Origin of the sequence: Acidaminobacter sp. JC074 (genome assembly GCF_022496765.1) — a bacterium.
Lineage (GTDB): Bacteria > Bacillota > Clostridia > Peptostreptococcales > Acidaminobacteraceae > JABXKX01.
In genome coordinates this window covers 1-57,671 of record NZ_VANV01000021.1, presented here as the reverse complement: position 1 = coordinate 57,671, position 57,671 = coordinate 1, and the positions used below count along the sequence as shown (strand labels likewise).

The window sequence follows — 57,671 nt, the reverse complement described above, 5'->3', positions numbered from 1 at the left end:
ACAAGAGAAACCATTGTCAAGATTCATGAGGATTCCGAAGCCACTACCTTGTATGTCACTCATGACCAGGTTGAGGCTATGACCATGGGCACTAAAATCGTTGTTATGAATAGAGGGGTTATTCAACAAATGGGTACTCCAGAGCAAATCTATGAAGAACCGAATAATGATTTTGTTGCAGGTTTTATTGGTTCGCCTTCCATTAATTTTATTGAGGGTATTGTAGAAGAAGATTCTTTCATAAGTGAAGACATAAAACTGAAGCTTACTGAAAATCAAAAGGACCTTCTAAGTGATTATCAAGGCAAGAATGTGAAGTTAGGCATTAGGCCAGAACACCTGTATAATGAAGAAGATGTTAAAGAAGACATGTTTGTTTCACCAATTAAAATGAAAATTAATTTCATTGAAAGACTTGGTGCTGAAACGATTTTAAACGGCCAAGTTGGAAGCACGAGAATTGTTGGTAAACTGGCATACTTCTTAAAGAAGGCTTTGACAGATATTGAGCTTCAAGTTGATATGACCAAGGCTCACTTCTTTGATATGGATACTAAAGAGGCAATTCGATAGGAGGCGTAATGGCTGCATTTATCAAACCTTTTCCAGGCATGAGGATTACAGAGGATGTAACTTTCATGCCTGGTGTATATAATTTCTATAATCTAGAAGGCATTATCATTGATGGTAATCATATTACCATAGATGGTTCATATGCCTTGTTTGTAGGTGGAAAAGAACTTGAAAAACAAGAAGTAGATATTGATACAAGTGAGTTCTCGTATGGCTATAGTGATAAAAAATACAACGCCAACTTACCCTATAAGGGTATTGGTATAAGGTCTGTCAAGACTAGAGGTGTTACTATTAAGAATCTGTCCTGCAGAGGGTTTAAGATTGGACTTTCACTTGATAACTGTGAAAACTGGCATATAGAAGCTTGCGATTTTTCTATGAATTATCATCATCCTGAACATGGATGGGACGATCATGATGATCTAGGTGGCGTTGTTCTGACTAATAGTCAAAAGTGTGTACTCCAAAATAATAAAGCCAACCAAGTATGGAATGCTTTAACTTTGAGACATTCAAATGAGAATTTAATTGTAAACAACAACTTTTCTTATACCTCTAACGTTGGTTTAAGAATGTGGCAATCAAGCCATAATAAAATATATGATAATAACTTTAGTCATGGTTTAAGAAAGAAACCTAATGAGATACATGCAAGAGATTCTTCTTGTGTTTTAGTAGAAACTAAGTCATGTCATAATCACTTCAAAGGAAATGATATGAGATATGGTGGAGATGGATTTTTTATAAGATCTTTGAATAACCTGATGTCTACTGATAATATCATTGAAGAAAATGATATGTCTTTTTCCAATAACAATGCCATTGAAGCGTGGGATGAAGGCAATATATACATCAGGAACAAAGCAAATGCCTCAAGCTACGGCTTTTGGCTAGGAAACTCTGATAACACCACCCTTATAGAGAATGAGGTTGCTTTCAATGGATGTACATTTAAGAATGCACCTGAAGCTTTTGGTAATGCAGGTATTGCAGTCGTAAATGGTTCAGGTACCAACTTTAAAGTGATTGGCAATCATATACATGATAACTCAGGACCTGGTCTTGCGATAAAAAACAAGTCTTACTATCCAAGTCAAAACTGGTTAATTAAAGACAATCAGTTTATTAGAAATCGTGATGATCAAAGAGGTTATTTGGGACATGGTATTTATATGAAGTATGTTCAAAATATTCACTTGATCAATAATATTTTTGAAGCTAATGACGGTAGGGATGTTTATCAAGACAAAGCTTGTTCTGAAGTTATTATTGAAACAAAAGACAAAATTCTAGTTGACTTTGAAATCAAGAAAGTGAAGAAAATATTTCAAGTTGAAGAATCCATTATCCTATCTACCACGACAAACTATCCTGTAGTTTGGTATATTGATGGAAAAAAGATAAAGGGCAATCTAATAGATTATAGCTTTGATGAACCTGGACTCAAAAGAATAGGAGCAAAGATAGAGCATAAGGATTACTGTGGTATCGCTTCTACTCATCTATACGTGATGCCTCAAGGAGAGAGCTTTAGTAATAAAATGATTAGTGGTACACATATAGCTCTACTGCTAAGAATTGAAGATGACTATATTGAATGGTATCAAACATCAGAAGAGCCAAGGATAGAGTTGAGTGGACAAGGTACATGTCTTTTAAAGCCTAAGAAGGGATTTTATGAACACTGTAACAGTATCATGAACGAGTATAAGTACGATCTATTATACATTGAAGTAAACCTTGAAGATGATCCACATTTTGATGTTGTCTCAGATGGAAAATCTAACTATAACAAGTATAAGATCATAACTGACAGAGCAGGTGTTCAGATTGAGGATATTGTCTTATTTTCTAAGAAGCCAAAAGATTCTTCTATGATGTATGGTATAGAGTCAGTTAGAACATCTTGCAATGACGAATTAAAGTATAAGCCTTTAGATAAACAAATAGAGACTTATGATAAGAGTCACTATTGGTTAAGTGAAGATAAGTCCTATTATCAAGTAAACTTTAAAACACCTCGCTACATCGATTCAATTGAATATGAGTTTTTGGACAATATTACAACAGATAGATTAATATCTTTTCCTGAACATGCAGAGGTTGAACTTATAGGGGCAAACACATCCTATAATCTTGATGGAAAAAGAAAAAGGTTAGTAATAAATAGAATCGAAGTTGAAGGATTAAGACTTCATGTATCTTCAAAAGATGCAGGACTTAAATATCTTAACTGCTTTGATAGTCATGCTTATCTTGTTGATATTGAATCAAACAATAAGGTAAAGGTAGAATCTCTTGATGTTATGCTTGCTTATAACAATGGGGATAATGGACAAGTTTCTGATTTAATCGTTGAAATTATTGAAGATGGCATGACACTTGTTAGTACTGAGGTAGAGTATGGTCAAGTTGAATTTATGAAACCTATCAATCTTCCTTTAGCTTTTGAGTATCTACCTAAAAGAGACTATATGGTTACCATGACCCAAAAAGAAATTCAGGAGGACCAAAGTGGTAAGTTCTACAGGTGGTGCAGCAATAAAATCGGACCTATGAATGGCCAATATGGCTTTATATCAAATGATAAGATTATTGATTCAGGCCGACTTGGCTGGGGAAACATGTGGTATAGACTCCATACAAAAGAAGGACTGTTTGATAAAAGTTTTGAAGATGAATTGGTAGGCAATAGAATAGGTATCAAGGAGATGGAAGTTTTATTTCAAAAGCTTGATATGACAGGCTATCATACTGGTTTGACCTACAATACAAAGTCAAGTGAACTAAGACGAGGTAAGTATACCTTAAAATGCCATCCTAACACTTCCAAAATAGTTATGTTTGGAAAGGGTGAAGTAACTATAAATAATGAGACCTACATGATAGATGAAAAGTTAGAAGTCTCAGTTAAAGAGACAGTTCTAGATTTATCTATTATAAATGAGGGATATATTTCTGATATTCGCACATTTTAGATTATAATTGCTTATAATTTTGCTATAATATAGGTGATTAGAGGGGGTTTTCATGTATATTGCTTTTAGTTGTCCACCATTTCCACATTTCATCGTTGCTGGTTCTGCAAAATATGGTGTACAAAATAGTCATCCGAATAGAAAAAATGTCGGTATATTCGATTTAATAGTCGTAGAATCAGGTGAATTGTATATCCAAGAGGAGCAGAAAAAATATGTTCTAAAGAAGAATCAATATATATTGTTGATGCCGGATACTATACATATTGGTTATAAAAATTCATGTCCAGATACAAGATTCTATTGGTTACACTTTGATACAATGGGTGACTATTCAACGGGCATTGACCCTAAACATTTTAAGCCTTTTGGAACTATGGAGTTAAGTGATTTTAAGAAGTTTAATCCATCCATGATTAACATCAAAAAAACGGATACACTTACAAATGTACTAGCAGATGAAGTTTTTAGATATATGAAAGAGTTAGCATCTTTAAACTTGGATCTTCGCAACAATACAATGAACATAACAGATTCAAAGATGCCACAACTTCTTCAGCAAAACTTATTTAACAACCTCATGAATGTTTTAAGTGCAAAGGAAAAGACTGTATCATTAGTTTCTAATGTGATTTCCTATATTGAAGCCAACTTCAAGAATCAGTTTACATTTTCAGAGATGGCTAAAACACTTAATTATCACCCAAATTATATTGCTAGGTTGATGAGAGATCAAACAGGTTACTCTCCAATGCAATACTTAATGTATTACAGATTGAATTATTCTAAGCAACTTCTTGCCAATACAAATTTAACAGTAGGCCAGATTGGTATGGAATCAGGCTTTACAGCAACAGCATATTTTTCTAAGGTATTTAAAGAAAAAACCAATATGCTTCCAACTGAATACAGGTTGAAAATGAGGAACACAATTGAATAAATTGAGGTGGTTTTTACCATCTCTTTTTTAGTTTTTAAACCTATTGTGTGACATTTTAAACTTGATGAATAGAATCGACCCAATACTGAATCAAATGTGTTAATCTTTGAGTAATTAGGAGGCGTTTATGTTAGGAAATTTAAGTCGTTTAAGTAAAAGAGAAAGTCGTTCGATCAGTGCTGAAAACATGACTGGAGAAAAAAACATGGGAGCACTTGCTCGTGAAGGTACTGGTGCTAGTGCAGCTGAGGGACTTGGTCAAGGCTGGAAGGTATCTCCATGTATTGAGATTGGTCCAGAAGCAACAGTTGAGATTGCATCAGTTTCTGGTCCCGGTCTTATAAAGTCTATGTGGTTTACAATCATAGGTATTCCGAGGTATACAGTACTAAGAATCTATTGGGATCATCAACCGCATCCATCTGTAGAAGTACCAATAGGGGACTTCTTTGTAGGAGCTAGCGGTAATTTTAAACAAGTAAGTGCATTACCTATATGTGTTAATCCTGTCAATGGTTATAACTCATACTTTGAGATGCCTTTTAACAAACACTGCAGAATTACCATTGAAAATCTAAATGATGAGAAGATGACCTTGTTTTATCAGATTAATTATGAAATAGGAGAAATAGATAAGGATGCTGCCTATTTTCATGCATCTTTTAGAAGGACTAATCCTTTACCTTATAAAGAGGTTTATACAATTGTAGATGGCATAAAAGGGACAGGTCATTATGTTGGGACCTATATGTATTGGCAAACTAATAATAACTACTGGTGGGGCGAAGGCGAAATAAAGTTCTATTTAGATGGTGATATGAACCCTAGTATTTGCGGCACCGGTACAGAAGATTACTTTGGTGGTGCTTGGTCATTTAGAACTAAGGATATGAAATATTTAGAATATACCACGCCATATTTGGGATTTTCAGTTGATAGGATCGACAATAATAACTGTGATATCTCTAATACACGGTTTAACTTATATAGGTTTCATGTACAAGATCCTATTCATTTTAAAGAGGATTTAAAAGTGAACATACAAGCACTCGGATGGCGAAGTAATTTTAAACGTTATTTGCCATTGATGGATGATATATCATCGGTTGCCTATTGGTATCAAACCTTACCTAGCAAACCATTTAAACCATTAGCTGATAAAGATTACTTGGAGATAATATGACAACAATTAATCAAACATTTGAAAAAGAACATTACAAACACTTTGAAGGACTTATGACCCAGGGCAATGGTTATCTCTCCATCAGGGCTTCATTTGAGGAAGATTATATTGAAGGACAAGATGATCTTTACTGGCGCATGCCTGCTAATGTGACCGTTGAAAAGAAGAGGCATACTGAAGGGAAGTTTGGCACCTATATACCACTTATAGTTGGAAATCATCCAATTCTTAGAGAAGAGATGATCAACTTACCTTACTTTTTAGGCATGAACTTTTATGTAGATGGTTGCAAGTTTCATATTAATCATGCAAGAAATCATCATAGAAAGCTAGACTTAAAGGATGGCCTTATTACTAGATATTTTGATTTTAAGGGGATTCATATAAAAACTGAGAGATACATCCATCAGGTACATAAGAACCTTGTGGTTCAAAAGTATGAAATACAAGGAGATAAAGATATAGAAGTTGAGTCTTACATTGACTATGGCGTTACGACCAATGGCTATAATCATTTTGTAGAGACATCTTATAATTTAGAGAATGGACTTCACTTGAATCTTTTAACTGATATGAATGATGAAGTTGAGATAGTCTCACGTTTATCCTTAGATAAGACAACAAGTGTTTCTGATCCACCTTACCTAATGGAAAAAAAGTTACTTCATCTTAAAAAAGATCAAAAGTATGTGTTTTACAAATACACACTTATCAGAACCTCTAAGGATGTTAATCCATGTGGTATAGATTTTGACTTCGATAAATTATATGCTGAGCATCAAAAGGCATGGCAAGAAAAGTGGGACATGGCCGATGTTGTAATTGAAGGTGATTCAAATTTGCAGTATGCACTTAGAGTATCGATTTACCACTTATTAAGATCAAACAATGAACACGAGTCAAGAGTTGCTATAGACGCCAAAGGAGCAGCCGGTGAAGCTTATTTTGGTCATTTTTTCTGGGATACAGAAATTTATCTCTTGCCCTTTTACTTGCTTACAAATCCTGTCGCTGCTAAGAACCTACTTATGTTTAGAGTCAACACATTAGAAGCGGCCAAGAAGAATGCAAAGTCTTATGGCTATAATGGGGCAAAGTATCCCTGGGAGTCTTCTGTTAGCGGAGCAGAACAATGCTCAAACTGGCAATATGCAGATTTGGAGATCCATGTAGGACTTGATATAGCCTATGCCATGATTAACTATTTGAAGGCTACAGGTGATCAAGAGTGTTTTAATAATCACTTCTTGGAATGTATCGATGAAGTACTGATGTATTTTATGGAGAGATTATCTTATAAAGACGGTGAGTTTCATTTAAAAGGGGTAATGGGACCTGATGAGTATATTCATTACTCTGATAATAACGCCTATACCAACAAACTTTTGTATGAGATTATGAAGTTTAGAATACAATATCAATCGGATACATTTTCAAAGAAGTTGTTGATATATAAAGATGGCTTGGTAATACAAGATGACTATATAATAGAGCAATGTGATCATTTTGGTGATTTTGATAATCTTGACTTCGATCTTGTATGGCCAGATAAATCAAAACCTTTTGGAGCGACAATCTCTCAAGAAAAGAATTATCGATCAAAGGCTCTGAAGCAAGCAGATGTATTGATGTTGTTTTTCTTATATAAAGATCAATATTCAAAAGAACGTATGAAAGATAACTTAGATTATTATTTGCCTTTGACAACACATGATTCAAGCTTATCCTATATTATACACTCAATCATTATGAATTGGACATGTGATGAAAGAGCCTATGAGTATTTAGAAAAAGCAATGGCCATAGATATAAATTATGGTGCAGAAGACGGCATACATATAGCAAATTGTGGAGGTTTGTATCAAGGACTTGTTTTTGGCTTATGCGGTATGAAAGTAGGAGCGAATGTTACTTTTGATCCAAAACTTCCAAAGAATATAAGAAAGGTATCTTTCAAATACAATCACTTAGGAAAAAAATATCAGGTGGACATAAACCATAATGGCGTAAATGTGAATGAAATTATGTAATTGTAGGTGAAATATTAAATAATTTTATAAAATATTCATGAAATGTACATATGAAGTACACATGGGGGTGTTATTATTTATTCAAGAAGAGAGATATCATAGTAAATGATTTTAACCTTCAATCCCCCCTATTAATATTTTATGCGAGAAATCACTTGGTGCGAATCAGGTGATTTTTTATTTTTTTGCCGAGAAGTAAGCGATTAAGTACTCGGTATAATAACTCTTTTTCTAAGAATATAGGAAGTATTCTAAGTATACAAAAATGGAGAATTCTATTTCAGTATATATTGAAGAAAAGTTTAGATATTGGAGGAAATTATGAAAGATATTATATTAAATGGGCCTTCAGAATATTATGCCTTATTAGAGAAAAATATCACTTTTGGATTTAAAGCAGAGTTGGATGAGACAGTATCATCTAAGAAACTTAGACAAGCACTTAATGATACGTTAGATATTTATAAAGGTTTTAAGGTGAAACTAGTAGGAGGCATACTAAAATTTAGGTTTAAAGTTAATGAGAATGAACTACCTATATATCATAAAAGAGTGGATAAGGTGGAATCGTTTGACATAAAAGATAACAACGATTATTTGTTTAGGGTACTCTATTTTGAAAATCAAATACTACTTGAATTCTCTCATGCATTATGTGATGGTTCAGGTGGTTTAGAGTTTATGAAAAAGCTCTTATATACCTATCAGGATCAACCTTATCAATCAATCACCTTATCAAAAACGATTGAAGATGCTTACAGTACTTATAGAGAAAAAGTTATACCTAAAAAAGAATTAAGTATGAACGAAAGTAGATCATTTGATTTTACCTCTACTGGCGACTTTTATCATTTATCGTATAAACTTGATACTAAAAAGGTCATTATGAAATCAAAATTAAATAGTTGTAGTGTTTCAGTATTACTCACTAGTGTATTTATCCACACCTTATATGTATTGGAATTGGTTGAGAATGAGAACATTAACTTATCTGTACCAGTTGATTTTAGAAATGTTTTTCCATCAAAGACCTTGTATAACTTTGCTGGTTCTTATGAGTTTAAAGTCAACTATGACAAAGATTTACGTTCTTTGGATGAATGCTATAAAAAAATTGGAGATCTTTATAAGTCAGCAGATCCTAATAAACCTTTTTTAGTATCTGATACACTCGCAAGATGGCCTTTGAATTTTATACCAATCTTCTTAAAGAAAAAGATACTTCTTAATAAAGGTGGTATTTATAAAAAGAATATCAACTTTTCTAATCTAGGCAGAGTTGAACCGATAGCAGGTGTTAAAAACCTATCATTCTTACTACCACAAGTGGCGTCTTCGCCTGTATCGGTTGCTGTCTTATCATATGGTAAGTCATTAAATATGGATATCACAACCAATTACAAAAAATCATATTACGAATGTCTTGAAGGCATATTAAAAGATCTAGAATAAACTAGATCTTTTTCTTAACTCACTTGGCGTTACTTCCTTATACTTCTTGAAGGTTCTAACAAAATTAGAAATGGTGTTATAACCTAAATAATCTGATATATCGTAAATTTTGTTGCTTGTGTGCAAAAGTAAATGCTCAGCGATATCCACTTTCTTTTTGTTGATATAAGTCATTATGCTGATACCTGTTGTTTGCTTGAAATGATGAGACAAATAGTCTTTGTTATAATCTAAGGATTTTGCGATATCAGATACATAAATAGCCTCGTTGATATGTTTATCAATATAGGCCTTTATATGATGGACCAAAGGTGATTCATTAGAAAGTTGGGATCTTTTATAAGCATTAAAAAATGCCTTTAACATGTGTGTTCTTATAGACATAAGTTCATCCACGTCATCACATGATTCAACGATCTTATTGTAATGTATCAAAAGATTTGTTGCATATTCAAGGTCTGTATTTCTTCTAATAGCTTCATTGAAAGTAAATGCTGTGGAGTTTAGCAGTAAGTTTTTCATCAACCTCAACTTAGGGATATCTTTATCATCAAATAGATATTCAAAGGGTTCGCTGATGAAGTAGTACTTATGCATAACAGAATTCAGTTCATTTTCATCTTTGCATTTAAAGAAATTTTCGTAAAAAATTTGATTATGTTTGATTGCTTTGACATTAAGGTTTTCTTGCCACTTGTAAAAAGACTGAGTATTTTCATTTGTAACTTGGTCAAAGACTAGATCAGAAGACCTAATGAAATCATCTTCGTTTCCTTTTACAAGAAGATTCAAAAGGGTTTGGTAGTCGTCTACTTTGCCATTGCCAAGGACTTGAAGTGATTTATAATGATTACTTAGAAGTTTAATGTCTGTATTATCAGGATGGTACTTTCTTAGATCATTAATATGAGGTATAGATTCAAGATAAGGTCCAGCCAGGAATAAATCCTTATTTTTAACTCTAAGAAAATAATGATTGATGGTATGATCCGAAAACTTAAATAGTCCATCCTTTTTATAGCCTTCTAAGTGTTCTGCTAGATGTCTTTTTTCATCTGCCTTAAGATCGATGAAAGAAGAAAATGTTTTATCTTCTTTGTTATAGTATGAAATGTTTATTTTGCTCAATCGGTAAAATGTCTTCATGATCTTTTCTATTAATGCTTGCTTCATAATGAGCCTCCTAAACTTAGTATAATCAAGTGGGAGAGACTCCTCAACAAAAATTAATGCTTTATAAACATTAATATAAGAATCCTTAAAAGAATCAAAGAATTTGCCACTTCTGTATTTCTGCAACTTTTAAAATAGTAGATAGAAATTATGGAGGAGCTATGAATACAGAATACTATTTAAGGCAAATGTCTTTAGAAGAAAAAGCTAAGTTTTGTCAAGGCAAAGACACATGGCGGACTATGGATTTAGAACGATTAGGACTCAAATTTTGTCTTATGTCTGATGGTCCTCATGGACTAAGAAAACAAGAGGGGGCATCAGACCATCTTGGGATTAACAAGAGTGTTGAAGCAACGTGTTTTCCTGCAGCATGTCTAACGGCTTGTTCTTTTGATGAGGATTTGATATATGAGATGGGTCAGGCACTTGGTAAAGAGTGTGTACATGCAGATGTTTCAGTATTGTTAGGCCCAGGCGTCAACATTAAACGATCACCCTTGTGTGGTAGAAATTTTGAATATTTTTCTGAAGATCCATATTTAACGGGAAAACTTGCTGCTTCATATATTAAAGGTGTCCAGTCAAATGGTGTCGGTACATCACTTAAGCATTTTGCTGCTAATAACAGAGAATACTATCGGATGATTGCAGACAGTCTTGTTGACGAAAGAGCCTTGCGAGAAATATACTTACCTGCATTTGAGATCTGTGTCAAAGAAGCCAAACCTTGGACAGTCATGTCTGCTTATAATAAGCTCAATGGACTTTATGCCAGTGAGAATAAAAGATTGTTAACAGATATTCTTAAAGATGAGTGGGGCTATGATGGCTGTGTTGTAACAGACTGGGGTGGTGTTAATAATCGTGTTTTAGGTATAAAGGCAGGTTGTCATCTTGAAATGCCCTATATTGACGAAAGAAATACTAAGAAAATTATCTCTGATGTGAAAACCAATAAGTTATCTATGGAAGATTTAGACAGAGCTGTTTCAAAGGTCATAGAGTTAAATCTTAAATCTTTTAACGTGAGTAAAGGTGATTTAAACAAGGATAAACATCATGAACTTGCAAATCGAATTGTAGGTGAAAGTGCTGTACTTTTAAAAAATGATGGCCTTTTACCAATTAAGGAAGGGATGAAGATAGGACTCATCGGAAGTTTCGCTGAAAAGCCTAGGTATCAAGGGGCAGGTTCGTCACTAGTCAATCCTTATCGTCTAGATACCATAAAGTCAGTGCTTGAGAAAGATAAAAACTTTATAGGGTATGCAGAAGGCTATGAAAGATATACATCAGATGTGAATCCAAAGCTAGTAGATCAAGCTGTAGAGCTTTCAAAAAAATCAGATGTCATCATACTAGTCGCAGGCTTAACTGAAAGCTATGAATCAGAAGGCTATGATAGAGAAGATCTTTGTCTACCTAAAAATCATAATCACTTAATCAAAGAAGTGTCAAAATACGCTGATGTCATAGTTATTTTACAAAATGGTTCTGTGGTAGACATCCCTTGGTTAAGTGATGTTAAAGGACTACTAGAAGTCTATCTGCAAGGACAAGCAGGTTCGAAGGCTGTTTATGATATTTTGAAGGGAAAAATCAACCCATCAGGTAAACTAGCTGAGACATTTCCTTATAAACTTGAAGATAATCCGTCATTTCCTTATTACTCAAGTTACGAAAAGTCCTGTGAGTACAGAGAGAGTATCTATGTAGGATATAGATACTATGATAAAGCAAATGTTAAACCACTCTTTCCATTTGGGTATGGACTATCATATTCAGAATTTGAGTATAGCAATTTGATGATTACAGCTTTGGATGATTATGACTTTGAAGTTTCTTTACAAGTTAAGAATATTGGGGATTATCCAGGTAAGGAAGTTGTTCAACTGTACGTCCATAGTAATGATTCAAAGGTTTTTAAGGAAGTTAAATCTTTAAAGGGCTTTAAGAAAGTTCATTTAGAACCTGGACATACAAAAGAAGTAAGATTTACTCTCAATAAGAGATCCTTTGCTTATTACAATACAATTATCAAAGATTGGCATGTAGATGGGGGAAGGTATAAAGTAGCCATAGGCGCTTCTTCAAGAGATCTTAGATTAAGTGATTACATCACCTTTGAAAATGATCATGTCAACGTAGATCAGAAAGATTCCTTAGCTGCATATAACGAAATGAAGGAACCAATAGATGAGAAAAGTTTCTTAGAACTGTATGGAAAACCTCTGTCCAAGGATGTTCAATCTAATGTGTTTGATTTATCTTCTTCACTGCATGATATCAGACATACTTTTCTTGGAAAGAAGATACTTAGTCATGCAGATCGTCGTGAAAAATCATGTAGCATTACTTTAGATGGCATAGATTCAGATCAAAAGCCTTCTACAGTTGGTCAAACACCGATTAAAGTGCTGCCCATGTTTTCTAAAATGTCTGGTAAAAAATTAAGTCCTTACTTTATTGATGGTCTTGTATCCATATCCAATAAGAGATACCTAAAAGGCATTTACTACATGTTAAAAAGATAGGAGTAATAATGTTATATCCACAAAGAAATAAAACTAGAGAAATAATAGAATTAGATGGCATATGGAATTTTAAGTTAGATGATGGTCAAGAGAATAGACTCTATGAAAACCCATTAACAGATACCATGATGATGCCTGTACCAGCCTCTTATAATGATATTTACGATGATCCGAAAATACATCACCATATAGGCGGTGCCTGGTATGAAAGAAGTGTCTACCTACCTGAGTCATGGTCAGACAAGCGTATTGTCCTTAGATTTGGTGCTGTAACTCATCATGCTAAGGTTTGGATAAATGGTCAGTTAGCTTTAGAACATTCAGGTGGTTATACGCCTTTTGAAGCAGATGTTTCAAATTTTCTAGATAAAGATTATAACAATCGTATAACCGTTTGGGTAGACAATAGACTAGACTTTACAAGTGTACCTATGGGCAAGATGTTTCAAGTTACAGAAGATATAAAGTGGTTGAAGTATTACTTTGATTTCTACAACTATGCTGGCATCAACAGGCCTGTTGTCATGTATTGTACAGACCAATTGTTTATTGAAGATGTAAACATTACAACAGAAGTTGAAAAAAATAATGGGTATGTAGATTATGTGATAGATACGAAAGCGTCAGATGTTCGATTACTTGTTAAAGATATGGAAGGTAAGCTTGTAGCTAAAGGAAGCGGTTTAAAAGGACGATTGTCCATTGAAAATGTGAAACTTTGGCAACCACTAAATGCCTATCTCTATACATGTGTGGTGGAAGTATACCATGAAGAACAATTAATAGACGCTTATGAAGAGTCATTTGGGGTAAGGAGTGTGGAAGTTTTAAATGATCAGTTCTTGATTAATGGGAAGCCTTTTTACTTTAAAGGCTTTGGTAAACATGAGGATTCAGATATTGTTGGAAGAGGTTACAATGAGGCTTTAAACATAAGAGATTTTTCATTACTGAAGTGGATTGGCGCTAATTCATTTAGAACGTCACACTATCCATATGCTGAGGAAATACTTAAAATGGCTGATCGAGAAGGTATTGTTGTCATAGGGGAAAGTCCTGCAGTCGGTCTTAACATGAATCTTTTTCAGACCAAAGATGAAACATTTGATTACATAAACTTAAAACCTATAAAATATCCATCTGTTTGGGAAGTTGCTGAGTGCCAGGATAATCATATCAAGGTCATGGAAGAAATGATCAAAAGAGATAAAAACCATCCTTCCATTGTCATGTGGTGTGTTGCTAATGAACCAGCATCTGATGATAAGGGGGCTTATGAGTATTTTAAACCAATCGTCAACTTTACAAGAAGTTTAGACCCAAGTAGACCTATAACAATTGTTGAGTACAATGGTGCTTTACCTATGACGTCAGAAGTTACGAAACTTGTTGATGTGGTATGTTTAAATAGGTATTATGGCTGGTACTTGGCAACTGGTAAACTTGATTTAGCAGAGATTCTTCTGAGTAAAGAACTAGATGGCTGGTATCAGATGCATAAGAAACCTATCATAATCACTGAATACGGCGTTGATACCCTTCATGGCAATACAGATACAATAGCAAAACTTTGGACAGAAGAATTTCAAGAGGCATATCTGAATCTTTACCATAAGGTGTTTGATAGTAAAAAATTCTTAATTGGTGAGCATGTATGGAATTTTGCTGATTTTGCTACAGCTGAAGGTATTACAAGGGTTGACGGTAATAAAAAAGGAATCTTTACTAGAAATAGAAAACCTAAAAAAGCTGCTTATCTTCTAAAGGATAGATGGCATAAAATAGATAGTTTTTATTATAAATAGCTTTGACCTCTTCTTAGAGTCAAAATACATTGTACGTGAATTGTCCTCATTTGAGGACTTTTTACTTTTACATAAGACCAAAGGTCATGTCAAAGATTTGATGGTTAGAGTGTATGACTTATATAAGAATATGCGCACGAAAATAAGAAATGGACATATTGCATGAATCTTCTTTCTATATACTTGGTATAGGAAAACGTTGTATTAATCAGGAGGTCAAATGAAGAAAGAGAGATTTACGAAACTGTCATACAGTTTATCGGGAGCAGGTAAAGAAATTTCTTATGGCTTAACATCGAGCTATTTGATGTATTTCTATACTGAAATGTTCGGTATTTCTGTAATAGCGGCTGGCACACTATTCTTAGTTGCAAGGATATGGGATGCCATAAATGATCCATTAATGGGTGTTATTATGGAGAAAACCAACTCTAAAAGAGGTAAGGTAAAACCTTATGTCTTACTCAGTTCCATTGCCGTGTTTGTCTTTACGGTACTAGCATTTCTAGCACCAGATGTAAAAAACAAGTTACTTTATGCTTATATCACTTACATAGGATGGGGTATGTCCTTTACAGTTCTAGCCATTGCAAATACATCGGCAGCATCTCTGATGACAAGAGATGATTCTAAACGGACGTCACTGATTACTTGGCATAGACTTGGTACCCTTATAGGTAACACCTTGCCTTTGATAGCAGTTATACCTGTCGTTCAAGCCTTTGGTGGTGGCCTTACAGGATTTAGATCAATGGGTATCTTGTTTGGTGTAATTGGTTTAGTACTGTGTATACAGTTTTACTTTTTCTTTAACGAGAATGTAACAGAAAGAAAAGTAGAAAGCCATGAATCTCTTAAAAGAGATAAGAAATCTATCACTAAAAATATCCCTTTGTTTATCATATTTGCATCAGCTTTTCTTGGTCTTTTAAAAGGCTTGGTTGGGGCTGTGGCCATTTATTTCTGTAAATACACCTTAGGGTCAGAATCTTATATGGTACCACTTAGTATGGCTGGTCTTGTGGGTACTATTTTATCTGCACTCAGTATCAAGTTTTGGCTTAAGTTCATTGACAAAAGACAAATTTTAATATGGACAAATGTTATTGCAGGTCTCATGGGCTTATTTGCCTATTACTTTATTCCATATACTAATGTTAATGTTATTATTGTCTATACCTTCTTTAGTCAATATTTCCAGGCATTTGGACTTATATTATTCTTTGCTATGATAGCTGATACCATTGATTATGGCGAATGGAAATATGGTACAAGGTATGAAGCCTTTACTTATTCATTTTTCACTTTTGTCTCAAAAATGCGTGGTGCTTTATCACAGTGGTTATTAGGTATTATGCTTGCCTACTATGGTTATATATCTGGTGTGGAACAAGTTGCTACTCTTGGTGGAGATATATACAAGATCATAACGATCTATCCTGCTATAGGTGCATTTTTAGCAGCTATTCCAATGTTATTCTATCCAATTAACAGAAAACTAAGACAAGAAATTCAAAAGGATTTAGAACTTAGGGAGGTTTCTTAATGGATAAAGTTGCAGTTGTCACAGGCGCTGCCAGCGGCATTGGCTTTTCAATAGCAAAAATGTTAGCTGGTGAAGGTTATAAAATTGCTCTATTAGATGTAAACGAGAGAGCTCTTGAAGAAAAATGTACATACCTTGAATCCAAAGGTTATACTGTCAAGGCATTTGTTTGTGACGTTTCTCATTATGAAAATGTCCAGTCCTGTGCTAGAGAGGTTATTTTACACTACGAGAGAGTGGATATATTAGTCAACAATGCAGGTGTTATTGCTATGGGTTCTTTAGAGGACATACCACTTGAAGATATCAAGTGGGTCCTTGATATCAATGTATATGGCGTCTTGCATTGCTATAAGGCATTTTTACCTTATTTAAAGACTCAAAAAGGACACATTGTTAATATTGCATCTACAGCCTCATTTTTTTCTCAGAGAAGAAGAGGGGCATATTCCTTATCAAAGACAGCTGTTCACAGTATTAGTGAGACCATGAAAAAGGAAGTTAAATCTTATGACGTTCATGTATCAACAGTCTATCCTGGTATTATAAAAACCAATATATCTAAATCAACGCGTTATACAGGACAGGCTAGTAAAAAATCACTTACACCGACAAAAGCACATTCACCTGATTTGGTTGCTAAAAAGGTTCTTCAGGCAATAAAGAGGAATAAAACAAGAGTTTTAGCTGGAAAAGAAGTTTACTTTGTAGATCTGGGAATGAGGTTGTTTCCAAATAAAATGGATCAATTTTTAGATAAGTATTTTACTTAAAGAGTTCTTAATTGAGTTCTTTTTTTAGAAAACAGGTAACTTACACCTGTATTTTTGTAAGTTACGAATTAATCGTGATTATTTTATAATCTTGTCTTATATTTGGATAAAAGGAGGATGATATGGTCAATAATCATATATTTTATAAATGGATGTGCGATATAGACTTGTTTGACTTAGAAAGAACCAATGACTTTTATCACAGTTTATTTAGATGTGAAAATGATATAGAGTTTCAAAGTGTTTTGAATGATTATAAGTACTTGTTTGAAGTCTACGAAACTTTGTATGATGATCGTAAAAAAGATCTGTCTAACTTTAAGTGGGTTCTGACGACTTGGGTAGCATTTACTTATAGGGAAGTTCAAGTACATAATGTGGATGCAAGAAAGGCTCTTAACACATTAATTGAGTATAATGTAAAGGTTAAAGAAGCAAGTACAACATCTGAGCTTCATGCTTTGATTAAATCCATGTTGAAGGCTTTTTTAAAACTTGTTCAACTAGAAAGGTTGAGAGCATCTGATCCGATTACTATTCACGTTAAAAAGTATGTTAGGAGAAACATCAGTAAGAAAATCAATCTTACAGATATTTCTGATAGCCTAGGCTACAATAAGGAATACTTATCACACCATTTTAAAAGAGTAGAAGGGATTTCTATTGTTGACTACATTCACTATAAAAGGGTAGAGCTTGCTAAGGAAATACTTATAAACTCGACAGCTAAAATGGATGATATTACAATCTATGCTGGGTTTTCAAGTAATAGCAATTTCTTTAGAACATTTAAAAAGCTCACGGGGATGACCCCGAAAGCTTATAGAAAGTCATATGCATCATGATGCGATTTCTTCTTTTCTTAACTCATCAAGTTTAGCTTGAGTGATAGGAAACCTTGAAAAGATAAGAGCATTAATGACCAAGAATAGAGCAGGTAAAAGTGTAAAGATTATAAAGATTCCTGATATGGTTTGACTAGATTGAACTTCAAGTGTGTTGTCAAATCCAATAAATGTCATGTAAAGTCCAAGTACAAGACCTGCGCCACCCATGGTCATCTTTGTTATAAAAGTTCTTGTGGCAAAAATCATAGCCTCAATGTTCATGCCATGTTGTAAGAATGTATATTCTGCAACTCGTGTTAACATAACCATTGCATAGATTCCTGAAATAGTGTTAACATAACCGATGAGGCCCTCAAAAGTCAAGATGACATATGGGTTTGAGTAACCAACAAAATAATAAACTGTGTTTATAGCAGCCTGTATAAGCAGTAATGCGATATATAGGTGCTTTTTTTCTATACTCGCTTTTTTATTGATGTACTTGACTGAATTTAGTGCCAAAATAGCAAATGGTACTGTGAATAACGTGAATAAGGACATATATTTTGCATCTCCCATCACATAGATGGCATAGTTTAACTTTGACATTGAACGCATCCCATAAAGGATAGCACCTAGAAATGAAACTGACACACATATAAGCAGAGGTTTGTTGGTTATTAGTACCTTTAATGATTCTTTCAGCTTAGGTTTATCCTCTGTATAATTAACATTTTCTCTCACCTTATGAGCGGTATTGAGTATTAGAAGACAAGCAACTATACCGACTACGATACTGAATCTTCCTATACCGATTCTGAATGCTTCGTTGGAATCGCCACCTCCAAGAAAGGTGATAGCTGGTACAGCACCAACACCGATGATTAAATGAGCCAACATATTGAAGGCTTTATTTTTACTTACAAGCGCAACTTTTTCATCTTGATTGGGTGTCATTACTGCAGTAAGGGTCCAGAATGGCACGTCACATACAGTAAAGGCCATACTGTAAAGTACATAGGCTACAGATGCCCAAATCACTTTTCCTTTCATACTTAAATCAGGCACATTGAAAAGCATAACCAGGGTTACAAATATAATTGGTGCACTGATGTACAAGTAGGGTCTGAGTTTTCCTATTTTTGTTCTGGTGTTGTCTATGAGTGCCCCCATCATCATGTCGTTTATGCCATCCCATAATCTTACGAGTGCGAATATCGTACCTACTACAATGGCATTGATACCAACATAGTTGGTAAAGTATGAATAAATATAGCTGCTGACTAAGGTGACAATCATAGCCTGCCCCATGATCCCCAGTGCATATGCATTCATTTGTTTGTTAGTAATAACTTTATTTGTCATAAATCCTCCCTTTAATTTTACTTAATTATATGAAATCCCAAAGCCACACATGCTAAGAATTATTTGATTTACATGCATTTTATTTGAAATACTCATTTACTTAAACAAAGAATATTCCAGTGTTTCTAAGTAATTGTAAAATAAATTAAATCAAGTTTGATATGCTTAGTTCAGTATTACACTACTTATTCAGTTCTGAATGAGTCCCCCTGAGCTGCAACTTTATAGTTGCAGCTCTCTAGAATTAATAGTACTGAGACAGGAGAAAAGATGAGAAAAGTAACTTATATCAATGACAATTGGTTATACAAACCTTCTTTTAAAACTGGTGATCAAATGAATGATTTTGATGTCAAGCAATATCAAGAAGTAGAATTACCCCATAATAACATTGACTTGCCTTACAACTGTTTTGATGAAAACATGTATCAGTTTGTATCTTGCTATAGGAGGAACATTTACATTTCATCAGAAGATAAGAATAAATATATCTTTGTAGATTTTGAAGGTGTTATGTCTTATGCAAAGGTTTATATCAATGGCAAATATTTAGGTGAACATAAGGGTGGCTATACACCATTTAGTATGGAGTTAACAGACCATTTAGAGTTTGATCAAGATAACCACTTGGTAGTTATGGTTGATTCAAGGGAAAGAGAAGATATCCCTCCATTTGGACACGTGGTAGATTTTTTAACCTATGGTGGTATTTATAGAGAGGTATCTTTAAGGTTTGTTGAAAAATCCTATGTGAACCATGTATTTGTAAAGACCTTGCATGTTCTAGAAACGCCAAGTCTAGAAGTTGATTTGGAACTAATAAGAGAAAATGATCTTGTGATAGAAGTCGCCTTGTACGATGATGATCAACTTATAAAGTATGTTAAAAAAGACATTGATAAAGGTTTAATGGATGTTTCTATTGAAATGAACCATCTTACAGGCATCGAACTGTGGTCGCTTGAAAAGCCTAAACTTTATGACCTATCTATCAAATTGTATGATAATAATTTGCTAATGGACGACTATAAAGTTAAGTTTGGCTTTAGATCAGCCGAGTTTAAATCAGATGGATTTTATCTGAACAATAAAAAGGTAAAACTAAATGGCCTTAATAGACATCAGTCTTTTCCGTATGTAGGCTATGCCATGCCAGAAAGAGCTCAGAAGAAAGATGCAGATATCATCAAGTACAATCTAGGACTTAACATTGTTAGAACAAGTCATTATCCTCAATCTAGGCACTTCTTGGACAGATGTGATGAAATTGGACTTATGGTATTTGAGGAGATTCCTGGTTGGCAACACATTGGTGAGAAAAAGTGGCAAGAAGTATCAAAACAAGAGTTAAGAGAAATGATCAGACGTGATTGTAACAGGCCTTCTGTAACCATCTGGGGCGTTAGAGTCAATGAATCGAAAGATCACCATGATTTTTATACACTAACAAATGATTTAGCCAGGTCCTTAGATCCTACAAGACAAACAACTGGTGTTAGATGTACAGAGGGCAGTGAATTTTTAGAAGACGTTTATTCAATGAACGACTTTGTTCACAGTGGTCATAACCAAGTTTTAAGAAAACAAGAAAAAGTAACACGTTTAAAATCTGATGTACCTTATTTAGTGTCTGAACATACTGGTCACATGTATCCGACTAAAAGGTTTGATCATGAAACAAGACTTATAGAGCATGCCAATAGACATTTAAGGGTTTTAAATGAACAAGTAGGTAGACAAGATATTACAGGTGCTATAGGCTGGTGTGCTTTTGATTACAATACCCACAAGGATTTTGGCTCGGGTGATAAAATTTGCTATCACGGAGTGATGGATATGTTCAGAATTCCTAAGTATGCCGCAAGCGTTTATAGCAGCCAAAGAGATGATGAGATTATCATGGATGTGGCATCACTCATTGCAAAGGGAGAAAGAGATTCAGGGGGCTATTTTCCAATACAGGTGTTTACCAACTGTGACGCCATAAAGGTTGAAATGGCAGGTAGTGACAAAGGTACTTATTATCCTGATAAAAAAAGATATCCTCATGTGAAGCATGCACCTATTATGATAGAAAATACACTTGGAGAAGCGTTTGAGAGAACAATGGCGACAACAAAGTTTTCTGATAAGGATAAAGACAAGTTTAAAAGCTTTGTTCTAGAAGTTATGAAAGGTGAGCATCATCTAAGTAAGAAAACTAAACGTATGTTATTAGGACTTGTCTTTAAGTATCGTTTAAAGACTTCGGATATTGGGAAACTAGCTAGGATGTCACTGGACTCTTGGGGAGAAAAAGATACTTCTGTGACCTTGATAGGTGTAAAAAATGGCGTTGAAGTTATTAGAAAAACTTTAGGCGGTATGGTTTATAAGGACAGGCTAGAAGTTAAGGTGGATGATATTGTCTTATCTACGAAGAAATCATCTTATGATGTAACAAGGATTGAGTTTAAGATGTTAGATCAAAGAGGCAACTTGCTGCCTTTTTCAGATGATGTACTCAATATTAAGTTAGATGGTCCCGGGCAAATAATTGGTCCTAATCAAGTATCGCTAATAGGTGGTGCAAGAGCGGTATGGGTCAAGACGACTGGAAAAAAAGGTGTCATTAAGGTCAGTGTAGATACACCTGTAAGATGTGACACGATTTCGATTAAGGTTAAATAGGTGAAAATGATGAAGAACAAACAAATGTATGTACTGTATGTCTTGATTGCCTTTATGGCGGTCTTTACATTTACTGATTTAAGTATTTCTCAACTCTTGTATAAACCAGGCACTCTATATGGTGCGCTTTTCAAAGTTCTAGGTGAGTTACCTTACTTTATGGTCGGCTTGTTTTCAACTTCATACTTACTGATAACAAGTTCAAGTGAAAATGTCTTGTTTAGGTTGTTAAAGAAAATTCTTCTCTTGTTTCTTTTAACGAGGGTATCTATTCATTTTGCAATAAATATAAGGCATTACATGAATCTTGAGTTTAGTGATTTTTGGTTGATTGTGTTAATCAATGTGATTATCTTTTTATCATTTCTCGTAGGCTTATGGATTTCAAAAAGAGTGGCTATTGAGACTTTTACAAAACTTGCATTGTGCGGTTTAATCATGTGCTTGGCTTCTTATATTCTTATAAATCTTTTAAAGAACACATTTGGTAGGATGAGATTTAGAGAGTTTAAAGATATGGCGGATTATACAAGATGGTATGTTATAAATTCTAGTGCATTAAATGATGGTTTTAAGTCCTTCCCATCAGGTCATACATCTGGTGCATCACTTATTTTGTGGTTTACACTATTACCTAACGCTCTAAACCTAAAAGTAAAATCTTATGTGTGTCATTTAATAGCTTGGATATGGATTCTACTGACTATGTTTTCAAGAGTTGTTGAGGGCGCTCATTTTGTAACTGATACGACCATGTCGATCATTATTATTTACATCACATTTATGATATCGACTCATGTACTCGGATTAAATAAGGAAAATAGCTCTAAGCACAATTACGAGTTTAACGAAAGGAAAGTTGGCAATGTTTAATTTAAAGAATGCTACAATGAGTGATTTTGAAATTGAAAATCAAGTAGAGAAGATTTTGAATGAAATGACTTTAAAAGAAAAGGTCTTTTTACTCAATGGTGTTTGGGACCCTGTTGATAATATCATTAAACATAAGACCATGTATAATCCTGTTCCAATAGACACATTAGGGAGTAAAAAGTATGGCGTTTTACCTGTTAGATTCACAGATGGTCCAAGAGGGATAGCTATGGGAAGTTCCACATGCTTTCCTGTTTCCATGGCCAGAGGTGCAAGTTTTGACATTGATTTAGAGAAAAGAATCGGCCATGCTATGGCTAGGGAGGCTAGAGCTCAAGGAGCCAATTATTTTGGTGGGGTATGTATCAACTTACTTCGTCATCCAGCTTGGGGAAGAGCTCAAGAAACATATGGAGAAGATCCTTTCCTAGTCGGAGAGTTTGGACTTGCATTAACAGAGGCTGTACAAGATCATAATGTCATGGCATGTTTAAAGCATTTTGCAGTAAACTCAATTGAAAATAATCGATTTAGAGTAGATGTAAAAGTCGATGAAAGAACACTTCATGAAGTTTATTTACCACATTTTAAGAAGTCCGTAGATGCGGGGGCTGCTTCTTTAATGGGGGCCTATAATAAGATTAATGGACATTACTGCTGTGAATCAAAGGAACTACTTTCTGACATACTGAGAAAGCAGTGGCATTTTAAAGGTTTCACCAGTTCTGATTTTTCTTATGGTATACACAATACCAAGAAGGCTATAGAGTCAGGTATGGATCTAGAAATGCCTATGCCTGTCTTTTACCATAAACATCTATTAAAGGCTGTTAAAGATGGCAGTATCAGCGAGTCGGTCATAGATGAATCAGCTAGAAGGATCATTAGGACATCATTATCATTTTCAAATACTAAGGATCCTGAAAGCTATTCGCTTGATATGGTAGCCTGCAAAGAGCATATTTCTATTGCTCAAGAAGCAGCAGAAAAATCCATGGTTCTTTTAAAGAATGACTTTAATGCTTTACCAATTAAAAAACAAGGAAAACTTGTACTTGTAGGTGATTTAGCCAGCTCTGAGAATATTGGTGACAAGGGTAGCTCAAGGGTAAGATCAAAATCAAATATTAATGTTTTAGAAGGATTAAAAACTTATTTAGCTACAGACATGATGGTTGAGTATTTCTCATCAGATCAAATAAAGGAGGCGTTAGAGGCTTCAGCTCTTGCTGATCATGTTGTCATTGTATGCGGTAATGATTATAGGGATGAAGGTGAATACGTTGTACCCGATGCTCATAAAGATGTACCAGACAATGTGACTTTTAGAGGCTATATGAATCAAAAGAAGTTCATAAAGGCTGGACTTGTGAAACATCATGACTCTAAAAAGAAAAAGTCTTATACTGGTTCACTAAAAGGTGAGGGTGGCGACCGTGAAAGCTTAGGCTTAAAAGAAAAAGAAGTTAAGCTCATTAAGGCCATTTCTAAGATAAACATCAATACGACAGTCGTATTAGTAGGTGGTAGTGCTATTACAACGAGTCAATGGGATAAAGATGTGTCATCTGTCTTAATGATGTGGTATGCAGGGATGGCAGGTGGCCATGCGCTTGCAAGGATTTTATTTGGCGATATTTCTCCATCTGGTAAACTGCCTTTTACAGTGCCACTGGATGAAAAAGATTTACCTTACTTTTCAAGCTCTGACGATGAAATCGTGTATGATTTTTATCACGGATATTCTTATTTTGATGAACATAAGAAAAAGCCACATTATCATTTTGGTCATGGCCTTTCTTATACCAGTTTTAAATATTCTAATCTAAGATTAAAAAGATTCAAAGACCATGTTACTGTTAAAGTTGATGTAAAAAATGTTGGAAAAATGGATGTAGAGGAAGTGGTTCAGGTATATGTAGGCATGAAAGACTCACGAGTTGAAAGACAAGAAAAACTGCTTAAAGGATTTAAAAAAGTTATGATTGAAGCTGGACAAGTAAAGACTGTAACCATTGATGTTAAACTAGATGAACTAAGATATTATGATGTTGACAGTAAGAACTGGCTTTTAGAAAATGGCTCTTACACTTTCATGGTTGGACCTAGTTCAGATGAAGAGACTTTGTTAAAGGAGACAATAACTTTAACATAAAAAAACCACGTGAATCTAATCAAGTGATTTTTAGTTTAGAATATTATGTGCTTTTAAACCAAGAGAAATGGTCTCAAAAAACTGTATGTTTTGGTTTTCAAGGTTGAGTATTTGCTTGATTTTTTTGATTTGATACCTGATGGTGTTTTCATGTTGGTTGGTATCAAAGGCTGTTTTCTTATAATCACCATCGTTTCGTACAAATGCTTCAAGGGTTAAGAAAAGAGAAGTCTTGTACTTTTGATCATATGACAGTATTTTCTTGATGGTTAGATGATAGTAGTTGTAAAGTTCCTGATGATTTTGGAGGGCTACTAGGAGTCTAATGGAGCCTAAATCGTCATAACACATCATATTCTTTTTCGTGTAAGGCACTGAATTTGATGCAAATAAAGCTTCTCTTATACCATCGCTAAGATCGTAAAGTGTCTCATGATCAGAACTGATACCAATGATTGCACCAGGATATTTGCCGCCTTGGCTATAAATAAAAGACTTAAGTGATTTCAGTTCCTTAAGACCATCAGAGTAGGTCACAATTACAAGAAGGCCATCTATATAAGGAACTGCCAGCCAGGCCTTATGATTGTTGACTTCTTTCATAAAAGCTTGTTCGTGAAGCGGCTCGAGATTATTGATATAAAAGACAAGAAAAGAAGACTTAAAGTAAGGATTTAAACGACGTATAAGGTCGTTTTTTTCTGTTTTTGAGATATTGCCATTTATAAGAGCGTTGATGATATTTAAGTTAACAACATGTGATTGATTGGAAATGATGGTTTCTGTAATCCTTCTGATAATCATGGCATAAGGTACATCCTTGTCTATCATAATTAAAGGAAAGTTTTCTGCATTACATAAATCAATTATTTCATCAGGTACTTTGTTAAGGTACTGATTGGTAATGCAAAGCCCTGAGCATCTTGCAGCTATAAGGATCTTTACATTTTTATAGAAAATGCCAAAGTCTCTTTGTGTATAGGCAAGTGTAGATAAGAAGAAATCTCCAGGTCTTAAAATCTCATCTTCAATCATATCTTCAGCTAATTCCACATCTGTAACAGAAACTGCCTTTATAACACGTAAAGCGGATTTTTCATTTGTTAAAAGTCTTGCTTGTTTAAATACATCCAAGTCTAAAATAGTCTTTATTGAAATAGACATCTCTAATCCTTTCTTTCATATCACTTTCTACTTAATATGATATTGTGAAAATTACATATATACAAGCAAATTATTATGATATTAACAAGGATTATGTTTTTTCTATTGGCTACAATTTATATAAGGAGGGGGATATGGAGATAATAAAAGACTTAGAAGGCTTCATAGCCATTAGGAGTGTCTTAGATGAAAATGACGGTTTTGCCTATGGGAAGTCTATAGATGATGCCTTAAATTACATATTGGATCTAGCAGGGGCTTATGGATTTAATACGTCAAATCTAGATGGACAAGTAGGCATCATTGAATATGGAGACTCCGATAAAGCTGTTGGGGTTCTTGCCCATTGTGATGTTGTTCCAGAAGGCTCTGGTTGGTTAACAGATCCATTTGTACTTACAGAAATAGACGGCAAGCTTTATGGAAGAGGGTCTATAGATGACAAAGGACCAATCATTGCTTGTTTACATGCTTTAAAAGAGATCAAAGACCAGGAGATAAAACTCGATAGAAAGATACAGATTATCATTGGAACTGATGAGGAAACTCTATGGCGAGGGATCTCAAGGTTTACAGATAGTGAGAAGATGCCTGAGCTAGGCTTTACACCGGATGGTTCATTTCCACTGATTCACGCAGAAAAAGGCATATTAGATTTTGACATTTCTTTCGATTTACCACTTGATGAAAGAGGCAATCCAATTGAAATATCAGGTGGTATGTCTAGAAATAGTGTACCAGATACCTGTAGTTTAATAGTCGATGGTCAAAATCATACTTATAAAGGTCAGTCCTGTCATGCTATGCAGCCAGAAAAAGGTGAGAATGCTATATGCAAAGCTTTAATGGATTTATCTAAGAAAATAAACCATCCTAGCTTACAAACATTCAGCGATTTAATTGGACTTGACTATTACGGTAAAAAAGCTGGATGTGATTTTGAAGATGATATCTCAGGTAAGTTAACTTTTAATCTTGGAAAAATAAGTGTTAACAAAGAGAAAATGCACATGAACATCAATGTCAGGTATCCAGTAACATCAGAACCGTCTCTTGTCCTAGAACGTTTTGAAAGTGTTTTTTCAGACTATGGATATGATTTGATTGATCACTTAGAACCACTTTATGTAGATAAGGACCATGCCATTGTTACTTCTTTAATGGAAACATATCAGGAGCATACAGGCGATTATAAATCAAAGCCAATGGTAATAGGTGGCGGCACCTATGCACGTGTTATGAAGAATATGGTCAGCTTTGGTCCAGTCTATCCAGATCAAGAAGAACTGGCTCATGAAGCCAATGAATATATAGAAAAAGAAAAACTCTTTAAGCTTGTAGACATATATAAAGATGCCATGATTCGTTTGTCACATACAATTGTGTGAAAATTCTAAAAATAAAACGTATATTTTGTGAATATCATAAAGAACTTATATCTATGATTTCATAAACTTATTATAAGAAAGGAAGTAAGTATGAGTAAATACGATTATGAGCTTAACTTAATCGCTCATAAAATGATGAAAGACATGTTTAAAGTACAGCCAGGGGAGTCTGTTGTTTTAACGGCTGATACTGGTTCTGATATGGAGATTGTAGAAGCTTTTGCCAAGGCAGCCTTTACAGCTGGTGGTAAGCCAATGGTTGTTCGTGTTGCGACACCAAGAGGAGAAGGGCAAGAAGGCATGGCTGACTGGCCACATGAATGTTTAACAGGTGCTATTTTACATGCAGATGTATGGATAGAGTTTAACTCACAGTTTATGCTTTACTCTGATATTTGGGAAACAGCCATGAGAGACAACAAGAAACTAAGATATTTAATCATTTATGATGCAAGTGTCGAGCAACTCAATCAACTGGTTACTAAAGTGGATATTCCACTTATGGGTCAACTTCTAAATGGCATCAATGTGATGTTGGAAAAAGCAGCCACTATTAGAGTAACAACAGAGAGGGGTACAGACTTTACTTATGAGTTAGACCATAATCATGTCCTTGATTTAGATGATGGTCAGTACCATAAACCTAAGTTTGGCACACTGCCAGGTTATATCAACATAGTTCCTAAGTTTAATACCATGAAGGGCCGTATTGTCTTTGATGAACTCATGCAAGTAGGGATGACCAAAGATAGTCGAGTAGAGTTTGTCATGGACAAAGGCAGGATTGTAGACTTTGTTGGAGATGGCAAGGCAGAACAAATGAAGGCCTTTGTAGATAGTTTTGAAGATGAAAACATGTATAAGATTTCACATATGATGATTTCATTGAATCCTGGTGTTAGAGCTTTAACTGAAAGTATTGTTATAGATGAAAGAATATATGGTGGCATAGATTTAGGTTTTGGTCATACAAGCCCTATAGATGCACCACCACATGGACAGCCTGCTAAATCACACTTTGATGGTATATTAGAAAAGACAACTATATACATTGATGATGTGAAGATAACGGAAAATGGTCAGGTTATTCATGAGGATTTAAAAGATATAGCAGATGCACTTTTATTAATAGCAGATAAGTAAGTTGAGGCTAGGTTGGTATTGCTGTAAAATAAGAATAGGGGGAACTATGAGTCAAGCAAATGCTAGAATTGAAGTGGATCAGCTTCAAGAGTTAAAAGAGGTACCATCAATGTTTAAAGGTAAGTACACCAAATTCATCGTTATGTCTGTCTGTGCTTTTATCTTTTATCTGACACCTATGTTGTTTAACTTTAACATAGGTGGCGTGGATCAAAGTTTAATTGCTCATTTAATCAGCTTTGTATTATCACCACCAGTCTATGACTTTGCCATGATATTTGCAACCTTATTATTTTCTGTCATTATTTTAGGAACGATTATTTTTACTTTTTATGAATCGAAGTCAGAGTTTTTAAATCAGGTCTTTAAATGCAGTCCTGCCCATAAATTTTTCAGAATTTTCGGTTCGATTGTCTTTTTATTTACCCACTACCAAATTGGCCTAGACACGGCTATAGGTTCTATCATCTTTGGTGACTTTACAGGTGGTGTATTAACAGGACTAGGTAGAACCATGCTGGTTACTATGGTAACAGGTGTTTTCTTCTTACCATTTCTAGTAGACTTTGGTCTGATAGAGTTTGTTGGAGAGTTTTTAAATCCAGTTATGAAAAAGCTTTTTAGAGTACCTGGCTATTCAGCCGTTGATGCAACAACATCATTTTTAGGTGATGGTACCATTGGTATTGTTGTTACAGATAAGCTTTATCAAGATGGCTATTACAACAAAAAAGAAGCTGCAAAAATCGCTACAAATTTCTCAGTTATTGGACTAGGATTTGCTATTGTAGTAGGTATCAACCTAGGCTTTACAGATAACTTTGGTTTGTTCTATGGAACCATAGCACTTGTTACTGTTATCGTTGGTATCATCATGGCGAGAATGCCTTATAAGAAATGGGATGAATCTTATTACTCAGAACCTAAAGTGATGCCTATGTTGCCAGGAAATGCCTTTGAAAGAGGTTTGGTATTGGCTGATAGAAAGGCAAAAGAAACAGATACTCTGACATCTTTCTTGGCAAGTTGGAAAATCGGTGTTATGTTATATGTTGGCCTATTACCTGTTATCATAGCTGCAGGTACCATTGGTCTTATCATTGCTGAACATACACCATTCTTTGAAATAGTAACCAAGCCAATTGTACCACTTTATCAATTACTGGGCTTTGGAGCAGAAACATCTGTTTCAATGGCGACTGGTACTATTGCTGGTCTGTTTGATATGTACCTGCCAACTATTTTTATTATGGGTGATGCAAGTGTTAAGGCTAAGTTTATCATTGGTGTGCTTTCTTTTACACAATTGGTTTTCTTATCAGAAACTGGTATTGCACTTTTGAGAACAAAGATGGGTTTCAATGTTTTAGACATCATCAAGTTTTATTTAATTAGAACTGTATTCTCATTACCGTTTATCATCGTTCTAACTTTTATTTACGACGCACTTAAGTTGATATGATGAAGATAGCCTATATAGATCCTGTTGGAAAAGAACATGCTCTTGAAAGTCTATTAGACGGTGTTAAATCTTATGCTAGAAAGTCCACGGTCATTGATTATTTAACTTTGGATTCTGGTGCAGTCACACTTGAAAATGAAGAGGATGAATTAAAAGCCATTGAAGGCATGGACAGGTTAATTGACTCTACTGACTATGACGCCTACATCATAGGATGCTTCTATGATCCCGGTCTAAAAGAGATGAGAGAGAAACACAGTGTCATCATGACAGGACCCTTTGAAGCGACCAGTCACATAGGCTTTATGTTGGATGACCAGGCTACAATTATTGCTGGAAATGAAGATCATACAAGGAGGATTTCTATTCAAACGTTTGATAGTGTGTTTGAATCATCAAAGTTTAAGACAAAATCGCTTGGTATGAGTGTAGAAGACATGTTAATGGATCCTGATAAAACAGAAGGAAAAATGATTCATACATGTAAAGATGCTGGTCGCATCATCATTCCTGGTTGTACCATAGAATCTGGACGTTTTGAAAACATGCAAAAGCTTATAAACAAGAAGATCATTGATCCTATTGTAGCCAGTGTGAAATATGTAGAGTTTTTATATGAACTAAAAATGACATGCAAATGGTAAAACATACCCCCTTCAGTTAACTGAAGGGGGTATTCTAATTGAAATCTCTATAGTATTTTGGTGTTGTTGATGTCCACTTTTTAAAAGTTCTGGAGAAATGACTTTGATCATTAAAGCTTACCATGCTACAGATGTCAGATAAGGAGTGATTGGTGTATTTAAGAAGTTTCTTGGCTTCTTCAATACGTGTATAAATGATGTAGTCTTTGATGGACATTTGAAGTTGTGACTTAAACAAGTTTAAAAGATGACTTTCACTGATATGGACATGTTCTGATAAATCTGATATCTTAATTTTCTCCCTATAGTGTTTATGGATATAATCTATAGACATGTAGACGGGTTTTGAATATTTGATTTTTTTAGCCTTTTGAACCATCTCAGTAAAGGTTAAGAACATTTGAATATAGATTTCAGTCACTTCTTCATGTGACTTACATGAATCCGCCTTAAGGATAAAAGCATCACTTAGTGTAAAGGCGGTCTCAGAATCTAAACCACCACTGACTGCGGCGTTATTGGCTTCACTGACAGATGTCATAAACAAGTTTTTATAAGACCTGAGTGGGTCGTTTTTACTTAGGATGCCTGTTGGTCCGTCGTCTGGAGAAATCAATATCTTCTTCATACCTTCAGTATCACCATTTTTTATGGCCTCAATGATTTGATAGGTCTTTTCCATGGAGTGGTGGTGACTGGAGGTGTTTTGTATAAATGATTTCTCATCCTCTAAATCCACCTCCACCTTCATAAGATTTGAAATATCATAGTAAAGACCAGTCAAAAGGAAAATAACTAAAGGGAGTGACTTAGTCAGTCTGTTTGGTGCGTAGATTGGTAGGGCATTAAAATATCGTTCATATGCTTTTATTATACTATGAGAAAGTTCTCTGCCTTCAAGCAAGTTAACAACTGTTTGTTCTTCATAGGCATAGGATACCGTAGGACCACAGACCACCTGGAGTGTATCATGATTAACTGCAAAGTAATGCTCGCCATACTTAGAAGTTAAAAAAGTGATGAAGTCATCTGAGTCTAGAAGCTTTTCTATATCAGAAGCATGTTCTTTCTTATCGACAGGTGTTTGAGACTTTGTATTTTTTGAATGAATAAGTTTTTTATCCTTATAGACCTTAACTGGTATGCCGGAGCTTAACCAGAAAAAATCGATTTTCTTTAGTAAATCTTTCATAAGACTCCTTACATAATGATTTTGTTATAAAAACCATGAATTAATTTGATGATATCATATATGAACTTATTAGGCCAGTAAGTAAAAAAAGTGTTTGGAAGGTATAATAAAATACAAATATAATAAAAAGATATAACATCTTATAAGGGGAAATGATAACTTTTATTAATGATTTTAAGACAATATAGTAATATTTTTGTTCACTTTTTCTGATGTTTCTAACATAAAAGTAACAATTGACTGTTTGTTTTGAATATTCAAACAATTCGTTTTTTTATGTGGTATTATAGCCCTATACATTTAAGGAAGGGGTTCTATTTTTATGTACGGTAAGGATTTTGATTTACGAAAAAACAATAAAACATACACACCATGGCAAAAGTTTTGGCACGACATAGGCATTAAGATTGGTAGGCTCCATTACAAGATTTTTCTTTTCTTTTTAGACCTTGAAGATAAAAGAGATTATTATCCTGATGATCTACGAAAACACAATAGAAATATGAATATTGATAAGGCCTACCGAAGGGAGTACAACAGGATAAACTTCCTATACCAGCTTCGTTACAAGACCATCCACTTCATCACAACTGTAATAGTTACCATTATTGTTTTTATCATACTGGCTATCTTATTAGTTGTAACAGGCTTCATTGCCTACTTACTTATGTTATTACTGGTCTTTTGGAGACCTTTTGAATAGTTTAATGAAATATCTTATTACATATGATTTTAAGACCTTATCGGGTCTTTTTTAATTTGAACACATGATAGTGATTTTGTTATAAATATCATGAATTAATTCAATAAGATTCACTATAGTTTCTTTATTCTATAAGTGGGAGGAAAAGATGAGCAAATTCAAAAATAGAGAGGACTGGGATAATCCTTACATTATTTCAAGGAATAAAGAAAAAAGTCATGTTAGAATGATGCCACTCGATTCAGTGGACGATACAGAATCTACTTGGTTTAAATCACTTAATGGTTTATGGAAACATCACTATGTAGATAAGCCAAGTGATAGGCCACTTGACTTCTATAAAGAGGATTACGATGTAAGAGAGTGGGCAAGTATTGAAGTCCCATCCAACCAGGAGTTTAAGGGTTTTGGTATACCCATTTATACGGATACCTTGTATCCAACAAGCATTGATATGAAAAAAATACCTAATATCAGCCATGACTATAATCCTGTTGGTTCTTATAAAAGAAGCTTCCAAGTGGATGCAGACTGGCTGGAAAGACAGGTTTTTATCTCCTTTGAAGGGGTCAATTCAGCCTTTTATCTGTGGATCAACGGTAAAAAGGTTGGTTATTCTCAAGGCTCTTTTACAACCGCAGAGTTTGATATAAGTGATTATATTGTTTCTGGGAGCAATCAAGTTGCTGTGGAGGTCTATAAGTGGTGTGATGGCTCTTACTTAGAAGATCAAGATATGTGGCGATTATCAGGTATATTTAGACAAGTTTCTCTTATGGCCAGGCCTAAAGTAGAAATTTTAGACGTCTATATCCACTGCGAGTTTGATGAAGATTACAATCATGCAGTCCTCAAGTGTCAAGTCAAACTTAAGAACCATTCAAATCTAGATGCAAGAGACTTAAAACTTTCAACAACAATCAATGACCAAATGAAAACGCTTGATTCCATCACAGTTAAGAAGGGACAGATTAAGGTCTTATCCTATGATATAGCTATTACGTCGCCTTTAAAGTGGACGGCAGAAACCCCACACTTGTACGATGTTTATTTTAAATTATCTGGCCACGGTCTAGTGGACATCAGGATGCAGAAGTTTGGTTTTAGAGAAGTAAAGATTGAAAACAATCAATTATATGTGAATGGTGTTTCCATAATAATCAAAGGGGTGAACAGACATGAATTTCATCCAGAGTTTGGTCATGCCGTGCCTTATGAGATTTTAGAGAAAGACATTAAGCTCATAAAATCCAATAACATCAATGCCATTAGAACCAGTCATTATCCAAATGTCAAAGCCTTTTATGACTTGTGTGATACATACGGCTTATATGTTATGGATGAATGTAATGTAGAAACCCATGGCTTAAGAGATAAGATACCTGGCTCAAAACCTATGTGGACACTGGCTGTGGTAGATAGAATGAAAAGAATGGTTGAACAACATAAGAACCATGCTTGTATCATCTTTTGGTCTCTAGGAAATGAATCGGGTTATGGTGACAACTTCAGATACATGAAAGAGGCTGCTTTAAAGATTGACCATACAAGACCTATCCATTATGAAGGAGACCATGTCTTAGATATATCTGATGTTTTTTCTATGATGTATGCCACTGTAGATGATACGGTAAAGATTGGTAAAGGACAACCATTAAGAGTTGGCCTTGCTGAGGAAGGCGGTAGATTTGGTAAGAGATTGACTGTAAAAGATTATGGTGACAAACCTTTTATCATATGTGAGTACGCCCATAACATGGGTAATGGCCTAGGAAACTTTAAGGAATATGTAGAAGCTTTTAAGAAATACAATAGATGCATTGGTGGCTTTATTTGGGATTATGTGGACCAATCTATATATAAAGATGGTAAATGGCTTTATGGTGGAGACTTTGGAGACAGTCCAAACAGTAAGAACTTCTGCGGAAACGGTCTTTTAGCAGGAGACAGAAGCCCACATCCTGCCTGGTACGAAGTTAAGAAATGTTATCAGGAAATTGAAATTGAAGGTCTTGATTTGATGACAGGCAAGATTCAAGTCCAGTCAACCTACAGTTTTAAAAGACTAGATGCACAAATGAGATGGACCTTAAGTTCTGGAGAAAAGCAGCTGACAGATCAGGTCTTACCAATCTCTTTATTACCGGGAGAAAGTAGTGTCTATAAGCTTGATTATGATTTGGATGCAGACTATCAAGAAGCAGTCTATCTAACTGTGAGCATTCTTTTAGATGAAACTGCTTATAGTAAAAAAGGACATGAAATAGCAAAAGACCAGTTTGAAGTACCTGTAAACATTGTAGCTAGAAAATCAAAACCAGCTAGGACCATATGTAGTCTAGAAGAATCCGAAGATCTTATAGAACTTTCAAATGACTTTATAAGGATGTCTGTTTCAAAAAGAAAAGCTGGCATTACATCACTGGTCTATAATGACCAAGAACTGCTAAGAAGTGCCTTAGAACCGAACTTTTATAGGGTACCTATTGATAATGAATGTGAAGGCATAGGGGCTACATTTCCAAAGTTTAATAAATCACTCATTGAAAAAATCAATTATCACATGTATGGACGTTACTATAGGGATGTATTAAATAGCCTAAGTTTAAAATCCTGTCATATATCCAATCGAAATGGAACATGTAAGATAGACTTAGACTATAAGATGAAATACTTTAAGAGTTTGTCGGTATCTTATACATTAACAGATAATCGAGTCATAGTTTCAATGTCAGGAAGGCCTCAACAGGACTTGATACGATTTGGCTTTACATGTGGACTAAAAGGTGATTTTAACAAGGTCAAATGGTTTGGTAGAGGACCACATGAAAACTATGTTGATAGAAAGTCATCAGCCTTGATTGGTCTGTATGAATCTAGTGTTAAAGATATGACACATGATTACTTAAAGCCACAGGAAAATGGCAACAGGTGTGATGTATCCTATTTGGAACTTTTTAGTGATGATCACAAGATAAAGATTTTTAACGATAATAAGTTTTCTTTTAGTGCTTGGCCTTATAGCTTTGAAAGTTTAGAAAGCGCTACACATATACATGAGCTAAAAAATGAAGATATAACGACTTTGAACATTGACCATGTGCAAAGAGGTCTAGGTGGCAGCCTTCCAGCGTTTTTAGCCTTGATGGACAAGTATAAGCTGAAGGGGAAGAAAAAATACGCATACAGCTTTACAATTGAGTTAGGAGGAGAAATTGAATAGTCAAATTGGTAAACTTGAGAAAGCTTCCTTTGTCTTCGGCGTCTTTAGTCAGAACTTAGTTTATGCTTTTATTAGTTCTTATATCATGATATTTTATACAGATTATATTGGCATCTCATCAGCCCTTGTAGGCACCATATTCTTTGTTGCAAGAATATGGGATGCCATAAACGATCCTATGATGGGCATTTTAACAGATAGAACCAGGACAAGGTTTGGAAGGTTCAGGCCTTATCTATTACTTGTATCTGTTCCGATTATGGTCAGTGTCTATATGCTTTTTTCGAAGAGTCCAATCTCTAATCATATTTTATGGGCTTATATGACTTACATCTTATTTGGTATGATTTATACGGTGTCTGATATACCTCTTTGGTCAATGGCATCTTGTATGTCAAATGATTCTCTAGAAAGAACAAAACTTATATCCCTTGGTAAGGCAGTGCCGCCTGTAGCATTTGTACTTGTGTCGGTTGTAACAGTACCTTTGATTCAGAGGTTTGGAGATAACATTTCAGCTTACAGGAGTGTAGGGATGATTTATGCAGGTCTTATGATGATCGGCATGATAGGTATGTTTTTTAATCCAAGAGAAAGAGTGAATGTCTCTAAAGAGAAATTGTCTGTTAAGGAGATTTTTTCCGCGCTCTTACTCAATAAACCACTACTTTTGATACTGGCTTCTCAAGTCTTTATCATGATTGTGGATAATCTGGTGCTTGCTATTGGTATTTACTATGCAAAGTATAACCTTGGTGATCCAAATCTTGTGACAGTTATGAGTCTTGTAATTATAGTACCGCTTCTGATAAGCATTTTTATTTCTAGTAAGCTTGCTGAAAAACATGATAAGAAGAAGTTGATTTTAGGTTTTCTCATGTTTAGGGTAATAGGATATATACTTCTATTTTTAGTGGGATTTGAAAATCATTTACTATTTTTTATTGTGTTGGGTGCATCGTCTTTAACAGCTGGTGCTGCAGAGGTACTCTTACCATCCATGATGGTTGAAACCATTGATTTTGTTCAATTAAAGACAGGCAAAAGACCAGAAGGCATTATGTGGTCAACTCAAACCTTTGTGGCAAAGGCTTCTTCATCCGTATCTGGTATTTTATTAGGTTTCTTGTTGGTTGTCATTGAGTTTGTACCGAATGTAACACAAAGTATCCATACACTGAATGGCATGCATATGATTTTAACATTGTTGCCAGCTCTATGTATTGCATTATCTATGATGCCGTTATTTTTCTATCCTCTGACAAGAGATAAGTACAAGGTGATTGTAGACCAGTTAAATTCTATGAAAGAAGTGAGTTAGTTATGAATTATTCAAATAAAGATATATCGCTCTTATGTTCTGGAAAAAACTTTTGGGAGTTAAATGGGTTAGAAGAGAAAGGTCTTAAGTCCATAAAGGTATCAGATGGCCCTCATGGACTTAGAAAACAGGATGGACAGTCTGATCACATAGGCATCAATGCCAGCGAAAAAGCGACATGCTTTCCGCCAGCAGTTCTGTCAGGTTCTTCTTGGGATCAAGACCTTGTATTTAAAATGGGTCAGGCTCTTGGAGATGAATGTTTAAAGGCCGGCGTCTCTGTCCTACTGGGACCGGGTGTTAACATCAAGCGATCACCCTTGTGTGGTAGAAACTTTGAGTATTTTTCAGAAGACCCTTACCACGGTGGCATTATGGCTGCAGCCTTGATTAGAGGTGTTCAGTCGAGAAATGTCGGAACTTCTTTGAAACATTTTGCAGTCAACAATCAGGAGACTAGAAGGTTGGTTATTTCATCTGAAGTAGATGAAAGGGCTCTTAGAGAAATCTACTTAAAGAGTTTTGAAATTGCTGTTAAAGAATCAAAGCCTTGGACCATTATGGCTTCTTATAACAGGTTAAATGGTACCCATGTTTCTGAAAATAAAAGACTTCTAACTGATATTCTAAGAGGAGAATGGGGCTATAAAGGGGCTGTCATAAGTGATTGGGGTGCTGTCAATGACAGAGTGAAAGGTCTAGAAGCTGGCATGGACTTAGAGATGCCAGGTAACAGGGCCAATAGGACAAAGCTTTTACTGGCGCTTGATCATGAAATCTCTCAAAAGGCCAAAGAGGCTTCTAGAGACAGAATGGTCGATCTGATTAAAAAAAGTCAGAAGAGCCTACAAGAAAATTATGAAGTCGATCTTGATAAACACCACAACCTTTCTAGAGAACTCGTCTCTAAATCCAATGTGCTTTTAGTTAACGATGGTATTTTACCCTTAAGTAAATCCATGAACATAGGTCTTATAGGTGAATTTTCAAGAAATCCTAGGATACAAGGGGCAGGATCGTCTATTGTCAACTCACATAAAATAGACAACTTATACGACATCATGAAAGCTGAGGGGATTCAGTTTGATTATGCTAGAGGCTATGAAAGCACAAGCGACCATGTTAATAAGTCCTTGATTGATGAAGCATTAGAAGTCGCTGAGAGAAAAGATGCTGTAATAATTGTCGCAGGTTTATCCGCTACATACGAAAGTGAAGGTGTGGACAGAAGACACCTTGAAATGCCAGACAATCATGTAGCCCTTATAGAGGCTGTTAAATCTGTTAATAAAAACATGGTCGTTGTGTTACAAAACGGCTCGCCAATCACCATGCCATGGCTAGAAAATATACCAGCAGTCCTAGAATCTTATCTGGGAGGCCAAGCAGGTGCAGGTGGTACATATGACAATCTCTTTGGGCGAATAAACCCATCTGGCAAATTGGCTGAGACTTTTCCACTAAAACTGGAAGATACACCTTCTTATCAATACTTTCCTGGTCATAGAGATTATGTGGCATATAGGGAAAGTATATATGTAGGCTATAGGTATTATGACAAGGCAAATAAAGATGTACTATTTCCATTTGGTCATGGTCTTTCTTATACAAACTTTGATTATGAGCATCTTGAAGTATCAAGAGAAAATAACAAGATTCAAGTAAGCTGTGATGTTTCAAATACAGGTTCATTTGATGGTGAAGAAATTGTACAAGTTTATGTGGGAAAAAAAGATTCATCTGGTTTTAGACTCATAAAAGAGTTGAAATCCTTTGATAAAAAAATGATACCAAAAGGTCATAGCCAATCTTTTGACTTTAGCTTGGACTATTTAGATTTCGGCTATTACAACGTTGAAATGAATCAGATTCATGTAGAAGAAGGCATCTACACCATTTATGTTGGCGCATCCAGTAGAGATATAAGACTGACTTGCGATATTGTACTTGAAGACCAGATTGGAGGCAGCTATCCTAAAGTCTATGGTGAACTAGAGTCCTATAAGTGTTTAGATAAGGGTATACTCGAAATATCAGATCATGATTTTTATAAACTTAAAGGCTCAGTGACCAGCGCATATGATCATAGCATCTTCCATGAGAACTCTCTTGTTGATGATCTTAAGTCAACTTTTATTGGTAGGAAAGTTCGAAAATATATTTTAAAAGAAGCCAGAAAAGTTGTAGGTCAGATAGATGAGGATGATGCAAGTTTAATCATGTTTGAAGAGTCTCTTAAAACAACGCCCATTAGGGCACTGAGTCTCAATGGTGATCAAGACCTGCCAAAATATTTTACTAGAGGTATTTTAGATATTTTAAATGGCCATTATATAAAGGGAATCTTTTGGCTTTTAAAGAAATAAGATTAGCAATCACTTTTGTGGTTGCTTTTTGAATAATCTCCTTTTTAGTGGGCATATAGCTACTAGGATTAAATGAATGAAAGGAGTATTAAATGTCAGGTGGAAAATGCCCTGTAACTGGTGCAACAAGTAAAGCAGGTACAAAAAACAGAGATTGGTGGCCAGGTCAACTCAACCTCAAGATCTTGCAGCAAAACTCTAATAAGATAGATCCGATGGGAGAAGACTTTAATTACAAAGAAGCCTTTGAATCGCTGGATTACCAAGGACTTAAAAAAGACTTATATGATTTGATGACAGACTCTCAGGACTGGTGGCCAGCGGATTATGGTCATTATGGAGGTTTATTTATCCGTATGGCTTGGCATAGTGCCGGGACTTACAGAGTCAACGATGGACGTGGTGGTGCAGTAACTGGGACGCAAAGATTTGCCCCTCTAAATTCATGGCCTGATAATGCCAATCTAGATAAGGCAAGGAGACTCTTATGGCCGATTAAGAAAAAATACGGCAAGGCCATCTCATGGGCAGACCTGATGATTCTTGCTGGTAACTGCGCCTTAGAATCCATGGGATTTAAGACTTTTGGCTTTGCAGGTGGCCGTGAGGATGTTTGGGAACCAGAAGAAGATATCTACTGGGGAAATGAAAATGAATGGTTAGGAGACGAAAGATATACAGGTGAAAGAGATTTAGATAATCCTTTGGCTGCTGTTCAGATGGGCCTTATCTATGTCAATCCAGAAGGTCCTAATGGTGTACCAGATGCTGTTGCTTCTGGTAAGGATGTTAGAGAAACCTTTGCTAGAATGGCAATGAACGACGAAGAGACCGTGGCTTTAGTTGCAGGTGGTCATACCTTTGGTAAGTGCCATGGTGCAGGTGATGCCTCAAAGGTGGGTCCTGAACCGGAAGCTGCTGATATTGAAGAGATGGGTCTTGGTTGGATCAGTAAATATAAATCAGGGATCGGTGATGATACCATCACATCTGGTATAGAAGGCCCTTGGAATGCCACACCTACTAAGTGGGATATGGGCTATTTTGATACCTTGTTTGGCCATGACTGGAATTTGGTAAAAAGTCCAGCAGGGGCATGGCAGTGGGTACCGGCGGATCCAGAAGCACATAATATAAAGACTGCACAAGGAACCGGCCTACAAGCGCCAATTATGACAACTGCTGACTTGTCTCTTAGAATGGACCCTAAGTATAAAGCTATATCTAAAAGGTATCATGAAAATCCAGAAGTCTTTGCGGATGCTTTTGCAAGAGCTTGGTTCAAACTCACTCATAGGGACCTTGGACCAAAATCGAGATATTTAGGTCCAGAAGTACCAGAAGAAGATCTTATCTGGCAAGATCCGATACCTAAAGTTAATTACCAGGTGATTGGTCAAGAAGATATTCAACTTCTAAAGAAAATTTTACTAGATAAGATGTCTGTTTCAGATCTCGTTTGGCTTTCATGGGCTTCTGCTTCTACTTATAGAGGATCTGATTTCAGAGGTGGGGCAAATGGCGGACGTATAAGATTGTCTCCACAAAAGGATTGGGAAGTCAATGAGCCAGAGAAGCTTCACAAGTTATTAGATATTATAGAAGGTATTAAAGCCGATTTTGATACTGATGATAAAAAGGTTTCTCTTGCGGACTTGATTGTCCTTGGTGGTTCAGTAGCCATTGAAAAGGCTAGTGGTGTGGAAGTAGCCTTTACACCTGGTAGAAATGATGCAAGCAGTGAGCAAACTGATGAGAAGTCCTTTGCTTATCTAGAACCTATAGCAGATGGCTTTAGAAATTATCAAAAGTGTTTAGGAAAATCTGAAGAGCTTCTTATTGATAAAGCACAATTACTTGGTTTAACACCACCTGAGATGACTGTTTTACTAGGAGGACTAAGAAGTCTTAACATCAACTTTGGACACTCACCACTTGGTGTGTTAACAGATCATCCAGGTAAGCTTTCAAATGATTTCTTTATCAATATCCTCGATATGAATATAAAGTGGCAGCCTTTAGATCAAGGTGTTTATGAAGGGATTGACAGATCTACAAACAAACGTAAATGGCTAGCAACAAGAGTTGATTTAATATTTGGTTCTAACTCACAGTTGAGAGCCTTATCAGAAGTTTATGCCAGTGATGATGGAAAAGATAAGTTTATCTGTGATTTCATCAGTGCCTGGAACAAGGTAATGAATGCAGATAGATTTGATCTGAAATAAGTAAGTTGGCCAAGATGAAATCTTGGTCATTTTTACGCTTTAATTAAGTTGAATGATGCATAACTTTTTTAGGTATATATAGAATAGGAGGCGCCTATGCATGATTATTATATGAAAAGACAGAAGTCAATTAAAAAAACATATAGCAAAATGACAAAATGGGCAGAAAAGATCCTTATAGCTTATTTGAAACCTGAAGAAGTTAACTTAATACTTGATGATGTCAAACTAGAAGCAGACCAAATCATATCCAGACTGCCTTATATAGGTGGAAGAAAAAATGCCTTTTCAAACATCATTGAAATGAATGGTTGGTTTATTGCCTTTTATAAGGCCTCAAGCAAACATGGCTTTGATGCGGTTATGGCTTCATATATTAACTATAAAGTGTCGATTAAGTTTTTTGACCAGGTGCCTAGACTGTTTAGAAGACCCATTGGACGACTAGCTTTTACTAGTCTAGGAAAGTCCTACTTTAGGAGACAAGCTTTAGAAAGTCAAAAGGAAAAGTTTGAAGAAGATTTTATTTATACCTTTGATGCTGCAGATAAATCATGTAGATTTGAGTTTAAAGAATGTGCAGTTCAGAAGTTTTACGAGTCAGAAGGTGTCGAAGAACTCAAGCATTTTTGTAACTTTGCAGACCCGATTTATTCAAAACTTTTTGGTATGGGCTGTGATGCTAGTCATTCACTGGCAACAGGCTTTAATACCTGCATATTAGATTATGAACTAAACCGTGAAACCAAGCTTCCAGACAATGTAGAGGAAATGATTCAAATGGCCGAAGAAAAGTTATTGACGCTCACTTAAGAAAGTATTAGAATTTCCTTAAACTTATACCATATTTCTACATTTTTGATGAATGACACACTATTATGATGTATACTGTTAGTGGGTTGATTATATATGAAATTTGGTTGAAATGTAGGAGAGATGGCTTTCTGGATTATATTAAAGCCTTCAAAACCTAAATGGTGATTATGATGGGAACTACCAAGTTTATGATAAATGGTAGTTCCTTATTTTTAAGGATTTTATGAAAAAGTATAGATTTTTAATTATAGCTTTCTTTGTAGCACTTTTACTAAATGGGATGTCATTGTATCAGGAGATTCAAAGCACACGTGAGTTTGAAGCGTTTCTTATTAGGTATGACAAGATTGAAATAGACAGGATATCTGCTAGGAATGCCATGGTAGATCATTCAATTCAGATAAAGGATGACGATATAGAAGAGCTTAAAGATAAGCTAACAAGGTATGATTGGGAAATAACTTCAGAAAGGTATTTGTCATCTGATGGTCAAAGCTCTTTTTATATCACGTTTAATGGAGACGAAGCCATTAGTATGCGTATTATCGGTAAAGACTATGTGTCTGTTTTATATGGAAAAGATGACAGTCAAGAAATCTTACAAGCTACTATGAAGGTGGAGTGGCAAGAAAGTGCGTACGAAAGAGTTAAAGAACTTATTAAGGCATCCAAATAGAGGAGGGAATATGACTAGGTCTAAACCCAAAGCACTACTTGTAGGATCGGTGGTTATTATGATGTTATTGTTTAGTCTTATGGAAAAATCAGGACCTGATTATCCTAAGTCATTTGATTTTTCTGATTATGATGTGCATATAATCTTCCCTAGTCTAAGTATGAACAGAGAATCGTTTATGCTACTTGAAGAGGACAAGAAAATACTATCAGATATATTTGTGAATAATTATTTAGAGATAGGACCAAAAAAGGCCGTATATGATCATCATTCAGTTGTTTTTGAAATGGAAAATCAGACTTCGCTTGAGACATATATGTGGGTGATACACACCAATACAAAGCAAAATTATTTAGCTGGTTTAAGTAAAAATAAGGTTCACTATATATGTGATTTAAGTGATGAAGCGTTGGAAATAATTAAAGAAATGAATAAAAAATATCTTTTGGTAGCTGCAGGTACCTCATCAAGTAAACATATTGAAGTATCATTAGGTTATCAGGAGGAAAAAGAATCATATAGAGTAAACGACTATAAGATTCATTATGATGACGTAGTCTTAACAGAAGTTTTTATGACTACTAAACACAATTATAAACATTTATCAATGAAGTATTTTGAAGAATCAGATTGGTTAGATGGGATGATATCTTTGGCTATTCAAGTTGATGAACCAGTTGAAGAATTATCTCTAATTGCAAGAGGCTATGAGATAATAAATGGTGAAAAGAGACTTTTTCAGGAAATCCATAGCTTAGAGTATTAGGGAGGAATGTATGAATATCATCTTGTTATTAGCAATTCTTATTGTATTAGGCGCTATAGTGTTTGCTGGGATTATGAGTAAAAGAAACTCATAAAAAATGGATTTAACAAAGCATGGAGGCAGGATGGAAGATCGTTATCTACAGACTAAGAAGCAAAAAATTAAACTTCAAAGAGAATATGAAGACGCAGCTATTTTAGATATTGGTGGCGGTGGTGAAGGATTTATCGGCAGACTATACGGTAAAAATGTCATTGCCATAGATCCTCGTGAGGATGAGTTATTAGAGACTGACAACGACTCTATAAAACTTATTATGGATGGCAGAGCTCTTAAGTTTACTGATGAAAATTTTGATGTTGTAACACTCTTTTATTCTTTAATGTATATGAACATAGAAACAAAGCTTGAAGTCTTATCTGAAGCTGTAAGAGTTTTAAAAAGAAATGGTCTCCTTGATATTTGGGATGTCGACTTACCAGATTATAAGAATGATGGTAAAGATGTCTTTGTAGCTCAGTTAGACGTTGAGTTAGAAGACGATATCACAAGTACTGGATATGGTGTTTTGTTAGAAGGTAAGAAACAATCTAAATCATCCATTGATGCTATGCTTGAGCCACTAGGATTAAAACTTATAAAAGAAGAATGTATGGACCAAAGCTTCAGATTGCAATATAAAAAACTATAGGGAGAATATGAACTTATGAAGAAACTAATCATTTATCTAGCACTAATAAGTTCGGTTTTTATTGGATGCCAAGAGGCTACAGAAAACTCACTAGAAAATACTGTTCCTCATGAAGTAGTTGTAGATAAAGAGTTGAATGAAAGCGTTGAAGAAGAGACAGACCTAATAAAGGAAACAGAGTTAGAAGGTCCTGAGGTTTTACTTTCATACTTTAAGGACAACTCAAAGGCTATTACTAATCTTGATAGCTTAGAAGAGGGTCTGATTTCAATGGAGGACCTTGATCAACACGAAATATTCTTGACTGGAGAAGTTCACGGTATAAAAGCAAACTCTGATTTGAATATAGCATTTGTAAAATACTTTAAAGAAGAGACTAACTTTAAATATTATTTATCAGAAATGCCTTATTCTATGTCTTACTTCTTGAATCAATTTCTTGAGAGTGGAGATGAAACTATACTTTTAGATATATTTAAGGATTTAGGAAAATACGGAAGTGATGACAAGGAATACTATGAGTTCTGGACGAACTTTTATTCATACAATTATAACCTTGCAGATGAGGAAAAAATTAAGGTGGTAGGGCTTGATATTGAGTCGAACATTATTCAAGCCTATAAATGTCTTTTAGATATGTTGCCTGATGAAGAGGCTCCTATAGAAATTAAGGAGAGTATTTCTAGTCTAGGTGATATACTTGAGCTTTTGAATACGAGTTTTCGAAACAATTATAAGGGTGAAAAAAATGCTGAAGCCATACTAGAGGATATGGGTGAACATAGAGATCTCTATAAGGACTACCTAGGTGAAAATTATGTCTATTTTGAATTGGTTTTATGGAACATATTAAATTCAAAAAAAGCTTATAAGGTCGTTGATGATTGGGTAGAATGGAACAATACAAGAGACCGCATCATTTATGATAATTTCAAAACGATTGATAACGTGTTGCCTAGAGATAACTATTATGGTCAATGGGGAGCAGGTCATGTATTCCAAGATGTAAATACAGATGTAAAATGGTTTGCGACTTATTTAAACAAATATCCTAAATACCAAGACAAGGTCTTATCTATTACATATAATTATCTGGATTGTCAGATGAAATCAGCAGATGGTCTTACAGAAGATTTTGTTTTTATATTGCCATTTATTGATGAAATAAAGGATCAAATAGATAGTGATTTTTCTATCTATAAAGTAAATGGTCAAGAAGAGGATAGACCCTACATGCCAATGTATGATATCTTAACTGGAGATGAACTTAACAAGGATGTATCAGAGTACTTTCAATACATCGTTCTAATAAAAAACTCAGGACCAACACACACATTTAATCAATGACAAGGAGATTTATCTTGAAATCATATAAGAAATTGTCTGTATTTCTAATAATTTTGTTGCTTATTTTAGGCCTTGCAAAGCTTCAAACTAATAAGGAGAATAAGACCTTCTATATAGAGGAGTTGTCTAGCTTGATCAAAATAGCCAGTTCTGCTGTTGATAGAGTTCCTGATATTGAAGGTGACTTTGAAGAGGTTCGATTAGATATATATGATGGCTGATAAGTTTCAAGATATTTACTACTTTCTTTATTACACTGATCACTATATTCATAAAGGTGATAATCTTCAGTACAACATATTTGCTTATCTAAAAACAAGTTTAAGGCATATAATTGTTGACAAACAACTTGATCAGGAAGAACGTAGGCTTTTAAAAGAACTGTCTAAAGACTTGAACACTTTAAATGCAAGTATTAATAGTGGCTACGTGGCTTACGATGAAGTTAATGAACATCTACACAAGTTTAGGTATAAATGGGATGACGAGTCATTGTTTCCGTCCTATAAGCCTACTCACTTGAGTGATGATGAAGTCATGGTACTTTATGATAAAGCTATGGACTTGTACAGCATATTTGATGTGGGATATTTGCCAGTAGATGTCGATCAACAGTTTCAAGTAAAGGATCAGACTTATTACAAAGTTAATCAGGTTTTTTCTTCATACGATGAGTTGGTAGAAGCACTGAATGGTACTTACAAGAATAAAGTCGTTGATTCTCTCCTCAAAAGAAATATCTATATCAATGTTAATGGAGACTTATATGGTAGAGTCGGTGATAGAGGAACAAATATTTATATGGGTGAAGAAACTTATGAAGTTATAAGAGAATCCGATCATAAAATAGTTATAAGAGTTACTGTGGAAAAACTAAATGACGATAATCAAGTTATTGATTATGTGACTTATGATTATATCTTAAGATTTTATAGTAATGGAAAGTGGTTATTTGAAGAGTTCTATATGTTTAAATAGGGAGGACAAAGAATGTATGAAAGCGGCGCAATAACAGGTTTAGTGAGTTTTGATGCAACACTGATTTTTCAAATTATTAATACCATAGTTATATTGGCAATATTTATAGGTGTACCCTATGTCTTATTTAAATACATAAGGAAAACCAATGGTAATAATAGAAAAATTGATCAGGTTAATAAAAAAGTTGATCTAATTTTAGAGAAACTAGATAAGGAGTAAATGATGTTTGAATGTCCTAATTGTGGTGAGAAAACGATTAAGAAATGGACTAAGTTCTGTATGGGGCCTATAAGATCAACCAGATGTAGTCACTGTGGTGTTAAACTGTCTGTTCCATATAAGAGTCTCTATATTATATCGGCCCTACTTATTTTAATCTATGCAAGTCCACGCCTGGGTATTAGAGGTATAAGCCATTTGATATTAATGTCTTTCTATGGATTTATTGGTACATATGGCTATTATAAGTTCGTGCCTTTGATAGTTAAACTAGAAGAAGGTGATGCTGGCTATAAAGAACAAAGACGAAACAATACCTTTCATGGTCTTGCTTACTTTGTAGTTACCTTTGGAGCCATGATTGCACTTACTATTTGATTCTGGTAATTAGACCAGCGGTTGCTGGTCTTTTTATGTCTGGATATTTAAAATAAAGTCTTAATAGTATAAATTATCTTTTTCTCATAAGATACAATAGCAACATTGGAGGATTTTATGAATACGATATTATTTGATTTAGATGGTACCTTATTAGAGGTAGATAAAGAGACTTTTGTAAGAACTTATTTTAAGAGTGTTAGCAGCTATTTTTCTGATTTGACAACACCAGAGTATTTGATGTCTGTTTTTATGAAAGGGACAGAAAAGATGGTCATGGACAATTCAGGCAAGACCAATAAAGATGTTTTTATAGAGAATATGGATGACATGCTTGAAGATACAGATAAGTTTGTTGAACGCTTTGACGACTATTATTTAAAAGAGTTTGTTAAACTGGATTATTTATTGCAACCTAAAGAATGGATGCAAAAATCCATTGGTCTTTTAAAAGAAAAAGGGTATAGGCTTGTGATTGCGACTAATCCAATGTTTCCTGACTTAGCTGTTAGACAAAGAATTAAATGGACGGGCCTTGATGTAGAAGATTTTAACTACTATCCTACGTATGACAATCACTGTTTTACAAAACCTCATGCAAATTTTTATGAAGAAATTGCTGAGAAACTAGATGTGAATCCAAGTGATTGTCTGATGGTCGGTAATGATAGAAGAGATGATATGGTGGCTTCAAAAGTAGGCATGAAAACATATTTTCTAACAGACCAAGCTGCAAATTATGATGTGAATCATGAAATAACATATGAGGGTGATTCCAAAGCATTTTATGACTTTGTATCAAACTTACCTAAAATTAGCTAGTGAATATTCACTAGCTATTTCTGTATTCTGAGGGGGTTAACCCAGTTCTCTTTTTAAATTGCTTAGATAAATAAGCTTGACTGTTAAAGCCGACTCGACTGGCTATTTCCACCATGTTGTAACGTGTATGTTTCAGAAGTATTTTAGCATGTTCTATTTTAAAGTCATTATAGGCTTCGGTATAGGTTTTGCCTGTTTCTTCTGATATGAGTCTGGATAAATGTCTTTTACTGATACCTAAGATATTTGACATATGGTCTATGGTGATATGTTCATCCATGTTTTCTTGTAAGTACTTAAATGCATCAGTTACATACTTAGAGTGGTATTTAGACTTCTTATTCATACCCAGAAGAAAATACTCGTTCAAATGAGCTTGTGCATACAAAATGAGTTTATCTGCATCAGCGATGTTATGAAGTTTCGCTATAAACCTTTGAACAGTGATGCCTGTAAATTGAAGGTCATAACCATTATCAAGCATCATTAGGATTAATAGACCGTAATAGAGCATGATGTAGTATTTGATATAAGATCTATTGGTCCATTCCAGTTCTTTGATGAATGAATCAAAGAAAAGTCTGGTGTAGGATTCGACTGCTTCAATGTCGTTGACTTTAAAGGCTTCAAGGAGTTTATTTAAGACTTCTAAAAACTCATAGTTTTCATGTGCAGTGATGATCTCAAATGGGATGTCACTTTTATCTATAAGATCCATTTCAGGTTCTATTTCTTCTTGTAGTCTAGAAAGATTAAAGACAATCAATTTTAGGTTTTCAAAGTAGATTGTATTTTTACTTTCAAGTGGACCTACAGCGTACCTTCCAATCACGCGGTCTTTATAAGTATATTGTCCAAGTATATAGATCTGATTGTCGATGACCTTTTGATGAAGTTTGTTACTGATGACCTGATCTGAAACACCTGCTATATAAGCTTCTACAAGCTCTATAAGTTCTAAATCGCCAATCCCTTGATTTTTTCTATCGACAACAAGACACTTACTAGAAGTCACTTGCTTCATCATGTCGATGGTCTGTTTGATTCTCTGACTAACCTTTATCTCTTGGAGAGACTTTTTATCGATCATATTCTATTACCCTTAAAATTTCAAATTTAGCCATTTCTCCTGAAATAACTGCCTTGTATCTATTTGTTTTTAAAAAGAGTTTTTCTGAAAAACCTTCTATATCCACTGAGTATGATTTAGCCTTGTTGATAAGGATGTAGGCTTTAGCATGGTCAGGCAAATTTTTTAAGAAACCATCTTGGTGCGTCAGTAAATCGATGATAGCATCTGGCCTTATAATTTGACCTTCTTTTAAGCCTGTAATGGTCATAAAGGGATCTATTCTATGTACAAGGTCTTCTGATAGAGGCTGGTTAAAAACCTCTGCGCCTATAACAATGACAACCATATCACTAGAACTTGGTATAACAGGTTCATGGTGACCATATGATTTAAGTGGTCTTGATTTGGAACCATCACCTTCATTGAGAATCAAATCAAATTTTTTTTCATCTTTGATACCATTAACTTGGTCTTTACTGATGCCTTTTACCTTGTTTTTTACTGGGTCATATAAAGTAAAGAGTCCTACAATATTTGACTCTACTTCATCTGGTAAATCACCAAAGTAGACCCTGTCTACCTGGTCATGTGGATGAAACATATGAGTAGTGGTTGTCACAAGTACAGTATGATCTTTTTTCAAGGTCTGAGCGATCTTATAAATGGATGTTGTCTTGCCGCCACCACCAACAAATGTTATCAGTTTTGTATGAGTTTTTATATCTAATATTTCATCAATTAAGTAATTGTCCATATAGCCCTCCGTCTTTATTATAACAGATGAAAGGCTTTGTTAGATAAAACCAAGTATTCTTTTGCTTGAGATATTATTTTTATTGTGTGGTAACAAAGGATTAGGGGTATAAATTCTAGAAGTGTACTATGGGAGGGAATTACCATGGATTTTAAAGAGTTAAGTGTAAAAAAATATCACCTCATGTTAGAAAATAAAGACATAACAAGTAGCCAAGTCGTTGCCTACTATTTAGAAAGAATTCAGGCATATGATCATGATTTAAACGCTATTATATGCATCAATGATAGGGCCTTAGAAGAAGCTGAAAAACTTGATTTATATTATAAGGAAAAAGGCCTTAAAGGCAAGCTTCACGGTGTGCCGATTTTACTAAAAGACAATGTAGAAACTTCTGATATGCCTACAACTGCTGGTAGTAAAAGTCTCCAAGGTTATATGGCTAAAGAGGATGCGCCTGTAGTTAAACTTTTGAAAGAAGCAGGAGCTATAATAATAGCCAAAACAAACCTTCATGAGTTTGCCATATGGGGAGAGACCATCTCATCCATACAGGGTCAAACACTTAATCCATATGATTTAACAAGAACACCAGGAGGATCTAGTGGTGGTACAGGTGCTTCTGTAGCTGCAGACTTTGGTATGATAGGCATCGGAACGGACACCATCAACTCAGTAAGGTCACCATCATCTGCAAATGCACTAGTAGGTATAAGACCTAGTGCCGGGCTCATTAGTAAAAAAGGTGTTGTTCCTTATTCAAATACACAAGATGCTCTTGGTCCAATAGCCAGAAGTCTAGAAGATGCTAAAGTCCTATTAGAAGTACTTTCTGATAAAGATTACTCAGATCTACAAGTTGATTTCAAGACCCTTAGAGTAGGTGTTTTAAGGGATTTCTTTGGTCAAGATGATTGTCACCAAGAGATAAATAAGGCAATGGACCATCAGATAGATAAACTAAGAGCGCAAGGTGTTTATATACTTGATCTTAAAGATGTATTTGATACTGCCTACCTTGTTAAGGATGTTTCGGTTCATTTGTATGAGTTAAAAGACCATTTAAATGCTTATCTAAGAAATCTACCAGACCATGTTTCAGTACATTCTCTTGAGGAGATTCTTTCAAGTGGTTTACACCATGAAGGCATCAAAGATAATCTTATAAAAGCAAGTGAGCTTTCTACTTCATCAGAAGATTATAGAAAGAGACTTGAGAGAAGAGACTTAGTAAAAGATAAGTTGAAGGCATTGTTTGAAAAAAACCAATTAGATGTCATCTTGTATCCACATCAGAAGAGGTTGGTTTGTAAAATAGGTCAGTCTCAGCTAGAAAGAAATGGTGTACTTGCTTCTGTCACAGGTTATCCTTCCATATGTATACCAGCAGGTTTCTCTTCAGTAACTTCTCATGCACCTATTGGTGTGCCAATTGGTATGGAGCTACTAGGACCTTTAAACTCAGAAGAAAAGCTTATGGCAATCGCTTCAAAATTAGAAGGATTGACCCATGTTAGAAAAGCACCAATCATAAATAGAAAAGGATAGATATGAAAATATACGACGTTGTAATTATTGGTGGTGGACCAAGCGGTATCTCTTGTTCCTATCACCTAAAAAGAAAAAATATAGATCATTTGATTGTTGAAAAATACGAGATGCTCCACACTTGGAAAAATGAAAGGTGGGATTCCTTTTATTTGGTCACACCCAATTGGATGACCAATCTACCCGGGGTCGATCATTTGATACCTTATGACAATGAGTTTATGTCTCGTGCAGAAATTGAACATGTCTTGATGGAGTACTTGTATTTTGTTAAGCCTATGACGCTTGAAAATACAAGCATTCAGAGCGTTGATAAAATCAAGGATTACTATCAGCTAAACACAAACAATGGACTTATATATGCAAGAAACATCATTGTAGCAACAGGTCTTTTTAATCAACCATTTACGCCTAAAATATCTGACTTATTGCCTGACACTATCCATCAGATACACTCAAAGGACTATAAGAATCCAAGTCAGCTTGTTGAGGGGGCGACACTCGTCGTTGGATCAGGTCGGTCGGGTGTTCAGATTGCCTTAGAAGTTAAGGAAACCTTAGGGTGTAAAACTTATCTGTCAGTCGGATCTTCCACACCACTGCCTGTAGTCTATAAAAACATCAACGGTGTCTTTTGGTTAAACAAGCTTTCAGGCTATCACGATGAAAAGAAACTCCTTACCTATAGTCATGATGACTTGAACAATAAAAACATCATAGATAAGTTGAATCAAAATCTTTATCACTGCCAAGTAGAAGGTGTTGAGATTGTTGGAAGAATGGTCAATGTCATTGACGGTAAAATCGAATTTTCAGATGACCTTAGAAAGATACTAGATGACGGTCATCTTTATTTGGAAAGACTAGAAAGCATGATCAATGATTTAGTTCATAAAGAAGACTTGCCTGTTCAAGAGAATGTTCCATTTGATTTAAAAGATGTGAATTATGATATTTTAAAGCCTTTAACAGTTTTAGATCTTGAAAAGGAAGTTATAAAAAATATCATCTGGTGCACGGGTTTTAAGGCCAATTACAAGTGGTTGACTTTAGATGTATTTGATGATGAAGGTGAGCTGATCTTAGTAGATGGCATATCTACATCTGAGCATGTTTATTTCTGTGGTATGGATTTAAAACCAGATCCAAATACAAAATCATCTTTTGGAGTTGGTCTCTATGCCCTAGTAGAGTCTGCTAAAAGAGCGGTTGATAAAGTAATTTCTGATATGGAAAGTAGGTAAGAAATGAAAGGAAAAGTAGGAAGTTCTGTAAGAAGAAAAGAATCTTATGACAAAGTTCATGGGAATATTTCATACACAGCAGATGAAATAACAAAACAAATGCTCCATGCTGCCATTAAAACAAGTCCTCATGCTTATGCGAGAATCCTTAAGGTAGATAAGGACAGCGCCTTAAAAAGTCCAGGTGTAAGGGCTATTCTTACTGGTGAGGATGTACCTAATAATATTGGTCTTTATCTAAGTGACAAGCCACCTATTGCAAGAGATTATGTCAGACATTACGGAGAAGTTGTTGCAGCAGTTGTTGCAGATACTTATGAACATGCTTGCAAGGCGGCTGCTTTAATAGAGGTGACCTATGAAAGATTAAGACCTGTTATGAAGCCGCTGGATGCTTTAAAAGAAGGGGCTGACATTATACATAAAGATATGGCGACCTATAGTCATATTGATCCTATTCATCCTGAGCCAGGGACTAATATTTCCAATAGAACCAAGGTAAGAAAAGGGGATGTGAAGAAGGCTTTTTCTGATGCAAAAGAAGTTGTAGAGTCTTTTGTAGAAATAGAGATCGGCGACCATGTAGCCATGGAAACAAGAGCATCTATTTGTGAGATAAGAAGAACAGGGGATGTTTATATAACATCTACGACACAGGCTCCTTTTGTCGTCAAGGGACTGATGAGTGCCTTTTATGATTTAGACCCTGGTAAAATTGTTGTCAAAGCACCCCTATTAGGTGGTGGTTTTGGTGGCAAGGCAGGCATCCAGTTAGAAGGTCTTGCTTATCTTTTATCTAAGGCTGTTGGGGGACAAAAGGTCAGATTTGTAAACTCAAGAGAAGAGGACTTGGTAACTTCTCCAGGTAATATCGGTTTGCAGGCCAAAGTTAAGTTATCTGTGGATGAAAACAATAGGTTTACAGGCATGGACTTAGATTATTATTTTAACTCAGGTGCCTATGCTGACTATGCTGTTAATGTTTCAAGGGCTGCTGCTATTTCTTGTACAGGTCCTTACCATGTAGAAAATGTACGTTGTGACTCCATGTGTGTTTATACCAACCTGCCATTTGCCACTGCTTATAGGGGTTTTGGGCATATTGAAATGGGTTTTGCCATTGAAAGAGCCATTGATAAGATGGCTAAGAAACTGGCCATGGACCCCTATGAGTTAAGAAGAATCAACGGCATCAGACCTGGGGACTTAACACCGGTAGGCTCTAAGCTGAACAAGTCTACAGGAGATATCATTACCTGCTTTGATGAAGTTAATGATATGTTGGGTGGTCAAATAGATAAGTGTATAAAAATAGATGACAGAAAAGTCTTGGTCAAAGGGATTGCTGGTTTATGGAAGGCACCAGCCATGCCTACCAATACGGATGCTGGTGCAGTCATTACCTTTAACAGTGATGGCAGTGTTAATGTTCACACGGGCATTGTTGAGATTGGTCAAGGTACAAAAACAGGACTTGCTCAGATTGCATCCGAGTCTTTAGATATACCACTTGAAAAGATTCATGTAGAAGAAGGTGTCAATACTAGAACGTCACCATGTGATTGGGCGACAGCTGCAAGTAGAGGTTTGTTTATGGCCGGCAACGCACTTCTAGAAGCTTGTGAAGATGCAAAGAAACAACTCAAAGATCTTGCAGCCAGCATCTTACGTGTGCCAGCTGTAGACCTTGTAGTACAAGGTGAAAGAGTTTATGTACCTGATGAACCTGAAATTGGGCTGAGTATTTCTGAACTTTCACTGGGTTATGTTTATCCAAATGGCAATGCAGTTTACGGTCAGATCATAGGTAGAGGCAAATACATTGCCAAACACCTAACTGATATAGACAAGGAATCCGGTCAGGGACATCCAGATTTAGAATGGACCCTGGGTGCCGAAGGTGTAGAGATAGAAGTAGACATGATTACAGGTCAGTATAAAATACTTAAAGCAGTATGCTGTATTGATGTTGGTAAAGTCATTAATCCTGAGATAGCCAAAGGTCAGATCATTGGTGGTATGGCCATGGGGATTGGCTATACGACTATGGAAGGTTTTAAATACAATACACATGGACAGATTACAAGCGAGTGCTTAAGAGACTTTAAAATCATGAGATACAGTGACGCCCCGATTTATGAAGTGAAGTTCTTAGAAACACCTCAGTTTGATGGTCCATTTGGTGCAAGGGGCTTAGGTGAGCAATCTGTTATTGGTATGCCGGGAGCGATTTCAAATGCCTTATCGAGAGCAGTTGGAAAAGACTTAAGTGCAATACCAATTACACCAGAAAAAGTATGGGAAAAAATCCAGGAGGCCAGTGATGATTAATTTTGATTTTGACTACTATAAAGCTTCAGATTTAAAGTCAGCTTATGATTTATACAAGGACCTGACTGGAAAAGGAAAGAAGGTATTTTATTATGCTGGTGGTACAGAACTTATAACTTCTTTTAGAAAAGGTACTATAAAGGCTGATGCATTGATTGACATTAAAGACATCGAAGGCATTAAAACCATAAGGTGTGAAGAAGAAGTTGTTTTGGGTGGATGTCTTACCCTTAATGAGATCATTGAGACGCATAATATTGATATTTTAAAAGAAGTCCTTATTCATATAGGAGACCATACTGTAAGAAACGCTATTACAATAGGTGGTAATATCTGTGGTCGACTGCCGTATAAGGAGGCTATTTTGCCACTACTTGCATTAGATGCTGACATTGTAACTTATGGAGAGCAAGGCCTAAGGGAAGTGAAACTAAGAGACCTATTTGATAAACGTTTGAAGTTAAGTCCAGGTGAGATACTCTATCAGATAAAGTATCTTAATAAAAGGATTACCTATGGGATGAAGAGATATACAGAAACCACTTCTGTTGATTATCCGATTGTACATGTTTTTGTAAGAAATGACTCTGAGAAGTCAGTGGCTGTTTCTGGCTACTGCTCGTATCCACTTTTTAAAGTTTTTAGTAATGAGAGTCTAGAAGGTATAAAAGGTGATTTTGAGTCTTTTGGAAAAGATGATAAAAGGGCTAGTAAGGCTTACAAGAAACATTTGTTTGAAGAAGCTTTGGATTCTATCTTTAGAGAAATGGAGGATAAATAATGATTGCATACTCTGGTTATCAAATGATAGAACTTGATATAAATGGTCATGTTCATCAGGTCTTAGTTAAACCTAATGAAACCTTACTGAGAGTCTTAAGAGAAAAAGTAGGTTATACCGGACCAAAAGGTGGGTGTGAAAATGGCGATTGTGGCGCCTGTACAGTTTTAATTGATGATAAGCCCATGAAAGCATGTATGATCTTAGCAGTCTCTTGTACAGATAATAAGATTACAACCATAGAGGGATTAGAAAACACTGAAATTCAGGAAGCTTTTGTAGATAAAGGGGGCTTCCAATGTGGCTATTGTACATCTGGCTTTCTAATGAATGCTTATGCCATGTTAAGAGACAATCCGGATATTGATGAATCAGGTAAGAAAATATGGCTAGACGCCAACCTTTGCAGATGTACAGGTTATGATGGTATCAAAGATGCAGTGGATGCTGCTCAGAAAAAGATTAAGGAAAAAGTATAATGATATACTAAAGTTAAAAGGCCATTGTAAATGGTCTTTTGATGTAAAGAGAGGAGTTAATCAAAAGTAATGTTATTAATTTCAAAATATAAGCTAAGTTAATTATGTGGATCATATTAGGTATTGAGCATATTAATATATCATTCTTGTAAATGATAAATATCTCAGTCTATTAAGAATGACAGTTTAAATAGAAATGCTTCACTATATGTATGACTCTTATACATAATAACTTAGTCAAATTGACTCTAATATGAGAAAATAATACAATGTATTCAGAGGAAGGGGAGAACTATGTTAGTTACTTTGAATAAATGGGGAAATAGCGAAGCAATAAGGATTCCCAAGATTATTGCAGATACACTTGGTATTCATTGTGGTGATAAAGTGGATTTAACAATTGAGAACGATAGTTTAGTAATTAGAAAACCTGAGTTAAAAGGGAGAGAGCTGCTTGCTAGTTTACTAGAAGATTTTGATGCAGAAAGCCTTCAATCTTATGATATAGAAGATGAATGGGATATTGTTGGTGAGGAAGAATGGAAATATGAAGAAAATAAATGATTGACAAGTTCAGCAAGGTGATATTTATTGGGTCTCCCTGAATCCTACACAAAAGGCATGAACAGAAAGGTCATCGGCCTGTTCTTGTAGTAAGTAATGACATTGTCTAGCAATTATGGAAGGATAGTTTTAGTAGCAAGGAGTACTGCCGATTCACTCTATAAGTATATTAATGATGTTTCTACTTATTCAGATATTTTTATAGTCAATGCTATAGAGAACTATATAAAAACACTGTGCATCTGGAGATGACAGTGTTTTTGAGGTTTCAGCAAAAATATATGCTAATAGCTTATTAAAAAGCTGACATTGAAGAGCTATCATTCGATAAAATTTGGGGAGTGTAAAATAAAGTGTGTAAATCAGAACTAAGGATCTGATAGCACACTTATTTTTATTGACTTTGTGTGCTACAATCTAGAAAGGACACAAAGGATGGTAAATGAAGTAATGGCGTCAAGAAAACAAAGAAACAGAAAATCAAA

45 protein-coding genes (1 of these 45 running past the window's edge) are annotated in these 57,671 nt (G+C 35.1%); 39 read left to right on the top strand and 6 right to left on the bottom strand.

Annotated features, from left to right (window positions below; all coding sequences use genetic code 11):
• From EZV73_RS21515 to EZV73_RS21490, 6 genes are all read left to right on the top strand, one after another.
• A protein-coding gene (locus tag EZV73_RS21515; RefSeq protein ID WP_240842501.1) for an ABC transporter ATP-binding protein crosses the window boundary here: on the top strand, positions 1–573 show its 3' portion. The gene continues 516 nt to the left of window position 1, outside the view; 573 of the gene's 1,089 nt are visible here — the last part of the coding sequence; its start codon lies off the left edge, out of view; its stop codon occupies positions 571–573.
• An 8-nt stretch (positions 574–581) separates the two neighbouring features.
• Positions 582–3,554, top strand: a complete 2,973-nt coding sequence (locus EZV73_RS21510; RefSeq protein WP_240842500.1) for a right-handed parallel beta-helix repeat-containing protein — start codon at positions 582–584, stop codon at positions 3,552–3,554.
• Between the two features lie 52 nt (positions 3,555–3,606).
• Positions 3,607–4,494: an AraC family transcriptional regulator gene (locus tag EZV73_RS21505; RefSeq protein ID WP_240842499.1), complete on the top strand. Its 888-nt coding sequence runs from the start codon at positions 3,607–3,609 to the stop codon at positions 4,492–4,494.
• A 127-nt stretch (positions 4,495–4,621) separates the two neighbouring features.
• Entirely contained in the window at positions 4,622–5,677 is a 1,056-nt protein-coding gene (locus EZV73_RS21500) for a glycoside hydrolase family 172 protein (RefSeq protein WP_240842498.1), read from the top strand.
• Positions 5,674–7,707 (top strand): glycosyl hydrolase family 65 protein, encoded by a 2,034-nt coding sequence (locus tag EZV73_RS21495; protein ID WP_240842497.1) that lies wholly within the window; start codon positions 5,674–5,676, stop codon positions 7,705–7,707. The genes EZV73_RS21500 and EZV73_RS21495 overlap by 4 nt, the downstream gene beginning before the upstream one ends.
• 321 nt (positions 7,708–8,028) lie before the next feature.
• Positions 8,029–9,159, top strand: a complete 1,131-nt coding sequence (locus tag EZV73_RS21490; protein ID WP_240842496.1) for a hypothetical protein — start codon at positions 8,029–8,031, stop codon at positions 9,157–9,159.
• Here EZV73_RS21490 and EZV73_RS21485 read toward each other — a convergent pair.
• Positions 9,151–10,332 (bottom strand): AraC family transcriptional regulator, encoded by a 1,182-nt coding sequence (locus EZV73_RS21485; protein WP_240842495.1) that lies wholly within the window; start codon positions 10,330–10,332, stop codon positions 9,151–9,153. The two genes, EZV73_RS21490 and EZV73_RS21485, sit on opposite strands and share 9 nt — an antisense overlap.
• Before the next feature lie 161 nt (positions 10,333–10,493).
• Between EZV73_RS21485 and EZV73_RS21480 the strand changes: the two genes are divergently transcribed.
• The 5 genes from EZV73_RS21480 to EZV73_RS21460 all read left to right on the top strand — a co-directional run bounded on the left by EZV73_RS21480 (position 10,494) and on the right by EZV73_RS21460 (position 17,838).
• Positions 10,494–12,869: a glycoside hydrolase family 3 C-terminal domain-containing protein gene (locus tag EZV73_RS21480; protein WP_240842494.1), complete on the top strand. Its 2,376-nt coding sequence runs from the start codon at positions 10,494–10,496 to the stop codon at positions 12,867–12,869.
• A gap of 8 nt (positions 12,870–12,877) precedes the next feature.
• Positions 12,878–14,674, top strand: coding sequence for a beta-glucuronidase (gene uidA, locus EZV73_RS21475; RefSeq protein ID WP_240842493.1), 1,797 nt, complete (start codon positions 12,878–12,880; stop codon positions 14,672–14,674).
• A gap of 220 nt (positions 14,675–14,894) precedes the next feature.
• Positions 14,895–16,220: an MFS transporter gene (locus EZV73_RS21470; RefSeq protein ID WP_240842492.1), complete on the top strand. Its 1,326-nt coding sequence runs from the start codon at positions 14,895–14,897 to the stop codon at positions 16,218–16,220.
• Positions 16,220–16,993 (top strand): SDR family oxidoreductase, encoded by a 774-nt coding sequence (locus EZV73_RS21465; RefSeq protein ID WP_240842491.1) that lies wholly within the window; start codon positions 16,220–16,222, stop codon positions 16,991–16,993. Before EZV73_RS21470 ends, EZV73_RS21465 begins: the two co-directional genes overlap by 1 nt.
• 122 nt (positions 16,994–17,115) lie before the next feature.
• Positions 17,116–17,838 carry an AraC family transcriptional regulator gene (locus tag EZV73_RS21460; RefSeq protein ID WP_240842490.1) on the top strand — a complete coding sequence of 241 codons (723 nt, stop codon included), beginning with the start codon at positions 17,116–17,118 and terminating at the stop codon, positions 17,836–17,838.
• Here EZV73_RS21460 and EZV73_RS21455 read toward each other — a convergent pair.
• Positions 17,833–19,185, bottom strand: a complete 1,353-nt coding sequence (locus tag EZV73_RS21455; RefSeq protein WP_240842489.1) for an MFS transporter — start codon at positions 19,183–19,185, stop codon at positions 17,833–17,835. The genes EZV73_RS21460 and EZV73_RS21455 overlap by 6 nt on opposite strands.
• Positions 19,186–19,455: 270 nt before the next feature.
• Here EZV73_RS21455 and EZV73_RS21450 point away from each other — a divergent pair, with 270 nt between their 5' ends.
• Genes EZV73_RS21450 through EZV73_RS21440 form a run of 3 tightly spaced genes read left to right on the top strand, consistent with a single transcriptional unit; the run spans position 19,456 to position 24,883 of the window.
• The gene (locus EZV73_RS21450) at positions 19,456–21,855 is read left to right on the top strand and encodes a glycoside hydrolase family 2 TIM barrel-domain containing protein (RefSeq protein WP_240842488.1); all 2,400 of its coding nucleotides are present in this window, start codon (positions 19,456–19,458) and stop codon (positions 21,853–21,855) included.
• A gap of 9 nt (positions 21,856–21,864) precedes the next feature.
• On the top strand, positions 21,865–22,728 hold the full coding sequence (locus tag EZV73_RS21445; RefSeq protein WP_240842487.1) for a phosphatase PAP2 family protein: 864 nt from the start codon (positions 21,865–21,867) through the stop codon (positions 22,726–22,728).
• A complete protein-coding gene (locus EZV73_RS21440) occupies positions 22,721–24,883 on the top strand; it encodes a glycoside hydrolase family 3 protein (RefSeq protein WP_240842486.1) in 2,163 nt (720 codons plus the stop codon). Before EZV73_RS21445 ends, EZV73_RS21440 begins: the two co-directional genes overlap by 8 nt.
• Positions 24,884–24,913: 30 nt before the next feature.
• Here the strand turns inward: EZV73_RS21440 and EZV73_RS21435 are convergent, their stop codons facing one another.
• On the bottom strand, positions 24,914–26,047 hold the full coding sequence (locus EZV73_RS21435; protein WP_240842485.1) for a PucR family transcriptional regulator: 1,134 nt from the start codon (positions 26,045–26,047) through the stop codon (positions 24,914–24,916).
• Positions 26,048–26,181: 134 nt separating this feature from the next.
• Here EZV73_RS21435 and EZV73_RS21430 point away from each other — a divergent pair, with 134 nt between their 5' ends.
• From EZV73_RS21430 to EZV73_RS21415, 4 genes are all read left to right on the top strand, one after another.
• Entirely contained in the window at positions 26,182–27,435 is a 1,254-nt protein-coding gene (locus tag EZV73_RS21430) for a Sapep family Mn(2+)-dependent dipeptidase (RefSeq protein ID WP_240842484.1), read from the top strand.
• Between the two features lie 90 nt (positions 27,436–27,525).
• Positions 27,526–28,578, top strand: a complete 1,053-nt coding sequence (locus tag EZV73_RS21425; protein ID WP_240842483.1) for a hypothetical protein — start codon at positions 27,526–27,528, stop codon at positions 28,576–28,578.
• Between the two features lie 46 nt (positions 28,579–28,624).
• Positions 28,625–30,040: a YjiH family protein gene (locus EZV73_RS21420; protein ID WP_240842482.1), complete on the top strand. Its 1,416-nt coding sequence runs from the start codon at positions 28,625–28,627 to the stop codon at positions 30,038–30,040.
• Entirely contained in the window at positions 30,040–30,684 is a 645-nt protein-coding gene (locus tag EZV73_RS21415) for an aspartate/glutamate racemase family protein (RefSeq protein WP_240842481.1), read from the top strand. The genes EZV73_RS21420 and EZV73_RS21415 overlap by 1 nt, the downstream gene beginning before the upstream one ends.
• A gap of 34 nt (positions 30,685–30,718) precedes the next feature.
• Here EZV73_RS21415 and EZV73_RS21410 read toward each other — a convergent pair whose 3' ends face one another.
• Positions 30,719–31,876 (bottom strand): helix-turn-helix domain-containing protein, encoded by a 1,158-nt coding sequence (locus EZV73_RS21410; RefSeq protein ID WP_240842480.1) that lies wholly within the window; start codon positions 31,874–31,876, stop codon positions 30,719–30,721.
• A gap of 322 nt (positions 31,877–32,198) precedes the next feature.
• Between EZV73_RS21410 and EZV73_RS21405 the strand changes: the two genes are divergently transcribed.
• From EZV73_RS21405 to EZV73_RS21335, 15 genes are all read left to right on the top strand, one after another.
• Positions 32,199–32,579, top strand: coding sequence for a hypothetical protein (locus EZV73_RS21405; RefSeq protein ID WP_240842479.1), 381 nt, complete (start codon positions 32,199–32,201; stop codon positions 32,577–32,579).
• Positions 32,580–32,727: 148 nt separating this feature from the next.
• Complete coding sequence (locus tag EZV73_RS21400) at positions 32,728–35,802, top strand: glycoside hydrolase family 2 TIM barrel-domain containing protein (protein WP_240842478.1); 3,075 nt, start codon at positions 32,728–32,730, stop codon at positions 35,800–35,802.
• On the top strand, positions 35,795–37,123 hold the full coding sequence (locus EZV73_RS21395; protein WP_240842477.1) for an MFS transporter: 1,329 nt from the start codon (positions 35,795–35,797) through the stop codon (positions 37,121–37,123). Before EZV73_RS21400 ends, EZV73_RS21395 begins: the two co-directional genes overlap by 8 nt.
• Before the next feature lie 2 nt (positions 37,124–37,125).
• Positions 37,126–39,489, top strand: coding sequence for a glycoside hydrolase family 3 C-terminal domain-containing protein (locus EZV73_RS21390; protein WP_240842476.1), 2,364 nt, complete (start codon positions 37,126–37,128; stop codon positions 39,487–39,489).
• Between the two features lie 92 nt (positions 39,490–39,581).
• The gene (katG, locus tag EZV73_RS21385) at positions 39,582–41,717 is read left to right on the top strand and encodes a catalase/peroxidase HPI (RefSeq protein WP_240842475.1); all 2,136 of its coding nucleotides are present in this window, start codon (positions 39,582–39,584) and stop codon (positions 41,715–41,717) included.
• A gap of 96 nt (positions 41,718–41,813) precedes the next feature.
• Positions 41,814–42,530 carry a hypothetical protein gene (locus EZV73_RS21380; protein WP_240842474.1) on the top strand — a complete coding sequence of 239 codons (717 nt, stop codon included), beginning with the start codon at positions 41,814–41,816 and terminating at the stop codon, positions 42,528–42,530.
• A 226-nt stretch (positions 42,531–42,756) separates the two neighbouring features.
• Positions 42,757–43,209 (top strand): hypothetical protein, encoded by a 453-nt coding sequence (locus tag EZV73_RS21375; protein ID WP_240842473.1) that lies wholly within the window; start codon positions 42,757–42,759, stop codon positions 43,207–43,209.
• 10 nt (positions 43,210–43,219) lie between these two features.
• Positions 43,220–43,975 carry a hypothetical protein gene (locus EZV73_RS21370; RefSeq protein WP_240842472.1) on the top strand — a complete coding sequence of 252 codons (756 nt, stop codon included), beginning with the start codon at positions 43,220–43,222 and terminating at the stop codon, positions 43,973–43,975.
• Positions 43,976–44,099: 124 nt separating this feature from the next.
• The gene (locus EZV73_RS21365; RefSeq protein WP_240842471.1) at positions 44,100–44,666 is read left to right on the top strand and encodes a class I SAM-dependent methyltransferase; all 567 of its coding nucleotides are present in this window, start codon (positions 44,100–44,102) and stop codon (positions 44,664–44,666) included.
• A gap of 15 nt (positions 44,667–44,681) precedes the next feature.
• Positions 44,682–46,013, top strand: a complete 1,332-nt coding sequence (locus EZV73_RS21360; RefSeq protein WP_240842470.1) for a hypothetical protein — start codon at positions 44,682–44,684, stop codon at positions 46,011–46,013.
• 14 nt (positions 46,014–46,027) lie between these two features.
• Positions 46,028–46,234, top strand: a complete 207-nt coding sequence (locus EZV73_RS21355) for a hypothetical protein (RefSeq protein WP_240842469.1) — start codon at positions 46,028–46,030, stop codon at positions 46,232–46,234.
• Positions 46,227–46,991 (top strand): IseA DL-endopeptidase inhibitor family protein, encoded by a 765-nt coding sequence (locus EZV73_RS21350; protein ID WP_240842468.1) that lies wholly within the window; start codon positions 46,227–46,229, stop codon positions 46,989–46,991. The genes EZV73_RS21355 and EZV73_RS21350 overlap by 8 nt, the downstream gene beginning before the upstream one ends.
• Positions 46,992–47,003: 12 nt before the next feature.
• Positions 47,004–47,213 (top strand): DUF4083 family protein, encoded by a 210-nt coding sequence (locus EZV73_RS21345; RefSeq protein WP_240842467.1) that lies wholly within the window; start codon positions 47,004–47,006, stop codon positions 47,211–47,213.
• Between the two features lie 3 nt (positions 47,214–47,216).
• Positions 47,217–47,591 (top strand): CpXC domain-containing protein, encoded by a 375-nt coding sequence (locus EZV73_RS21340; RefSeq protein WP_240842466.1) that lies wholly within the window; start codon positions 47,217–47,219, stop codon positions 47,589–47,591.
• Positions 47,592–47,708: 117 nt separating this feature from the next.
• Entirely contained in the window at positions 47,709–48,413 is a 705-nt protein-coding gene (locus tag EZV73_RS21335; RefSeq protein WP_240842465.1) for an HAD family hydrolase, read from the top strand.
• Positions 48,414–48,423: 10 nt separating this feature from the next.
• Here the strand turns inward: EZV73_RS21335 and EZV73_RS21330 are convergent, their stop codons facing one another.
• Positions 48,424–49,503 carry an AraC family transcriptional regulator gene (locus EZV73_RS21330; protein WP_240842464.1) on the bottom strand — a complete coding sequence of 360 codons (1,080 nt, stop codon included), beginning with the start codon at positions 49,501–49,503 and terminating at the stop codon, positions 48,424–48,426.
• Entirely contained in the window at positions 49,493–50,239 is a 747-nt protein-coding gene (gene yqeC / locus EZV73_RS21325; protein ID WP_240842463.1) for a selenium cofactor biosynthesis protein YqeC, read from the bottom strand. Before yqeC ends, EZV73_RS21330 begins: the two co-directional genes overlap by 11 nt.
• A 144-nt stretch (positions 50,240–50,383) precedes the next feature.
• Between yqeC and EZV73_RS21320 the strand changes: the two genes are divergently transcribed.
• From EZV73_RS21320 to EZV73_RS21295, 6 genes are all read left to right on the top strand, one after another.
• Positions 50,384–51,787 (top strand): amidase, encoded by a 1,404-nt coding sequence (locus tag EZV73_RS21320; RefSeq protein ID WP_240842462.1) that lies wholly within the window; start codon positions 50,384–50,386, stop codon positions 51,785–51,787.
• Positions 51,788–51,789: 2 nt separating this feature from the next.
• Positions 51,790–53,031: an NAD(P)-binding domain-containing protein gene (locus tag EZV73_RS21315; RefSeq protein ID WP_240842461.1), complete on the top strand. Its 1,242-nt coding sequence runs from the start codon at positions 51,790–51,792 to the stop codon at positions 53,029–53,031.
• Between the two features lie 3 nt (positions 53,032–53,034).
• Entirely contained in the window at positions 53,035–55,362 is a 2,328-nt protein-coding gene (locus tag EZV73_RS21310) for a xanthine dehydrogenase family protein molybdopterin-binding subunit (RefSeq protein WP_240842460.1), read from the top strand.
• Positions 55,355–56,143, top strand: coding sequence for an FAD binding domain-containing protein (locus tag EZV73_RS21305; protein ID WP_240842459.1), 789 nt, complete (start codon positions 55,355–55,357; stop codon positions 56,141–56,143). The genes EZV73_RS21310 and EZV73_RS21305 overlap by 8 nt, the downstream gene beginning before the upstream one ends.
• Positions 56,143–56,622, top strand: a complete 480-nt coding sequence (locus EZV73_RS21300; RefSeq protein ID WP_240842458.1) for a (2Fe-2S)-binding protein — start codon at positions 56,143–56,145, stop codon at positions 56,620–56,622. Before EZV73_RS21305 ends, EZV73_RS21300 begins: the two co-directional genes overlap by 1 nt.
• 294 nt (positions 56,623–56,916) lie before the next feature.
• Entirely contained in the window at positions 56,917–57,186 is a 270-nt protein-coding gene (locus tag EZV73_RS21295) for an AbrB/MazE/SpoVT family DNA-binding domain-containing protein (RefSeq protein WP_240842457.1), read from the top strand.
• Positions 57,187–57,671 lie beyond the last annotated feature (485 nt).

Bases quoted from the DNA above. Each gene is read 5' to 3' on its own strand.
- EZV73_RS21310 (WP_240842460.1), top strand. From the start codon at position 53,035: ATGAAAGGAAAAGTAGGAAGTTCTGTAAGAAGAAAAGAATCTTATGAC.
- EZV73_RS21440 (WP_240842486.1), top strand. From the start codon at position 22,721: ATGTTTAATTTAAAGAATGCTACAATGAGTGATTTTGAAATTGAAAAT.
- EZV73_RS21470 (WP_240842492.1), top strand. From the start codon at position 14,895: ATGAAGAAAGAGAGATTTACGAAACTGTCATACAGTTTATCGGGAGCA.
- EZV73_RS21460 (WP_240842490.1), top strand. From the start codon at position 17,116: ATGGTCAATAATCATATATTTTATAAATGGATGTGCGATATAGACTTG.
- EZV73_RS21510 (WP_240842500.1), top strand. From the start codon at position 582: ATGGCTGCATTTATCAAACCTTTTCCAGGCATGAGGATTACAGAGGAT.
- EZV73_RS21360 (WP_240842470.1), top strand. From the start codon at position 44,682: ATGAAGAAACTAATCATTTATCTAGCACTAATAAGTTCGGTTTTTATT.
- EZV73_RS21430 (WP_240842484.1), top strand. From the start codon at position 26,182: ATGGAGATAATAAAAGACTTAGAAGGCTTCATAGCCATTAGGAGTGTC.
- katG (WP_240842475.1), top strand. From the start codon at position 39,582: ATGTCAGGTGGAAAATGCCCTGTAACTGGTGCAACAAGTAAAGCAGGT.
- EZV73_RS21390 (WP_240842476.1), top strand. From the start codon at position 37,126: ATGAATTATTCAAATAAAGATATATCGCTCTTATGTTCTGGAAAAAAC.
- EZV73_RS21505 (WP_240842499.1), top strand. From the start codon at position 3,607: ATGTATATTGCTTTTAGTTGTCCACCATTTCCACATTTCATCGTTGCT.
- EZV73_RS21315 (WP_240842461.1), top strand. From the start codon at position 51,790: ATGAAAATATACGACGTTGTAATTATTGGTGGTGGACCAAGCGGTATC.
- EZV73_RS21365 (WP_240842471.1), top strand. From the start codon at position 44,100: ATGGAAGATCGTTATCTACAGACTAAGAAGCAAAAAATTAAACTTCAA.
- EZV73_RS21340 (WP_240842466.1), top strand. From the start codon at position 47,217: ATGTTTGAATGTCCTAATTGTGGTGAGAAAACGATTAAGAAATGGACT.
- EZV73_RS21345 (WP_240842467.1), top strand. From the start codon at position 47,004: ATGTATGAAAGCGGCGCAATAACAGGTTTAGTGAGTTTTGATGCAACA.
- EZV73_RS21370 (WP_240842472.1), top strand. From the start codon at position 43,220: ATGACTAGGTCTAAACCCAAAGCACTACTTGTAGGATCGGTGGTTATT.
- EZV73_RS21330 (WP_240842464.1), bottom strand. From the start codon at position 49,503: ATGATCGATAAAAAGTCTCTCCAAGAGATAAAGGTTAGTCAGAGAATC.
- EZV73_RS21480 (WP_240842494.1), top strand. From the start codon at position 10,494: ATGAATACAGAATACTATTTAAGGCAAATGTCTTTAGAAGAAAAAGCT.
- EZV73_RS21490 (WP_240842496.1), top strand. From the start codon at position 8,029: ATGAAAGATATTATATTAAATGGGCCTTCAGAATATTATGCCTTATTA.
- EZV73_RS21450 (WP_240842488.1), top strand. From the start codon at position 19,456: ATGAGAAAAGTAACTTATATCAATGACAATTGGTTATACAAACCTTCT.
- EZV73_RS21380 (WP_240842474.1), top strand. From the start codon at position 41,814: ATGCATGATTATTATATGAAAAGACAGAAGTCAATTAAAAAAACATAT.
- EZV73_RS21425 (WP_240842483.1), top strand. From the start codon at position 27,526: ATGAGTAAATACGATTATGAGCTTAACTTAATCGCTCATAAAATGATG.
- uidA (WP_240842493.1), top strand. From the start codon at position 12,878: ATGTTATATCCACAAAGAAATAAAACTAGAGAAATAATAGAATTAGAT.
- EZV73_RS21445 (WP_240842487.1), top strand. From the start codon at position 21,865: ATGAAGAACAAACAAATGTATGTACTGTATGTCTTGATTGCCTTTATG.
- EZV73_RS21400 (WP_240842478.1), top strand. From the start codon at position 32,728: ATGAGCAAATTCAAAAATAGAGAGGACTGGGATAATCCTTACATTATT.
- EZV73_RS21435 (WP_240842485.1), bottom strand. From the start codon at position 26,047: ATGTCTATTTCAATAAAGACTATTTTAGACTTGGATGTATTTAAACAA.
- EZV73_RS21320 (WP_240842462.1), top strand. From the start codon at position 50,384: ATGGATTTTAAAGAGTTAAGTGTAAAAAAATATCACCTCATGTTAGAA.
- EZV73_RS21500 (WP_240842498.1), top strand. From the start codon at position 4,622: ATGTTAGGAAATTTAAGTCGTTTAAGTAAAAGAGAAAGTCGTTCGATC.
- EZV73_RS21335 (WP_240842465.1), top strand. From the start codon at position 47,709: ATGAATACGATATTATTTGATTTAGATGGTACCTTATTAGAGGTAGAT.
- EZV73_RS21375 (WP_240842473.1), top strand. From the start codon at position 42,757: ATGAAAAAGTATAGATTTTTAATTATAGCTTTCTTTGTAGCACTTTTA.
- EZV73_RS21350 (WP_240842468.1), top strand. From the start codon at position 46,227: ATGGCTGATAAGTTTCAAGATATTTACTACTTTCTTTATTACACTGAT.
- EZV73_RS21305 (WP_240842459.1), top strand. From the start codon at position 55,355: ATGATTAATTTTGATTTTGACTACTATAAAGCTTCAGATTTAAAGTCA.
- EZV73_RS21295 (WP_240842457.1), top strand. From the start codon at position 56,917: ATGTTAGTTACTTTGAATAAATGGGGAAATAGCGAAGCAATAAGGATT.
- EZV73_RS21455 (WP_240842489.1), bottom strand. From the start codon at position 19,185: ATGACAAATAAAGTTATTACTAACAAACAAATGAATGCATATGCACTG.
- EZV73_RS21465 (WP_240842491.1), top strand. From the start codon at position 16,220: ATGGATAAAGTTGCAGTTGTCACAGGCGCTGCCAGCGGCATTGGCTTT.
- EZV73_RS21415 (WP_240842481.1), top strand. From the start codon at position 30,040: ATGAAGATAGCCTATATAGATCCTGTTGGAAAAGAACATGCTCTTGAA.
- EZV73_RS21300 (WP_240842458.1), top strand. From the start codon at position 56,143: ATGATTGCATACTCTGGTTATCAAATGATAGAACTTGATATAAATGGT.
- EZV73_RS21485 (WP_240842495.1), bottom strand. From the start codon at position 10,332: ATGAAGCAAGCATTAATAGAAAAGATCATGAAGACATTTTACCGATTG.
- EZV73_RS21495 (WP_240842497.1), top strand. From the start codon at position 5,674: ATGACAACAATTAATCAAACATTTGAAAAAGAACATTACAAACACTTT.
- EZV73_RS21405 (WP_240842479.1), top strand. From the start codon at position 32,199: ATGTACGGTAAGGATTTTGATTTACGAAAAAACAATAAAACATACACA.
- yqeC (WP_240842463.1), bottom strand. From the start codon at position 50,239: ATGGACAATTACTTAATTGATGAAATATTAGATATAAAAACTCATACA.
- EZV73_RS21410 (WP_240842480.1), bottom strand. From the start codon at position 31,876: ATGAAAGATTTACTAAAGAAAATCGATTTTTTCTGGTTAAGCTCCGGC.
- EZV73_RS21420 (WP_240842482.1), top strand. From the start codon at position 28,625: ATGAGTCAAGCAAATGCTAGAATTGAAGTGGATCAGCTTCAAGAGTTA.